This window comes from Bradyrhizobium hereditatis, assembly GCF_020329435.1.
Classification (GTDB): domain Bacteria; phylum Pseudomonadota; class Alphaproteobacteria; order Rhizobiales; family Xanthobacteraceae; genus Bradyrhizobium; species Bradyrhizobium hereditatis.
The window spans coordinates 172,501-229,909 of record NZ_JAGKJK010000010.1 but is presented as its reverse complement, the minus strand read 5'-3'; the positions used below and the strand labels follow the sequence as shown (position 1 = coordinate 229,909).

The window sequence follows — 57,409 nt, the reverse complement described above, 5'->3', positions numbered from 1 at the left end:
GTCTGACCAAGCTTGCCGAGAGCAGGATCGGCGCCTGGCTGCCGTTGCAGAAGCATCGACGCCCCGAGGCGATTGCCAGGATCGCCAAGCCCCCGGTATTTGGCCGGCAGCTTTATGACCTGATCGGTTCGGCGAAGATCGTGCTGAACGGCGCCATCGATATGGCCGGCACGGATCGGGGCAACATGCGCTGCTTCGAGGCGATGGGATGCGGCGCACTTCTGGTATCAGACGCCGGCACCTATCCGGACGGAATGCAGGCAGGTATTACCATGGAAACCTACGACTCGCCGGAAAAGGCCAGCGAAATGATCGCAAAATGCCTGCAAGACTGGCCGAAATCTGCCGCCGTAGCGGAGCGGGGAAGGGCTCGTGTTCGTGAGGTCTATGGCAAGGACTCACAGTGGGAACATTTCGTCGATCTCGTCGCCCGGATTTAGCCGTGCTAGAGGGTCGCGGGGCCGGATTGGGGCCGGATTGAGGACTTGATGGGCGGGCGTCGGTAATGCGTACGGATAATCTGGTTTATGGATTGAAGTGGTTGCTCGACGGTGCTGCCGTGCCTGTCTTCAAGATGCGGCCGCGGCCTTTCGGACCCGGCTACCAGACCGTGAAGCGCGCCATCATTGCTTCCGCCCTTGACAGCGGCCTGCTTCGCGACGGCAAGGAGTTGCCCCGCGGCTACGGCGTCGCCATGGACGAAAGGGTGGTGGAGTATGCCTGGGTATTCTCGTGCCTCGCCAATGTCGGCAAGATGCTGGATGCCGGCTCGACCTTCAATCACGATTTCCTCCTGCAGCGGCCGCCGCTTCGCGGCGCCGATCTCACCATCATGACGCTGGCGCCGGAAAAGCGCTGCTACTGGCATGAGGGCTATTCGTACGTGTTCGGCGATCTCAGAAACACGATGTTTGCCGATCACGTCTTCGACACGATTGCCAGCATTTCGACGATCGAGCACATCGGGCTGAACAACACAATGCTTTACACCGGCGATCCGAACGATGCGGAATCCGACGAGGACGGTTTCGTCCCCGCCGTGAAGGAATTCAAACGCATCCTCAAGCCTGGCGGCAATTGCTTCATCTCGGTGCCATTTGGTAAGCGGGACAATCTCGGGTGGTATCAGGTCTTCGACCTTCCGATGATTGAAAGGATCGTCGAGACGTTTGGCCCGACGTCGCACCAGATCGACTATTTCGGTTACTCGCGCGACGGCTGGTCCCGCCAGTCGGCCGCTGCGCTGGCGGATGCAACCGTGTACGACGTTCACACCGGCAAGGGATGGGGCGATGATCTGGCGGCTTCTTCGCGCGCCGTGGCGTGTCTCCAGTTGACGGCATGAACGTCGATTACCTGATCCAGCGACTTGTCGGACGGGCGACCTGCCGCTTGCAGCGGCATGCCGTGCTCGGCTCCGGCGCGCGGATCAGGAATATCAGAGGCGATGCAGACAAGATCGTTGTTGGGCAGCACAGCCGCATCCTTGGGGAGCTGCTGACGTTCGCTCACGGCGGAGACATCCAGATCGGGGAGTGGTGCTATGTTGGAGAGGGGACGCGGATCTGGTCGGCGGCGTCAATCGTCATCGGAGATCGTGTCCTGATTTCGCATTCAGCCAATATTTTCGATAACCTGACGCATCCGCTGCGGGCATCGGCGCGGCACGAGCAGATCCGACAGATCTTCACGCGCGGACACCCGCGCAACATCTCGCTTGACGAGCGCCCGGTGCGGATCGGCAACGATGCCTGGATCGGCGCCGGCGCCATGGTGTTGCGCGGGGTGACGGTGGGTGAGGGCAGTGTTGTGGCTGCCGGCGCTGTCGTTACCCGGGATGTCCCGGCTTTCTCCATCGTGGCAGGAAATCCGGCTGTGCTCATCAGGGAGATATCACCTGATGAAAGATGAGCAGGAACTAGCGACGTGGGAAGATGCCGTGATCTGGCTGCGCAATCAGCCGGACAAGCGCCAACTCGTGCTCGACGCGTTCTATGATGATCCTCTCGTCAAGGCCGCCGAACGCTACCTCGCCAGTGCCGAATGGCAGGCGGTTCTGAAGTTTCTGGAGCACCGGAGCGGCAGGGCGCTCGATGTCGGGGCGGGACGCGGAATCGCGAGCTATGCGCTGGCGCGAAGTGGATTTGCGGTTACCGCCCTTGAGCCCGATCCCAGTGCGGTGGTTGGTGCGGCGGCAATTCGGGGACTCGCGGCCGAGGCCCGCCTGCCGATCGAGGTGGTCGAAGAATTTTCCGAGCGCCTTCCGTTCGATGACGGTACGTTTGATGTCGTGTTCGCGCGGGCTGTCCTGCACCATATGCGCGATCTCGACGGCGCTTGCCGGGAAATGTTTCGCGTGCTTCGCCCCGGTGGCATGCTGATCGCCGCACGCGAGCATGTCCTCAGCAAGGAAGCCGACCTCGAGACATTTCTCGATCAACATCCCCTGCATCACCGCTATGGTGGTGAACACGCGTTTGTTCTTGATCGGTATGTCGGCGCCTTAAGGGGCGCGGGATTTACCGCGATCGAGGTCCTCGCCCCACTGAAAAGTCCGATCAATCTGTTTCCCTATACGATCGAAACGCTGCGGACGGCCATCGTTGAGAGATTATCGGCCAGAATTCCGGTCAAGCCGGTCTGGCGCGCGGTGTTCGCTTCCAACGGCGTTTTCAGACTGCTGCTTTCGTTGGCAGGTCGCTTTGACCACCGGCCCGGCCGGCTTTACTCATTCGTCTGTCACAAGGCACAAGCATGAACGCGTGGGTTACCGGCGCCAACGGCTTCATCGGTCGGCATCTCGTCAGGGTGCTGGCTGACCGAGGCTATCGCGTTCACGGCATCGGCCACGGAGCGATCAGCGATGCCGAAAGGCATCGCCTCGGCCTTGTGCATTGGCTGAACGGCGAGATTGATGCGGCCAATCTCAATGCGCTTGCGGCGCACTCCGGACTGCCATCGACGATTTTCCATCTGGCCGGTGGCTCGTCGGTTGGGCTGTCGATCGCACAGCCGTTCGAGGACTTTTCCCGTACTGTCGAGAGCACGGCGCGATTGCTGGAGTGGCTGCGCGGCACCGCCAGGGATTGTCGCGTTATCGCCGCGTCGAGCGCGGCAGTCTATGGCGCCGGCCATGAGGGAGCGATTGCAGTGGACGCCGTAACGCTTCCGATGTCGCCCTACGGCCAGCACAAGCTGATGATGGAGCAACTGTGCCGAAGCTACGCCGTCACCTTTGGCTTACGGAGCACTGTTGTACGGCTGTTCTCGGTCTATGGACAGAACTTGCGCAAGCAACTGCCATGGGACATCTGCTGCCGCCTGCAGGCGGGCGAAAGGAATCTGATGCTGGGGGGCACAGGCGCGGAGGTGCGGGACTGGACGGATGTTCGTGACGTAGCCCGGCTGTTGACCGCGATTGACGGAAAGCCGCAGTCGGAGGCCTTTCAGGTGATCAACGCCGGCTCCGGGCTCGGGACGACCGTGGCGCGGGTTGCCGCAAGAATTGCAGAATGCTGGGGCGGAACCGTCTCCGTGCAGTATTCAGGCGTCGTCCGTGCCGGCGACCCGACAAGTCTGCTTTCGGACGACGCGATGCGCCATACGCTGCCCTTCGACTGGAAGATCCCCGTCGAACAGGGCCTTGCCGATTATGTTTCCTGGTTCAAGGATCAGATCCGGTGAGTCCCGGTGCGCCACTACGTCTCGCCTTTACCCACATTCCGCGCCGGCTCTGGGCGGGTGGCTACAACTATCAAAGCAATCTGTTTGCGGCCCTGAACGAGTTTCGCCCAGGTGAGTTCGCTCCCGTCCTGTTTGCAGGTACAAGTGACGATGACGCCGATCTTGCGCCGCTTGCCGCAATTCCAGGCGTGGAGGTGGTGCAATCAGCGGCGTTCGCGGGCCGCGCCGGTTTGGTTGCTGCGCTAACGCTCGGCCTGGACAGGGGTGCGGCGGCAGAGTTCCGGTCGCATCGAATCGATGCCGTCTTCGAAGCTGCCCGCTTCTTCGGCTGGCGCTTGCCCTATCCAGCGGTGGCGTGGTTTCCTGACTTTCAGCATCGACGACTACCTCAGCTGTTCCCGGCAGCAGCGCGGTGGCGCCGCGAAGCCGGTTTCCGGATGCAGATCGCATCCGGGCGCACCGTCATGCTGAGCAGCGAGAGCTCGCATCGCGACTTCCGGAAGTTCTATCCCGGAGCGAAGAACGAGGTCTGCGTCGTTCGTTTTGCCACCGCGCCATCGCCGGCGTTCCTGACCGAGAATCCGGCGGAGATCGTTGCGCAGTACCAGTTGCCCGAAAGATACTTCTATCTGCCAAATCAGTTCTACACGCACAAGAATCACCAAGTGGTCGTGGATGCGCTGGCTATCCTCGCGCAGCGCGGGTTCGATGCCGTCGTGTGTGCCTCGGGCAGCACCGAAGATCGGCGGGAGCGAGGCCATTTCGAGCAAGTCATGGCGCGGGTCCGAAGCCTCGGGCTCGAAACTCGCTTCCGCCATCTTGGGATGATTCCGCTATCGCATGTTTATGCGTTGCTGAGGGCATGCACCGCGCTGATAAACCCGTCCCGATCGGAGGGATGGAGCACGACGGTCGAAGAAGCGAAATCGTTCGGCGTGCCGATGATACTGTCCGACCTGGACGTGCACCGCGAACAGACCGGCGGTACTGCGAGTTACTTTGGGACAGAGGATCCGGCAGCGCTGGCGGATCACCTTGTGCGGGTCTCAAATAATTCCGGAGTTTCGATCATCCGAAATCAGGTTCCGCAGCAAGACGATCGCGTGGCTGCCTTCGCGGCTGATTTTGCACGCACACTGCGAGTTGCAATGCTTCCTTCCGGAAGATAACGCGCCTTTCGCTGGCCCCCGGGGCGCCAAAGCTTCGCGCGATACTGCCGGACGGAGGTTGACAAAATTAGGTCTTCGGCTTGCTCACTGCCAAACCGAGTAGATCTCGTGGCGTGATGTACCAGAGAAGAAGAAGGACGGCGAAGCCATGGCTGAGCACCACTGTTGTCAAGGGCACGTTGAGTAGCGCCTGCACGATAACGGCGCTCGAGATCAGAATGAACGGAGGCTGCAAACCGGCAGAAAGTCGATTGGCGAGCGCCATCACGAGTCCCGCTACAAAGGCGGTAACCGGTGCGAAGAAGGATCCTACAGAGGCGATTCCCTCCGTGGCAAACAATGATGCATTGAATTGTCCGCCAATGCCAAAAGCATTGTAAATAACGTTTGCCAATTGCTCCTGATAAGGGCACGCGACAAGGGGCTTGAGTAAACGTATCTGGCAAAAGTACGTTAGTGGATGATTGGAAAAGAAATTGTTGTAATACTCCATAGCCAACGAGGGAATTGCGATCATCCTGAAATTCACCAGCCCAAAATAGGGGACGGTCACGCCATATGGCAGGATTTCCTTTTGAAACAGGATGATGAGCAGCAATCCGACAGATATTGGCACAAGCAGCGAAACGGTCACGGCAAACTTGAAGTCGAGATACCTTGACATCACGAACATCACCACCAGCCAAAACGGCGTAAAAAGGGCCAGCTTACTCAGGGTGATCGGATAGAACAGCAGAAGCAGAAACAGAACAGCGCCGGCACGCCAGATATCTCGACGCCCTGCGAAACAGGCGAATGCAAACGGCAGCAGCGCGTTGGATGCTACCCCGATAACGTAGTTTAAAGTTACCGGTAGTCCAAGCTCGGAGCGGTAATTGTAGATATCCGCAATACCGACGAATTTGAAAGTGTAGCTGGCACCGACGAGGACAGTCGCACAACCGACCAACAGTATGGCCGTAAGCAGGCGATCCAATGCCGACCGCGACAAGACGTAGATTTGGCGAACGGGTGACGAGATGAATAGTGCGGGCAGCAAGAACGCGATCGCCGAGGCCGCAGCGGAAAGTGCGGCCAGCCGATGATTGTAGACCAGCTCCGAAAAGTGATTGAGCCAGAGATACCCAGCGATCATCAGGTAAGAATAAAAGCCGACAATATAGCCGAAGCTATTGTCGGCGTAGGCAAAAAGCAGTGAAACGAGGGCAAACGTGGCCATCAGAACGATGGCGCCGGCCACGTTCGCACTACGAAAGTAGATGTGATAGTCCTGGTAATATTGGGAAACATATACAAGAGAGACACAGGATACCGCGATCAGTATCCAGTTCAGAAGTATCAAAGTCTGGCGCTCTCGAAAGAGGTTTAGTGTGGGCATTTGCCTTGCTCGGGTAAGCTTTCCAATCCTTGATAAGCGGCTGTTGCGTTCGCATATCCGGCAACCGCGTCTCTAGAGCCAAAGGTCGCAGGCGAACAGGTGGTGTTGCGCGGACGCCAATGTTTTCGGTTCCGGGTGATCGCCCATGACCTGACGTTTGTCAGCCCGCCCGACTCGCGCGACAACAATGGATGATCGCCGACCGCAAATCCAAGAAGGCGCAAACCCTTATCATATCTAGGTGGCCCATGGTAAGGTGCTGGGCCTTTCCACTTCGACTTAAGGTTGAATTCGTCTCACCCTAAGTGGGCTGTTGCCGAGATTCGTCGCTCGGAAGTTTTGGCCTATGGTGGGCAGTGTCCAGGTTCGGCACGTTAAGGTAGGCGAATTGACTGGATTTCGCAGTCAATGAGGCATTATTGAACCGGAGCCGGCTAAATCGTATCAGTCGCCCAGAGTCCACGGGAAGAGACTAGTGACCTAAATCGCGGGCTGTCCAGAATTGCGTATGTGGTATTAGCTCTCCATTGGATCCAGCTGTCGGTACAGGGACGCATGATGATCAGATTTGGCTTGCTCGGATGTGGGCGCATTGCAAAGCGCCACTCAGACCTGCTGGGCGGCCGTCATATCGAAGGAGCTGCGCTGGCGGCGGTCTGCGACCCGGTTCGCGCGCGCGCCGACGCCATCGCAACGAAGTTCGGGGTTCCCGCCTGCTATGACATCGAGGACCTTCTTGCCCGCAAGGACATCGACGTAGTGGCGGTGTTGACGCCGAGCGGGATGCATCCTGCCCATGTCATTGCCTGCGCGAAGGCCGGAAAGCATGTCGTCGTCGAGAAGCCGATGGCGCTGCGGCTGCAGGATGCCGACGACATGGTCCGGGCCTGCGACGAGGCCGGCGTTAAGCTGTTCGTCGTCAAGCAGAACCGCTTCAATGTTCCCGTCGTAAAGGCGCGCGAGGCCTTGGAGACCGGCCGCTTCGGTCGCCTGATTCTCGGCACGGTTCGCGTCCGCTGGTGCCGCGATCAGGCCTATTACGATCAGGATGCCTGGCGCGGCACCTGGGCCTATGACGGCGGCGTGCTCTCGAATCAGGCCAGCCATCACATCGATATGTTGGAATGGTTCTTCGGCGACGTCGTCAGCGCTCATGCCCGCGCCGTGACGGCACTGGCGAAAATCGAGGCCGAAGACACGGCAATAGCCACGTTGAAGTTCCGCAGCGGTGCGCTCGGCATCATCGAGGCGACGACGGCTGTGCGGCCGACCGATCTCGAAGGCTCGCTTTCGATTCTCGGTGAGAAGGGAACGGTCGAAATTGCGGGCTTTGCCGTCAACCAGATCCGGCACTGGCGCTTTGTCGAGGAGCTTCCGTCCGATAAGGACGTGATCGAAAAGTTTTCCGTCAATCCGCCGAACGTCTACGGCTTTGGCCATCAGGCCTATTACCAGCATGTGGTCGACTGCCTGGTGAATCAGCGCTCGGCGCTCGTCGATGGCCTCGAAGGCCGCAAGAGCCTGGAGCTGATTTCGGCGCTCTACGAATCGATCGAGACAGGCGCCGAAGTGCCGCTTCGCTTCACTCCGCGTCTGGGCCGGCTTGGTGTCGTCTCGTGAACCGGCCGGACATCCATCAGGCCGGCGTGCGCGACGTCGAATTCGGCGCGCGCGTCAAGATCGTCGAGCCGTGCAACCTCTACGGTTGCAAGATCGGTGACGACTGCTTTGTCGGGCCGTTCACTGAAATACAGAAGGGTGTCGTGATCGGTGCCCGCACGCGCGTGCAGTCCCATTCCTTCGTTTGCGAGCTGGTGACGATCGGGGAAGACTGCTTTGTCGGTCATGGCGTGATGTTCGTGAACGACACGTTTTCGACCGGCGGGCCGGCCCGCGGCAACAGGGAACTATGGCGCGAGACCTTGATCGGTAACCGCGTCTCGATCGGTTCCAACGCCACGATCATGCCAGTCAGGATCATCGATGACGTCGTCATCGGGGCTGGTTCTGTCGTGACCAAGGATATCACGACGCCAGGAACATATGCCGGCAATCCAGCGCGGCGGCTGCTGACGGACAAGTAGGAAGACGATCGATGCCGGTACCCTTTGCGGATCTGCAACTGCAATATCAGAACATCAAGAGCGAGATCGACGGCGCGATTGCCTCTGTCATCCGTGACAACGCTTTTATTCGCGGATCGTATGTAGACGTATTCGAACGCGAGTTCGCCGCGGCCGTAGACGTCAGGCATTGTGTTTCCTGCGCCAACGGCACCGACGCGCTGTATCTCGCGATGACCGCGCTGAAGGTGAAGCCGGGCGACGAGGTGATCACCACTGCGCATTCCTGGATCAGCACATCGGCGATGATCACGCATGCCGGCGCCACCGTGGTGTTTTGCGATACCGATGGCGTCACCTTCACGATTGATCCGGCGGCGATCGAGGCCGCGATTACGCCGCGCACAGTTGGCATCATTCCCGTTCACCTGTACGGACAGCCGGCGGACATGGATGCGATCATGGCGATCGCGCGCAAGCACAAGCTTTGGGTGATCGAGGATTGCGCGCAGGCCCATCTGGCTCGTTATAAAGGGCAGCAGGTTGGAACCTTCGGCGCGGCCGCAACCTATTCGTTCTATCCCGGCAAAAATCTCGGCGCGATGGGCGACGCCGGCGCGGTCGTCACCAACGACGATGCGTTGGCCGAACGCATGACCATGCTGGCGCGGCACGGCGGCCTGGTAAAGCATCAGCATCAAATCGAGGGCATCAACAGCCGGCTCGACGGCATGCAGGCGGCGATTCTCTCAGCGAAACTACCGCATCTCGCAGAGTGGACCAAGGCGCGTCAGGATGCGGCGAAAGTCTATGACGCCGGCCTCAACCAGATCGAGGATGTGGCGGTGCCGGAGGTCGCCTCTGACCGCAGCCATGTCTATCATCTCTATACTATCAGGCATCCGCGCCGTGACGCGCTGGCGGCACACCTGAAGGCCAACGGCGTGCAAACTGCGATCAATTATCCGACGGCACTGCCTTTCCTTGCCGCCTATGCTCGATTCGAGCATCGCCCCGAGCAGTTTCCGAACGCGTTTGCCGATCAGGGGCGCATTCTGTCGCTGCCGATGTTTGCGGAAATCACCAGTGAACAACTGCAAACTGTAGTCCATCTGGTCCGCACGTTCCGCTAAACTGGCGCGGGGTGGTATCATGGTATTGCCAGATTCGAGCGGCAATTCCGGTAATTAGTACCGGATCAATGTGTTACGGGGAGGGCGCGCATATTTCTGTGCGTTCCGGCTGGTCTCTCGCAGAAGGACTGTTTAGAAGCGGCCATACCGGATCGGTTACCTCGCATTGCAGGGTAACCTGGCTTGGCGAAGGGAACCGGAAAGTTGCGGAAAATTTTGCTGACTGGCGCAGGCGGTTTTATCGGGTCCCACCTCGCGGAGGAACTGGTCCGACGGAATTTCACGGTTCGCGCGTTTGTACACTATAACAGCATGGGCTCGCACGGCTGGCTTGACTCCTCGCCGCCGGAGATCCGCAATGAACTCGATATTTTCGCCGGTAGCGTGTGCGACCCAAATGGCGTGCGCACCGCGATGAAGGGATGCGACGCCATCCTGCATCTCGCGGCCCTGATTGCGATTCCCTATTCCTATCATTCACCGGACACCTACGTCGAAACCAACATACGTGGCACGCTCAACGTCTTGCAGGCGGCGCGCGACCTCGGCGTGGAGCGTCTGGTGCATACCTCAACAAGCGAGGTCTATGGCACCGCCCAATTTGTTCCAATCACCGAGGACCACCCACTACAGGGGCAGTCGCCCTATTCCGCTACCAAGATCGGCGCGGATCAGCTTGCTTTGTCCTTCGAGCGTTCGTTTGGCACGCCGGTGACCGTGGTGCGTCCCTTTAATACCTATGGTCCGCGGCAATCGGCGCGCGCAGTGATCCCGACCATTATTACCCAGATCGCGTCGGGCGCACGCAAGATCAAGCTCGGCAGCATCCATCCCACGCGCGATTTCAACTATGTCGCCGATACCGTCGGCGGCTTCCTGGCGGCGCTCGAGAGCAGGGCGGGCATCGGCGAGGTCATCAATATCGGCAACGCCTTCGAGATATCGATCGGCGATACCGCGCGGCTGATCGCCGAATTGATGAACGCCACGATCGAGATCGAGCAGGACGACGTCCGGGTCCGGCCGGAACGCAGCGAAGTGGATCGCCTGTGGGCCAGCAACGCCAAGGCGCAGAAGCTGCTCGGCTGGTCGCCTCGGTTCGGTGGCGTCGACGGCCTGCGTAAGGGCCTCGAACAGACCATCGCGTGGTTCACCGAACAGGAGAACCTCTCTCGTTATCGCGCCAATGCATACACGCTGTGAACAAGATGGTCAGTTCAACCGCCCAGGCGAACCGCAAGTATCCCGACATGCTTGACCTCAAGCCCGTGCTCGGCGCGATCGACGCCGTGCTCGGCTCCGCCGCGCGCCCGGTCGAGTTGCACGAGCCTCGCTTTGGGCAGCGCGAGCGCGAACTGGTGCTCGATTGCATCGATAGCAACTGGGTGTCGTCGGCGGGCAAATATGTCACCCGCTTCGAAGAGATGGTCGCGGCCGCGACCGGGGCGCGCCATGCGGTGGCGATCGTCAACGGTACCGCCGCGCTTCACGCCGCGCTGGTGCTCGAAGGTGTCGAGCAGGGCGACGAGGTGTTGCTACCCGCAATCACCTTCGTGGCTACCGCCAACGCAGTGAGTCACGCCGGTGCCATCCCGCACTTCGTCGATTCGACCTGGGATACGCTGGGACTTGATCCGCAGGCGCTCGAGGCGCATCTCGACGCCGTCGCCGAGCGGCGGAACGGCGCATGGGTGAATAAGCAGACCGGCCGTCGGCTGCGCGCCGTGGTTCCGGTGCACATTTTCGGACATCCGGTGGACATGGCCGCGCTCGGCGCAGTGGCCGCCAAATACGAGCTCGTGATCGTGGAGGATGCGACCGAATCGCTCGGCTCGACCCTGGGCGGGAAGGGTTGTGGGACATTTGGCCATTCCGCCGTGCTCAGTTTCAATGGTAACAAGATCGTCACCACAGGCGGCGGCGGTATGATCGTGACCGACGACGAGGCACATGCCCGTCACGCGCGGCACTTCACCTCAACGGCAAAGCGGGCGCATGCCTGGGCCTTCGACCATGACGAGGTCGCATACAACTACCGGCTGCCGAACATCAATGCGGCGCTTGGCTGCGGGCAGATGGAACGGCTGCCGGCGATGGTCGATGCCAAGCGTCGACTCGCGGAGCGCTATCTTCTTGCTTTCAGCGATTTCCCTTGGGCGCGCATCTATCGCGAGCCGGAAGGCTCGCAGAGCAATTACTGGCTAAATACGCTCGTGCTCGAGCGCGAATACGCCGCTGAGCGCGACCGCCTGCTGGCGGCGTTGCACGGCCATGGCATCCGCGCAAGGCCGCTATGGACGCCAATGCACCTCCTGCCGATGTACCGCGACTGCCCGCGTTCGCAGCTTCCGGTCGCCGAGGATATGCATACGCGCTGTATCAACCTGCCGAGTAGCCCCTTCTTGGCAGAAAGCGCAAATAAGGTCTGATGCCCCGCATCGTCTTCTTCACCATTCACAGCACGACGCCGTGGTGGAAATACCTGGCATCGCGGATGGAGTTTGCCGACGTGGTCGTGCTGAGTGATCTGCGGGACGACGGTGACTATTCGCTGGTCGACGATTTCTACCGTTTTATCGACAAGGGGGATGCGGCGGCCGTCGCGATTGCGCGGTTTGGCGAGGAGGGATGCGCGGACATCATCCTGCGCTGCCGCGTGCTTCGCAGCATCGACCGCAGTCTCGCGCTCAAGATGATCGGCGGCATGACGCAGGCGATCGAGCAGGCCTTCGATAGGCTCGATCCCCATCTCGTCATGACGTTCACTATCGATCGCTATGTCATGGACGTGATGGAGCGGACGGCGCGCCGCCGCGGCATCGATTTTCTCGAAATGACGACGTCAATCATTCCCGATCAGGTGATGCTGATGCGCCGCGGCCGTCCGGCCAGGTTGCGCGAGCCTTCGGCCGAGAACATCGATGCCGCGATAGGTGAGCTCTGCACTGAAGATTTCGCGCCGGCTTATGTGCGCGATGCCAAGCGCTTCTCGCAGGCCAGGTTCTGGCGCATATTCGGCTACTACGCCGTGCGTGGTGCCTTCTTCAATGTCTGGCGTTTCGTGAAACGCGACCGCTACAATTGCCATTATCTGGATGCACTGAAGCGGCTGAAGCACAAGGTGCGCGTCAGCGACGTGGCAGCACTCAAGCTGCTCGATCACGACTGGGACAAGCAGCTTGCCGGCCTGCCGCGCGAGCGGCGCGTGTTCCTCGGGCTGCAGCTCTTTCCCGAAGCTTCGATGGATTATTGGCTGAAGTCCCGGGATATGCTCGCGCATGACGATGTTCTGGTGCGTTATTGCGAGGTGCTTGGCCGCGCGGGCTACCATATCTTCGTCAAGGATCATCCGCTGCAGTTTGGCTTCCGTCAGCGCGAACTGTTCGAGCGGCTTTCAAAGCTGTCTTTCGTGACGCTGGTGCCCTACGACGTGCCGGCTAACCTGCTGATCGGCAAATGCGGAGTTTCGGTGACGTTTACGGGGACGATCGGGCTTCAGGCGGCACTGGCGGGGCTTTGTTCGATCGCGACCGAACCCTATTATGCGACCGAGCAGCACTTCATGAATGTCAAGGATGTCGACGAAGTCGATGCGCTTGCGGAACGGCTTGCGCAGTGGCGCCTGCCTGATGACCTCGCTGTGATACGGCGCGAGATTGTGCGCCATCTCGCATCCATCAGCGTCGAGGGCGACTATTTCGGCTGGCGCAATTTCGATGCTGGGGACGCCGCGGCGCGGGCATCGGTCGAGCCGTTGGTGCGTTCGTTGAATGCGCATTTGCCGCGCTTTCTCAAGTCTTGCAGGACTGCCGCCTGACGATCATGCAGGAGACACGCTGCAACCGATGCCGATAGCGGGTGGTGATGAACAGCGTGATGCGATCTCGTCTGCTTGATCTCGTCACCCGGCCGGCGATTGCGGGCACGGTGTCGGCGCTGATCCTACGCGCATTGACGCTGGCAAGCCGCTTTCTGTTGTCGCTGCTGCTGGCACGCATGCTGTCGCCGGCAGAGGTGGGGCTGTATGGTCTCCTGACGGCGACGCTTGCGTTCGCGCTGCTCGCGGTCGGACTTGAGTTCTATTCCTACACGTTGCGCGAATTGGTGCCGGCGACGCCGGAACGGCGGGCACGGATCATCGCTGATCAGATGGCGCTCGGCTCGGCGGCGTTGTTTGCGATCTGCGTTATAGTGTTTGGTGCGATCGCTATGGGTTTCTTCCCCGCTCGTCTTGCGCCATGGTTCGTCGTGATACTGATCACCGAGCACGTCTCGCTGGAGGCGACGCGGATCCTAATCATCACCTGGCGGCCGGTCCGCGCGTATATCGGCGTTTTCTTACGCGGCGGCATCTGGGTGTACGCCGTGGCCGTTCTGATGTTTGCGGCGCCCTCGACGCGGACGCTCGAGACCGTGCTGGTTCTGTGGGCGATCGGCGGCGTGCTGTCGATTGCTTTTTCCGCTTTCTCGCTCTCCGAGCTTCCCTGGCGCGAGTTGAGGGGATACCGGCCCGACCGGTCGGCAATCGGGGAGGGCCTACGGACGGCGCGTCCCTTCATGCTTACCGCAGCCGGTGCGCTGGTCATCTCCTATGTCGATCGCTTCGTCATCGATGTGTTCGTGGGGCGCGATGCACTCGGCGTCTACACATTCTATTCGACGATCCTGATCGGCCTACTGTCGCTGGGGGGATCGGTATCGCACCAGTTCCTGCCGAAGGTAATCGCGGGATATTCGGCGGGGGTCGATGCCTACCGCACGGCACTCCGCTCCTTCCTATGGTCGATGCTGGCGCTGGCGTTGGGAACCGTGATCATCTGTGGCTTTGCCATGGCACCGATGTTGTCGCTGCTCGGGCTATCCACCTACGCCTCGGGCGTCGGAGTATTTTATGCCATGCTGCCGGGAATCTTCCTGCGCATGCTGGCCGATGTTCCCTCCTACGCGCTCTATGCTGCGAGATCGGACAATGATCTCCTGATTTGCAATCTCGGTTCGGCTGCAATGTCGGCGCTGTTGAACGTTCTCCTGGTTCCAGTCTATGGCATCTATGGTGCGGCAGTAGCCGGTGGCATCGCCAGCGCCGCATTGCTGCTGTCGCTGGCGGCACTGGCTATTCGCAGGATACGCCAGACTAGTAAGGAACCCGCCGAACCGGATAGTGTCGGCCTTCCGACAGATCCCGATATGCTCTATCCGTGAACAGGTGGTAACGTCATTGCGATGTCAAGGTGACCCTGCTACACAACTCTAGGGTCTGGGCGCGTTTCTGACGGCAAAATGCAGCGGCTTATCCACTTGGCGGGCAGTCTCTCGTCGCCCGCAATCCTCATTGTGCTGGTCTGGTGCGCAATGCTTTTGAGCGTTGCCGTCGGACCAATAGATTATCCAGGTCAGCCGTCGCTGGTTGTGCTTACTGTTGTCAGCACGGGCATCACAATCTTTCTGCTTGGCTATCACAGCGGCAAGCTCGTTTTCACCCGCTACTTCTTGCGCCAAGGCCAGATGCCTCCACTCACCAGACAGATGCTGAATCGTGTCGTCACCGCGGCCTCACTTCTCGGCATTGTCGGAATTGCACTGGTCGCGTTCGACCGCACGCTGATGAGCGGGGTGAGCAACAGCGCCTACTCGGAGCTGCTGCGCTGTGCGCCGGAGCTGGTTGACGCCGTATCGATCCAGCGGACACCGCTGCTCTACGGCGGCTATGCCATGTTTTCCTTCGGTTTCGTCTCCGTAGTGCTGTTCCTCCTCAGAGGAGAGGAAATCACGGGAAGCGGGGCCGCGCTTGCGCAATTGTCGATCGTTTCTCCTGTCGGATATGCAGTGCTGTATTCGGGGCGAATGCCGATCCTGTTCGTTCTCGTTCTGGTTGTCATGGCGATCCTGGTTCGTCTCGCGCAGGGGCGGCCGCCATTGCCGCGCGGCCACTATCTCGTCATCAAGACGGTTGCAGCAGTGGCGCTATTTGCGATCTACTCCAGCGCCATCTGGAGCACCCGGCAGAATTTCTGCATCCAGATGTCGCCGCTGATTACCGAGCTGCAGCATGAGAAGGCGCGGCGCGAGGCGCCTCCAGCCACTGCCGGTCAGCCGTCGCAGAACCGGGCCGACGAAGCCAGCCGGCAGAAGGCCGGCGAAATAATTACGGCAACGGATCTCAACAAGCGGTTTGCAGAGGCACGTGCGGCTCCGCCGCCACCGCAGAAGCCAAGCTCCGCCGATGCGGTCCTAGCGATAATGCTGGAAGCCTGGAATGTGAAGCCGCGGGGCTATGTCACGTCCGCGATTGAATCTAGCCGGCTGTCTGCGCGCGGCGCGATGATCGGCCTGAGCACCTATTTCTATCTTACCCACGGGGTACGTACGATCGATATCACGTGGCGTGCGCGCGACAAATTTACCCCGAAATGGGGCGTCTACGAGATCGGCGTGCTGTCGCCGATCCTGCGGGTCTTCTTTCATAATAGCCAGCAGGTCGAGGCTATGGAGGCCGAGCAGAGAGCAGCCTCGATCTATGGCTTCTTCCCGACTGTGTGGGGCGCCGCCTTCCTTGATTTCGGCCTCGTTGGTGCAGTCATTTACATCCTGCTCTGGGGTGTCATTGCCGGCTGGAGCGCGGCGGGAACCAGGCATTCAGATCTGGTGACACCGTCGCTGCTTCTGGTCTTTGTTCTCGCCAGCATCGTACTCAGCGTGGTGCAGGGGCCGCTCGGCATGGCCAATTCGGCGCTGGTACTCGTGTCGATGGCGTTGATCGGCTTCATGCTCGATTTCACCAGACTGCGGTCGGGATCGCCGCAGGATGCCGGGGAGCTTCAGCTGAATGGCTCGGCTACTTGACGCGGGTTACCGCGCCGGGATCTCACGCAGCCACGCAACCGTCGCTGCGACACCTTGCTCCATGTCGAACGGCAGATCGCCGCAGACCGAGGCCGTGGGCTTGAGGTCGAATTGATATTGCGTGAGCACGTTGTTAAGGCGGAAGGAATTGAACGGAAACTTCTTAATCCCAACCGCGTTCACCGCGTCGCCGCAAAGAGCCAACGTGCGCGCAACGGCCACAGGCAAGTGCGGAACGCGGCGGGAACGGAATGCGCGCTGAAAGGCGTCGCACCAGGCGATGAGATCGATCGGCGCATAGTCGGCTAGGTAGAATGTCCGGCGCTGGATCTGTTCGGCAGGGACCGCGAGCAGGCGCCAGTACTGGAATGCAATGTTGTCGATATAGCTATAGGACTTCCAGAGCGGGCCATACCCGACGTGGAAATAGTGTCCGCGTTCGATCATGCGGAGAAAGCGCTGATAGTGTGCGCTCATGCCGGGGCCCCAGACGGTGGTGGGGCGCACCAGGCACCACTCGCGGTCTGCGCCGTCCGCGCTGCGAACGATTTGTTCGGTGCGGACCTTGCTCTTTCCATACAACGTGTCCGCCGTGTAGTCGGTGTCGCTCTTCGGCACATAACCGACGCGGCAGACGAGCTGCGATGAGGTCCATATCCCGCGCCGGATCGACGGCGTCAACCGCACCGCCTCGATCAGGTTCTCGACGCCCTCGATGTTGGCGGCATAGCCCGCAAGGTTGGTTCTTTCGTCGAGATCGATTCGCGCCGCGAGGTGGACCAGTGCGTCCGGTGCTGCACGCTGCACAGCTTGTTTGAGGCGATCGGCTTCCAGGAGATCGCATACAATGTCGTTTGCGGCAGCCGGAACTTTGTCCAGTCCCACAACCTCGCACCCCTCGGTGCGCAGCCGCCGCACCACCGCTTGGCCGATGAAGCCGGAGCTTCCGGTCACGAGAACTTTCATGCTGATGTCGCTGCCGCTGCAGAAGGGGCGGTCGCTTGACCGGCTTGCCCGGCTGATCTACCAAATCGACCTGTCGATTGCAAATTCCACTGAATCCATTGACGGACAGGGCATTATGCGCTCGATCAGTGACATCACCTCGGCTCTTGCCCAACAGGCGCACGCTTCATGAAGGCATTCGTCTCAGCCGCGTTCCAGGCCATCAATCGCGTCCTGGAGCCGATCGGCCTGCGCCTGATGCGCACTAATGCGCCGGTCCGCAACTTCGCGCTGTTCTTCAAGCACCTGAAGTCGCTTGGCTTCGAGGTCAAAACGGTGATCGACGTCGGCATTGCTTTCGGCACCTCGCCGATCTACGACGCATTTCCGCGCGCAAAGTACTTTCTGGTCGAGCCGGTCGCGGAATGTCGTCCCATCCTCGAGCAGCTCAAGCAGCGGCTCGACGCCGAATATTTCCTGGTCGCCGCCGGTGCCGAGAACGGTGAGATCACCTTCAACGTGCATGACGACATCTCGGGTTCGAGCATTTTCGCCCAGGTCGAAGGCAAGGCGCTCGACGGCGAAGCGCGCAAGACACCGATGCGTCGGCTGGACTCATTGCTGCCGGAGAAGCTCGAGCATCCCGTATTCATCAAGGTCGACACCCAGGGCGCCGAGATCGAGGTGCTGAGGGGGCTTGGTACGCGCATCAACGAGATCGACCTCATGATCCTCGAGACCACGATGATGCCGATGCGCCATGGCATTCCGCAATTCGCCGACATCGTGCGCTTCTGCGACGAGACAGGGTTCGCCGTCTATGACGTGCTCGAGGGGCATATGCGCTCGCTGGATGGCGCGCTCGCCCAGATCGATCTCGCCTTTGTCCGCAAGGACAGCCCACTGCGCAGCCAGTCGGCCTATTTCAGCCCCGAACAGCTCGCCGAGTATCTCACGCGGCCGAGCAAGCTAAACCGCCCGAAGAGCTGATCGCTTGTCACGGCGTTAGAACGCAAGGCCTCAGATTTCGGCGAGCAGAATGAACAGGCAGCGGCGTTCGCCCTTATTCACCATGCCGCCGCGATGCATGCCGTTGCCATCGAACAGCACGCAGTTGCCGTAATTCGAGGTCGCAGCGAAATGTCCCTCACGCAGCCGCGCCACGTCGGGGGAGTTGTCCTGCAAGTCGCCGCCAAAATCCGCCTTTTTGCGCAGGAATGCCGGCAGTGCCATGAACTTCTTGCGCGCCTCGGGCCGGCGGCCCGAGAAGCCGCTAAAGTCGTTGGTTCGGCGCACCATACCTTCGAACCAGCCGATCTTCGCATTGTGGCTGCCGCGGATGTAACAGAACGGTCCGCCGTCCGGGCCGATGTCGTGGACGTAAATCGCGCATTTCAGCATGCCGTAGGTGGCATCGATATGCAGATAGCTGCCCCAGGGGTCCGGAAGCTGGGTGTCAGGAAATACTCGTTTCCAAAACGCGAGATCCTGGTCGTTGATCTGGGCATTGACGTGCTTCACGCCGGCCGGGCGGCCGAGATAAGCGCTCGCAGCCTCCATGATGCCGTAGCGCTTGAAGATCTTCTCCACGGTCGCGAAGGCCTCCGGATCGGCGGAGCGCGTGCACCAATAGACGTTGTCGTCGAACTTGCGTTTCTCCGGCGGAATGTTGGCTCGGCGCTCGTCCAGCTTGGCAAAGCCGGGATTGGTGACGCTTCGAATCTCGTCGATTTCATCCGGCGCAAGCGTCAGGCAGACGATGCCATCGGACTTGATCTTGTTGAGCAGCGCCGGGTTTGCCGGCACCGCAGGACGCCGCGCACCGGTCAACGTGCCGATTGCGCGGCTGGCGCGGATGCGTGCATACATCGATATGTAGCGCAGGGCCGTCCGCGCGTTGAGGCCGCTAAAGCCGGCTTCCTTGGTCAATAGCGGCATGTTGTCATAATCGACAATGCGGCGAATGGTGACGAAGGCAAACGTCCGCAGGAACACGTTCAGCGCGTAAAGGCGTTCGCGGAAAGTCGGTCGCGCGAACATGCCGCCGTAGGCCGGATGCGCGTCATAGTCGATCGAGGGCAGGGTGTTGCCGCGATAGGGCGGGATTGGCAACTCGCCGACATTGACCTTGCGTGCGGCGGGCGTCGCATCCGTCAGGGAGTCGATTGTCGTCATGTCGCGTTTCTCCGGGCCTGGCGCGGATCCTCTAATTCGCCCGATCTATACAACCTGGCGCATTGCACAGGCAACAATGGCCGGCGGGTTATCCGCCCATCTTGAAGTGTTCGGGCGCAACAGCTAAATCATGGAAATGCTTCGGGAAAGCGGCACCCAGGTCAATCTTTCGAAGGGTTCCAGCGATCCTCTCCGATGCACCTCCGCTGCCATAGGGCGGCGCAGTAGTCGGATCAGGCCGGAATCGGCCTTCGAAGATGCATTTCAGACTTGCGAGAATGGCGGCCGAATCGGCGGGACAATCGATCACCGAGGCGGCGCGCAGCCGGCCCTGCTGGCGCTCGCCGATATTGATCGAGGGAACGCCGACGGCCGGAGCCTCCAGAATGCCGCTGGAGGAGTTGCCGACCACGGCATCGGCCAGTCGCAGCGCGGCCCAGTAACGCTCGCTGCCGAGGGAGGCGAAGTGAAAAGCGTGGTCCGTCCGCGTCCCGACGAAAGCCTTGATAGCGTCGTCGATCGCACGATAGCCGGGATCGGCGTTAACTCCGGTGAAGATGATGCTGCGGTCCTTGACCTCCGCGAGCGCGCCGAGCAGCGCGGCGACATTAGCGGCGTCCGCATCGGGCTGCGCTGTGGTCGGATGCAGCGTGACCAGCAGGAAGCGTTCCGGACCGCTGATGCCAAGGCTTGTGAACAGCTCGGTCCGGCTGAGCGCAGGTGCCGTGTCGGCGAGATCAAGGCCCGGTGCGCCAACATTGAAGACGAAGTCGGGATGTTCGCCCATCTGGATCACGCGCTGCCGGTAGGGCTCGGCCGCAACGAAATGCAGGCAGGCCATCTTCGTAATGGCGTGGCGGATCGCATCGTCGAAGGCGCCGGCCGTGATCTCGCCGCCATGGATATGCGCGATCGGAATATTCAACAGCGTCGCCGCAACCGCGGCTGCCAGCACTTCGTAGCGGTCGCCGAGCACGACCAGCACATCTGGCGCAAGGCCGGGAAGTACATCGGCAAATCCGGACACACCGACCCCGGTACCGCGCGCCACCGTCTCGGCACGATCGTCGTTCAACTGGAGATCGACCCTCGCCGCGATCGAAAAGCCGTCAGCCTCGATGGCTCGCCAGGTCTCGCCGAAACGCGGTACCAGATGCATGCCGCAGGCGATGATGCTGAGATCGACGTCATCCATCGCCTTAAGCCGGGTCAGGATTCCCCGCAGCAACCCGTAGTCGGCCCGCGAGCCGGTGACGACGGCGATCCGGCGGCTTGCGGTCATGCCGATTTCCGCCATGGTGACGCGTCAAGCATGCCGTGCTCGATGACGTAGGATGCATAGGCGAGATCGGCGGCACTCTCGATTTCGATCGAATGCAGGCGGTCCATCATGATGCCGTAGCTTGCGGAAGGATCAGCATAGATCTTTCGGTGCTTGCGCATCGCCTGCCAGCCGACGAGGTAGAGCGCTCCGTTCATGGTGACTTCGGGCGCTTGGTCCTGCCGACGCTGCGCCGTTGTCTTCAACATCTTCTCGACAATGCCGCCGATCGAGCCGTCCGCGCCCAGCGTTCCGACGAAGATCGAGGCCACTTCGGTCTCGCGCATGCCGACCACCAGGCTCGCGTTGCGCCTTGCCAACAGTTCGACCGCCTCGTCGAAATGCTCCGGCCGGGCGAAGGGCGAGGAAGGTTCCAAGAGCATGATAGCGTCGTAGCGCCGTCCTTCATGCGCCTCGATCCAGTCCATGGCGTGAAGCACGACGTCGTCGGAGGAAGCGGTATCAGTCGCAAGCTCGGCCGGGCGTTCGAACAGCACCTCGGCGCCATGGCGCTTTGCCTCGGTCCGAATCTCCGCGCTGTCGCTCGAAACGATCAGGCGCGAGCAGTAACGCGATTGCCGGGCCGCCTTTGCCTTGTAGCCGATCAGGCTGAGACCTCCGACTTCACGGAGGTTCTTGCCGGGCAATCCCTTGGATCCACCGCGACCCACCAGCAGGAACAATATCTCCGGCGAATTGATCATTTTGCTCTCGACAATCCCGCTGTCAGTATCGAACAAGAACCGGCGCGCGATTCGTTCGCCGGCCCCGGGGGGGCCTGGAGGGAACGCCGCAGGCCGCCCGCTTGCGTTGCTTTTACCAGTGTACTCGACTAAGACAACCGCTTGATTGGCGAGCGATTTCCGATCGCCGCCGCCCCCAGCGACGAAACCTATGCATCGCCGAACCCTGATCATTGCTGAGGCCGGTGTTAACCACAACGGCGATCGCACGCGCGCGCTCGATCTGGTGGAGGCCGCGGCGCGGGCAGGCGCCGACGTCATCAAGTTTCAGTCGTTTCGTGCCGACAAGCTTGCGACCGCAGAGGCTGCTAAAGCCGCCTATCAGCAGGTCAATACCGGTAACGCGCAATCGCAGCTTGAAATGCTGCGCGCGCTCGAGCTCAGCGAAGACGACGAAGAGCGCATTGCCACAGCCTGCGTGGCCGCCGGTATCACCTATATGTCCACGCCATTTGATGCCGAGAGCGCCACGCATCTGGTCCGCCGGATCGGCGTCTCGACGCTGAAGGTCGGGTCGGGCGATCTCACCAATGCGCCGCTGCTGTTGCATCTGGCGCGCTTTCGACTGCCGATTATCCTGTCAACCGGCATGGCGACGCTGGCGGAAGTAGAGCAGGCCCTCGGTATCATCGCTTTCGGCTATCTCCGCGACGCGCATGCGCGGCCCTCGACGGCCGATATCGCAAGCCTGCTGCTCGATCGCGAGGCATGGACCGAGCTATGCACCAAGGTCACGCTGCTGCATTGCACGACTGAGTATCCGGCCGATCCGCAGACGATCAATCTGCGCGCGATGGCAACGCTGCACCGTGCGTTTGGGCTCCCGGTCGGCTTTTCTGATCACAGCCGCGGCATTCATCTTGCTGTAGCTGCGGTCGCGCTCGGCGCGACCGTGATCGAAAAACACCTGACGCTGGATCGCAATCTGCCGGGACCTGACCACCGTGCCTCGATCGAACCCGGCGAAATGGCTGCGATGGTGGCTTCGATCCGCGACGTCGAAGCCGCGCTCGGGGATGGCCGGAAGGTGCCTGCGCGAGAAGAGATTCCCAATCGCGCTGTGGCAAGACGCAGCCTTGTCGCGATCCGCTCCATCCGTGCCGGCGAGCGTTTCACGGAGGATAATCTCGGCGTCAAGCGCCCCGGCGGCGGCATTCCGCCGATCGAATATTGGAACTATCTCGGCAAGGCAGCGCAGCGCGACTATGCGGCCAATGAGGCGCTGGAGCCATGAGTCTGATCGTGCTCTGCGCTGGTGGTCATGCCCGCGTTGTCATCGAAGCATTGCGAAGCCGCGGCATACGTCCAGCCGCAGTAATGGATCGCGACACCGCGCTCCTGGGTAAGCTGGTTGGCGGTGTTCCGATCACGGGATCCGACGAAGACGCCTTGAAGATGGGTGTAGATACGGTCGAACTGGTGAACGGGCTGGGCAATCGTGCCTCACGCAACGATTCGGGCTTGTCCGAGCGTCGTGCGCTTTTTGGCCGCTTTGCCGATCTGGGTTACAGCTTTCCGGTCGTATCGCATGTCTCCGCGGTGATTGCCTCCGATGCGACGCTCGGCGATGGCGCCCAGGTGATGGCGGGTGCCGTCATCCAACCGGCAGCGCGGATCGGACGAAATGTTCTAGTGAATACGCGCGCGGTGGTGGAGCACGACTGCATTGTGGGCGACCACGCGCACATTGCCCCGGGGGCGGTTCTCTGTGGCGGCGTGTCGATTGGCGACTGCGCCCATGTCGGCGCGGGCGCCGTGGTTCTGGTGGGCGTCAGCGTGGGAGCGGGAGCTGTCGTTGCCGCGGGCGCGGTGGTCGCAAAGAGCGTCGCGCCCGGCGCCTTCGCCGGCGGCGACCGGATTGGTGCGTGATGAAAGAAGTATTCGTTGTCAATGAAGATACGCCCCTGATCGAGACGCTGCGGCGGATCGATCAGGGACATTTGCAGCTGGCGGTGGTCGAACGCGATGGCAAGATCATCGGTACCGTCACCGACGGCGACGTGCGGCGCGCGCTGCTTGGCGGCATCGGCTTAGATGCCTCCGTCGACCTCGTGATGAACCGCACACCGATCACGGCGCCGGTCGGCATTTCCAACCCCGCCGCGCTCAGCCTGATGCGCAAGCATTCGATCCACCAGCTTCCGATCGTTGATGCGGAAGGAAGAGTGGTCGAGGTCAAGCTCATCGATGATCTCGCGCTCGCCCAGCAACCCGATCATTGGGTGGTCCTGATGGCGGGCGGCCTGGGCTCGCGCCTGAAGCCGATCACCGACGACGTCCCGAAGCCGCTGATCCGCGTCGGCGACAAGCCGATCCTGGAAACCGTCCTTGCCGGCTTCGTCAAGGCGGGGTTCGGCAAGTTCTTCATTTCGGTCAACTACAAGGCGGAGATGATTCAGGAATATTTTGGCGACGGTTCGAACTGGGGCGTCGAGATCAGCTATCTCCATGAGAATGCGCGCCTCGGCACTGCGGGCGCATTGTCGCTGTTGCCTGAGCGCCCGACAGAGCCTTTCTTCGTCATGAACGGCGATCTGCTCACCACGGTCAATTTCGAGCAGATGCTGAAATATCACCGCGAGCATCAAGCGCACTCCACCGTCTGCGTGCGTGAGCATTCGGTGACTGTGCCATTTGGCGTGATCGATTTTAACGATCACCGTCTGATCGGTATCCGCGAAAAGCCGACGCAGAAGTTCTTCGTCAATGCCGGCGTCTATCTGCTCGATCCGGACGTGCTCGATCATCTCGATGGTAACGAGGCTGTGGACATGCCGACGCTGATCGAGCGGACAATCGCCGCCGGCAAACCCTCCGTGGTGTTCCCGCTGCGGGAATACTGGATCGACGTCGGGCGGCTCGACGACCTGCAGCGCGCCTCCGACGAATTTCAGAGGATCTTTGGATGAGCACCGAACGTTCGCTCCGCGAGATGATGTCACTCGACGGGCGCGTTGCTGTCATCACGGGGGGCGCCGGTCATATCGGCCGTGCGATTGCCGCTGGCCTCGCCGAGCTCGGCGCAACGATCGCATTGGTCGACATTGCGGCATCTGCCGGCAAAGAGGCTGCGGCGGAACTCGCGAAGAACTGGCCGGTCAAGGCTGAAATGTTCGATTGCGATTTCGAGCAGGGAGAGGCGGTGAAGGATTTACCGCGACGTATACGCGAGGCATTCGGCGGCATCGACATCATGGTCAATTGCGCAGCCTTCGTCGGCACCAGCGGGCTTGAGGGCTGGGCCGTGCCGTTCGAACGGCAATCGGATGCGACTTGGCGGCGGGCGCTTGAGGTCAACCTGACCGCGCCGTTCGTCCTTATCCAGGCGGCAGCCGAGGATTTGGCCCGATCCGGCCACGGCAGCGTGATCAACATTTCCTCGATCTACGGGCTCGCCGGGCCGGACTGGCGGCTCTACGAGGGAACTGCGCTGGGGAACCCCGCCGCCTACGCTGCGAGCAAAGGCGGCCTGATCCAGATGACGCGCTGGCTCGCCACCACCCTGGCTCCCAAGGTCCGGGTCAATGCGGTGGCGCCCGGAGGCGTCTTCAGGGCCACACCGGAGCCGTTTTTCAGCCGCTACGTGGCCCGCACGCCGCTTGCGCGCATGGCACGGGAGGACGATATGAAGGGCGCTGTGGCCTATCTGGCGAGCGACCTGTCGGCCTATGTGACAGGCCAGTGCATTGCTGTCGACGGGGGCTGGACGGCGTGGTAAGCCGGCCGCAGATCATGCAATTGCGAGAATCTTCGAAATGTTGAGCTGTAGCAAATGCTTGTTGCCGGAAACGGCGGAGGCGACATCGTTCGACGAATCCGGCTCCTGCAGCGTTTGCCGTCAAATCGAGGTCCGCGACACCCAGATCGATTGGGACGACCGTTACAAGCAACTCCAGGAGTTGGTCGGCCAATATCGTGACAAGGGCCTTTACGACTGCATCGTTCCCTATTCGGGCGGCAAGGACAGCGTGTTCCAGCTTTGGTACGTGGTTCGCAAGCTCGGCCTGAAACCCCTGGTAGTGCGCTTCGACCACTGGTTCTACCGGCCGCTGGTCGAAGAGAACAACACCAGCGTCTTCAAGCAGCTCGGCGTGGACGTCCTGAACTTTACGCCGAACTGGCACGTAGTCCGCGAATTGATGCTGGAATCGTTGAAGCGCCGCGGCGACTTCTGCTGGCACTGCCACACCGGCATCTATGCCCATACCATGCAGATCGCGATTCGCTACGAGACCCCGCTTCTGATCTGGGGCGAGAGTCTGGCTGAATATCAGTCGTTCTATTCCTACGACGAGATGGAAGAGGTCGATGAGAAGCGCTTCAACCGTGCCATGAACCTCGGCATCACCGCCGATGACATGTACGAGTTCTTGGGCGGCCGCGTCGCCAAGCGCGACCTCTATCCGTTCGTTTATCCGCCGCGCAAGGAACTGATGCGGATCAAGTGCCGCTCGGTCTGCCTCGGCAGCTATATCAAATGGGACACCAAGAAGCACGTCGACATCATCAAGAGCGAGCTCGGCTGGAAGGGCCAGGAAGTCGAGGGCATTCCGCCGGAATACGACTACGAGAAGATCGAGTGCTTCTTCCAGGGCGTGCGCGACTACCTGAAATATATCAAGCGCGGAATGGGGCGGACGAACCACCTTGCCAATATCGATATCCGCAACAAGCGCTTGACCCGCGAGCAGGGCGAGGCCTTGGTGCGCGAATATGACGGCAAGCGGCCGCCGAGCCTCGATCTATTCCTGGATTATCTGCAACTATCCGAGGAGCAGTTCCTGGGCATTGCGATCAAGCATGAAGTCAGTCCGTGGCAATTCTCGCCGAATCAGGTCGAGCCCGGCCGTCGGATGCCGGATATGGACAAGTGGGACCGCACGCAGGTGCCGTGGCCGAACCATCCGGGCGTCGAGATCGGTGGTGGTAAGGGTTAGTCGAGGAGCTGAATGGCAGGCGCTGCCCGGGCGCCTGAGGGGAGCGGGGCGATGTCAGACGTAGCAATCGTCGATTACGGCATCAACAATGTTCGGTCGGTGCGCAACGCCGTCGAATATTGCGGCTTCAACCCGATCGTGACCCATGAGGCGGATGCGATTGCGGACGCTTCCCATGTCATCCTTCCGGGCGTTGGCGCATTCGGCGATGCCATGCTCAATATCCGCGCTCGCGGCATCGACGAACTTCTGGAGCGCCATGTGCGCGAGAAGGGAAAGCCGTTCCTTGCGGTGTGCCTCGGGATGCAACTCCTCGCCAATACTTCGGAGGAACATGCCGATGACGGCGTGCGGCATCGCGGGCTCGGCTGGTTCGACGCCGACGTCGTGCGATTGATGCCGAACGATCCCGCGCTCAAGATCCCGCACATGGGCTGGAACATGGTTGCGAAAGAACGCGATCATCCGATCCTCGCCAACATCCGCGAGGGCAATCTGGCGTTCTATTTCGTGCACAGCTTCGCCATGCGTTGCGACAAGCCGAGTGATGTGGTCGGCTACGCCCAATACGGCCAGCGGGTGACCGCGATCATCGCCAAGGACAATATTGCCGCCACCCAGTTCCATCCCGAGAAGAGTCAGGACAGCGGAATTGAGCTGATGAGCAATTTCCTGCGCTGGAAGCCTTGAGCGCTGCCCGCCGATGTTGAAGAAGCGCCTGATCCCAAAATTCCTGCTGCGTGACGGCAGGCTCGTCAAATATACCCGCTTCTTCGACAACGAGCGCGCCGCCGGCAATCCGGTGACGACGGCAAAGGTCTACAACGACTACGGTGTCGACGAACTGATCGTGCTCGACATCGTGCCGAGCGCGGCCTCGCGCAGCCGCGTCGTCGAGATCATCGAACGAATGTCGGAAGAGATCTTCATGCCGTTTACGGTCGGCGGCGGGGTCAAGACGCTCGACGATGTCAACATGCTGCTGCGCGCCGGCGCCGACAAGGTCTCGGTGAACTCAGAAGCGGTGCGCCGCCCGGAATTCCTGCGCGAGGCAGCGCGCACTTTCGGCGACCAGTGCATGACGGTGTCGATCGACTACAAGAGGATCAGCCCAAGTCACGCCACCGTGTTCATCGACGGCGGCCGCGAGCATGTCGCGCTCGATCCGATCGAGTGGGCGAGGCGGTGCGAGGATATGCATTGTGGAGAAGTGCTGCTCGGCTCCATCGACCGTGACGGCACCATGAGCGGTTACGATCTCGACATGATTCACAAGGCCGCCAATATCCTGAGCGTGCCCTTGATCGTCTCCGGGGGCTGCGGTTCGCTCCAGCATGCGATCGATGCGCTGGAAGCCGGCGCGTCGGCCGTGGCGATCTCCTCGATGTTCCTGTTCACCGATCACAGCCCGATCAAGCTGCGCAGCCATCTCTTCTCGCGCGGCCTCGAGGTGCGGGCGAGCTTCTCCAGCAGGAACTAGCACCGTGCAGCTCTCGCTTGCTAGCCGCGATCTCGCCCGCTATGTGCAAAAGCAGTTCGAAAACCTGTTTCCGGATGGTTCCGATCTCAGCGACCTGCCGAAGTTCGTCGATATCGCGCTTGGCCGGATCGAGCATTGCTTCTCGCGCGTCCGGCTGAAAGGCTTCTTCGCCAATGGCGAGGCGCGGTTTTCGCACTGGCACTCCGACCAATACGCGATCTTTCTCTACTACCTCGCGAACAGTGCGTTCCGCGAGCGGCCGGGCCATCCCGTCGCCGACAAGGCCTATGCGCTCAACAAGGCGCTGCATGCGCTGGATGCGTTCTATGAGGTCGAACTGCCCGACGTGTTCGCGGTCCAGCATCCGGTCGGCACCGTGCTTGGCCGCGCACGATATTCAGACTATTTCATCTGCTATCACAACTGCACGGTCGGCGCGAACCTCGAGAACGACTATCCCTCGTTCGGCCGCGGCATCGTGATGTATGGCGGCAGCCGCGTGATCGGAAAGACCGTCGTCGGCGGCAATACCTTCGTATCGACAGGGGCGATCATCATCGATGGCGGGACGCTTGCGGATGACAGCGTGTTGCACGGCATCTATCCGAAGGCCGCGCGCTCGCCGACGTCGCGCAACGTGAGACGCGATATTTTCGGCGTGGACCCCTGATCAGGTCAGTCGTTTGAATCCGGAATGGGCCACCGGGCCGCGCAACAATTGCCTGACGGCCTTCTGGTCGATCGCGGTCCGCAACGCGCGGAACACCTCGGTCACGGCTTCCAGGTAGCGGTCGACATGGGCGTCGGTATGCGTCCACATCGCATAGAACGAGCCGGTGGCGAGAATGCCACGGTCGAGCATCATCTGCGTGAACAGCGTGCGCACCTCCTGCGCATCGGGCAGATCGAAGGCGAAATGCCCGAGCGGGGCGATGCCGGAGACGTGCAGCGGCATGCCGGTCGCCTGTGACGCCTCGGTCCAGCCGTTCTGGATGCGGGTGCCGATCCGCATCAAATGTCTGGCGACGTTCTGCTCGCGATGCTTGCGCAACGTCGCAAGGGCAGCGACCGGACCGACGCGTTCGGTCCACGCGGTCGAACTGACGAAGGTTTCCTGCGCGGCATCCATCACCGACGCGCGACCGACAATCGCCGCCATCGGAAAGCCGTTGGCGATTGCCTTCGCGAACACCGCAATGTCAGGGTCGACGCCATAGGCGAGATGCGCCCCGCCGGAATTGATGCGCAATCCCGAAGTCACCTCGTCAAAAATCAGCGCAGCGCCGCAACGGTCGGCGAGTGCGCGGACGCCCTTGATGAAGGCGGGCTCAGGCTCGCTGGAGCGTACCGGCTCCATCACGATCGCGGCGAGCCGCTCGCCATTCGCGGCAACGATCGCCTCGATCTCGTCGAGCCTGTTGAAGTGGAAGGGATGCATCAGGCCGGCGAGGCCGCGCGGCACACCCTTGGTGTCGAGGCCCGGAAGCAGGTGGCCGTCGAGGGTGGTGGTCTCGCCGAGATTCGCGCTGAGATACCAGTCGTGCCAGCCATGATAGCCGCAAAATGCCACCATGTCGCGACCGGTCGCCGCGCGCGCGATGCGAATCGCGATCGCCATTGCTTCGCCACCGGCACGGCCGAAACGGACCATGTCCGCCCAGGGATGCAACTCAATCAGAAGCTCCGCGAGTTCAATATCCTCGGCGCAGTTCAGTGTAGACATCGAGCCCGCTTCAACGGCGGTCTTGACCGCGGCGTTCACATCGGGATCGGCGAAGCCCAGGATGGTGGCGCCGATGCCGCAATAGCTCATGTCGAGATAAGTCTTGCCTTCGAGGTCGACGACCTCGGCGCCCTTGGCCGATTTGTAGTAGGTCGGCCACTGCTCGGGCAGGAACATTTCCGGACGCTTTGACAGCAGCTGCGTGCCGCCGGGCATAACCGCGCGCGCGCGCCGATAAAGTTGCTGACTTGTTCCTGACATTCAAATCTCCCGCCCAGCTGTCTGGGGATACCTTATAGCCCTCCGCCCGACAAGGTGTCAGGGTTCTGGGCAGGGCGCCGTCAGATGGATTTAGGAGTGCACGCCGCCTCGCTCCTTCAAGGCGTTAACGAGAGCGCGGTAACGCATAAGCGCGGCTTCCTCACCGTATTTTTCAGCCACGACAGCTGCACGACGTCCTTTCTGTTCTGTCGCTGAACGATCTCTCGCTGCTTCTCTGATGGTATGCGCAAGTTGCGGCGGCTCCTCTGGCGGTACCACCCAGCCTATCGCTTCCTCGCTAAGTTCGATCGCCGCCTCCGAATGCGCTTCGGCGGCAACGATGACCGGCCGACCGACCGCAAGCAGATTATAAAGGCGGCTCGGGATTGATACGCCAGCGATGTTCCGCCGATAGGGGATCACCCATACATCTGCGGCAGACAAGAACTCGACAAGCTCCTCCTGCGGCACAGGGGGAAGTATGGTGACGTTGTCGAGCATTTCGCGGGTTGCCAGATCGTTCAGCTCTTTCCAGCCCACGCCCCATCCGGAAAGGAGGAAGTGAATGTCCCTTTCCAACTTCAGCAGTTTGGCGGCCTCGAAAACCGTCGCTGGCGCGTGAGTGAAACCGAGATTGCCGGACAGCCCGACGACGAACTTTGAATTCAGCTGCGCACGGAATCTGTTCCGAGGGTCGATCTGCCGGTAACCGATAGGGAGCAGAACCCAATTGGGAATGAGCTGGATCTTGTCCGGCGCTACCCCCTTGTAGCGCGCGAGCAGGGGAGGCACGTCCCGGCCGATCACGACGATGCTATCCAGGCACCGAAACAGGAGTCCGTTCGCGAAGCGCAACAGGCGCGCCGCGATGGAAGCGGGCTTGACAAAACCCGCCGCTTCAAGTGCCTCGGGATACAGGTCGTAAATGAGCAACAGCGTTCTGGCACGTCGCAGTTTCGCCGCTAGCACCACGCCGTAGGGGAGAGTGAACGGAGTTGTAACGCAGAAGACGACATCTTTTGATCTGGCTCGCCTCAGTACTGAAAAGAACATGCGAACCGCGAGCGCGCAAACAGCGATGCTTCGCTGGATCAAGGCAGTTTTTTTTGGATTCCAGTTGCCTATTTCGATTACAGTTGGATTACTTGCAGCGCCCGCGCGGCGTGATGCTGAATTGGGCGTGGCGGCAAGTACGGTTACGTTGGTTTCCGCGGCGAGACCTTCTGCGATCTTGCCAAGATAGACGGCCGTTGTGCTCTTATCAGGCGGGTAAAACTGGGTCGCTATGACCAGCTTTGACGAAGTTTCCATAGTGTCAGGAGCTACTTGTTCGAAATGAATGCCTGCTGCGCGCCGTCATCGAGAGCCCCTTGCATCGAATGGCCGTTTTCCTCAAGACAGGTTCGGTACGCGACCTTGAGGCTCTCGTCCAGCGGAGTTCTCCGCTGCAAGCCGAGCCGGTGCGGAGCCCATCAGGTGCCGAACGGCTTTTGCCGGCACAAACCTGGTGCTATAGATGCCGTTCCGTTGCCACTGTTCCTATGATCATCCGATACAAGGTAAGAAAGCTCGCCTGCGCCATCGCTGCATTTGGCTTCTATTTTGCTGCGGCACATTGGCTGCAGGCAACCTACACGCCAAATCCATACTTCGCGTTTGGTCCCGACGTACCGGGTGAGAAGATCCGGCTCGTGCCGCCTTTTGCGCAGTTCGAAGGCTCAAAATTCGCGGTAGCGAAAGAAAGGTACAACTTGTTCGACGAGTTAGCCGATTCCGAGGACAACAATACGCAATCCACTATCGAACTTTATGAGAATAACACACGTCTCGGACCGGCACACAGCAATCATCCTGATATCGCCCATCTGGGCGGCGGCCGATTTTCTCATTGGAGAAAGAACGGCACAACGGTGTACTGGTCTTCAAGCGACAATACCAACCCGATGACCAATGGCAGAGCTTATTGGGTGGTTAGACCTCCTCAATCTGGAAAACATTAGGGGATGCGCCACGTGCGGGTCATGCCATTTATTGACCAGTCCTGACGGCGTCCTCGAAGCTCATCGTTCGTCTGCAAGCGCCAGAAGAATTGACGATTTGGCGCCGCATCCATTTTTAGATCTTGCAACACATGTCAGGACTCATTCCAGGATCGAGCTCACGAACCGCTCGAGGTTTTCGCCCGCAAACAGATATCCCTTTATTCCGGCCGCCTGTGCTGCTTCCAGATCGGTAGGCTTGTCGCCGATGAGAATGCTACGGCCGACATCCACCGGAAAGCGCTCCAACAGATCGATTATCATGCCGGGAGCGGGCTTGCGTCGCGCGCTCATCTGGCGATATCGCGCTATCGACGCCTCGGGATGATAAGGACAATATTCGAACGCATCAATGTGGGCTCCAATTTTGGCCAGGTCGTCGATCATCGCCTGATGAAATGCTTCGACGTGGGTTTCCTCAAAGAGCCCCCTGGCGATGCCCGATTGGTTTGTGACGACGAATACAAAGTAACCAGCATCATTGGCAGCTTTTATTGCCTGGCGTGCGCCATCAATCCATTTCAGCTTGCTGATCTCGAATACGTAACCACTGTCCTCGTTCAGTACTCCATCCCGGTCGAAGAATATTGCTGGTCTCTTCATTTCGTTGCCTTGGAGGCGCGGATTGCTCGCCGGGACTGTCTTGACTCAATTTCCGTATTTGAGCGCTGCGGGCGGGTCTTGCTGCGGGGCAGTGTGACACCATGCTGCCGCCGTGAGCGCAATTCGCTCAAGATGGCTCCCAGCCGATTGCCAGCAGCTTGGTTGGAGGAGCGACCAGAGGTCGCCCGATCCGTTCCCATATTCCGGTCTGGCCCGTTACCTTGAGCGCCGCCCTGATGCAGTTTTCGGGCACCCGGATCAGCCCGGGTGATCTGCCCACGCGAGTGCGGTCCCGCGCGATGAGATCTGCGACCGTTACCGGCTTCGGATCCGATACGATGAAGGTTTCCCGCTTCGCGAGGGGGCTCTTGAGCGCTATCTCGATCGCGGAGTTGAAGTTCTGGATTGAGAGGACGGATCTCTGCGCGCTCAGTGCCCCGAACGGCAGCGGGATAGGAAGGCGCGAAAGCCGGTGAATGATTGCGAAGTTTCCTTTTTCGCCCTCACCATAAATCACGACCGGCCGCAAGATCGTGAATGAAATGCCCGACGCGCGAATCGCCTGTTCGGCTGCGAACTTGGAACGTCCATACGCATTATGAGGCGTTGGAAAGTCTTCTTCGGTCAGCTCGTGGTCCGCATGAGCGCCGGACTGAGCGGCGATCGAAGAAACGAATACCAGATGCTTGTCACCGGTGCGGGAGATCGCTCGCGCGAGGACCGAGGTCGCGCGATGATTGATGCGATCGTAGAGGCTGTCATCGGCATATTTGTGCGCGATACCGGCCAGATGCACCACGGCGTCGCATTGCGAAAGAAGCGGTTGCCAGTCGAACGATCCCGAGAGATCCGGAAGCGACACAGGCGTGATGTTCGGACCATCGAAAGCGAAGGCTGCCCGTGATGCCGCAATCACCTTGTATCCCTGCAGGCCGAGGTGACGAACGAGATGGCGTCCGACGAACCCATCGGCGCCGGTCACCAGCACTCTTGCTTTGGCTGCGTTGAGGCTATCGCGCGCCATCGCGCTCTCCTGTGGTCCGGCCGGACCGACAGCACGCGTCGCTTGTGAAATCGACAGCCCGGCGACAGGCTCTGGCAAAATTTTCTGCTGCATGAAATCCGCAATATTGAGCGCTGGGCTGGAGCCCCGCGAGGGCCAATATAGCCGCCCGAATCGCGTCTGGCCAACCACGGGTTTAGCAAGGGAACTCCTCGAGCCAAGGCAAGCTTGTTCCCTGAGGATAGTGACGTCGTCGCATGCCGCTGCGGTGGACAAGCTGGAATCTAGGTAGTCTAAGAGCGTGTCACGATTCTGTAGAAAAGCTGAATATGAGAAAGCGGGTTCCCTCTGACAGGCGCCGGCCCGACGCGGCCGCCGCGTCTGGCCTCGCGGTCTCGGCATGGCCGCTTCGTTAGCTCGAGATCGCATGTGCTCTTCAACTTTGTTCTTGCGATCGTCCTCCCGCCATCGTCGGGTGTCAGTCTCGTCCCGATCCGGTGACACCTGTGTCTACAGTGCCGAATTAAGCGAACGACACACGATGTCCTTAACCAGTTTTCGTCCTATCAGAACCTCGACATGAAAATCCTGACCGGCTACGACAGGTTCACGATTTAGCGCGCTGAGTGAACTACCGCTCGTCCGCGATCACCTTGCCGTCATTTGGCAGAGACCCGACGCTGACGAGCTCGACATTGCCGCCGAGCTTGGTCACCGCACGCAATGTTGCGGTGAGTTCGTCGCGCAGATTTGCAGCAGCCGATGCCGTCTCCGCCTTCAGCGTCATCACGTCGCTCTCGCCGGATCGCGTGACGACGAGACGCAGCCGTCCGAGTTCGGAGTGGCGCTTGCCGATCTCGGCGATCTGTTCGGGGCGCACGAACATGCCCTTGACCTTGGTGGTCTGGTCGGCCCGGCCCATCCAGCCCTTGATGCGCAGGTTGGTGCGTCCACAGGGGCTCGTCCCGGGTAGCGTTGCGGTGAGATCGCCGAGCGCGAGCCTGATCCAGGGATGGTGGGGGTCGAGCGAGGTGACGACGATCTCGCCGACCTCGCCAGGCGCCACCGGATCGCCGGTGCCGGGGCGGACGATCTCCAGGATCAGGTCCTCGTTGACCACCATCCCCTCACGGGCCGGCGTCTCGAAGGCCACCATTCCGAGGTCGGCGGTGCCGAACGCCTGATAGGCATCGATGCCGCGTGACTTCATTTCATCCTGCAACGATTTCGGGAAGGCCGCGCCTGATACCAGCGCGCGCTTGATCGAGGAAACGTCGCGGCCTGCGCTTGCCGCGGCGTCGAGCAGGATCTTCAGGAAATCCGGTGTGCCGCTATAGCCGATCGGCCGGTAGGCCTCGATCAGTTCGAACTGCTGCTCGGTATTGCCGGGCCCGGCCGGGATCACCGCGCAGCCCAGCGCCCGCGCCGAGGCGTCGAAGATGAAGCCGCCGGGCGTCAGATGATAGCTGAACGTGTTCAGCACGACGTCGCCGGGACGAAAGCCCGCCGCGAACAGCGCCCGCGCGCCGCGCCAGGGGTCGGCATGAACAGGCTCGGGCTCGAAGATCGGTCCGGGCGAGGTGAACAACCGCCCGAACGACCCAATTGGCGCGGCCACGAAGCCGCCGAAGGGGGGCGCTGCCTTGTGAAGGGCAGGGAGCTCCGACTTGCGCAGCACCGGCAGGCGCGCCAGCGCGGCTCGGCTGGTCACGGAAGCGGGATCGACGCCCTTCAGGCGCTCGGCATAGGCCGGCGCGGCCATCGCCTGGCGCAGGGCCTCCGGTAGCCGTGAGAAAAGCTCAGCATCGCGTTTCGCCGGCTCTCGCGTTTCAAGGGCGTCATAATAATCGGTCATGGCTGATGATCCCGCAAGAAGGGGCCGATTGCGTGCCGCCGCTGACGTGCTATCAGACGGCCTCTAACGGTGTTGCTCGTGTTCCAGGGAACGCAATGGCTGAAAGACAAACCGCTGCGGCAAAAGATGCTTCGGCCGATATCGTCGCGAGGCTGAAGCTTCGCATGATCGACCACTGCCTGCCGCTGTGGTCCACCGTAGGCTGGGACGACAAGGCAGGCGGCTTCATTGACAGGCTCAGTCCGGATGGCCGTGCAGATAGCCTGGCGCCGCGCCGGGTTTTTGTGCAGGCGCGCCAGATCTATTGCTACGCCAAGGCCGCGCAGCTGGGCTGGTATCCCGAGGGCCGCGCGATCGCGCTGAAGGGGCTGGAGCATCTGCTGGCCAAAGCAAAAGCTCCCGACGGCAAACCGGGCTTCGTCCATACGTTGGCGCCGGATGGGTCCGTGCTGGATCCGCTGCGCGACTCCTATGATCACGCCTTTATCCTGCTCGCACTCGCCACCACCTACGGTCTCGATCGCGATGCGCAGGTCCGCACCGAGATCGACGCGCTGTGTCACTTCATCGAGACGGAGCTGCGCTCGCCGCATGGCGGTGTTCACGAAGGATTGCCGCCTTCGATGCCGCGACGGCAGAATCCGCACATGCATCTGTTCGAAGCGATGATTGCCGCCTTCGACGCGACGCATGACCTTGTGTTCCAGAACCGGGCCGGCAACTTCTTTAGCCTCTTTCTGGCCAACCTCTACGATAAGCAGCGGCAGGTGCTGGGCGAGTATTTTGAAGAAGACTTGTCGAAGATCGAGCCCGTCAGTGTCGAGCCGGGCCATCAGGCGGAGTGGGCGTGGCTGCTCAAAGGCTTTGAACGCATCACCGGCTGCCCGACCGGACGCTACCGCGGTGAATTGCTGGCCTCGGCGCTGCGCTATCGCGACGAAGCGACCGGCTGCCTGATCGACGAGGGCGATGCCAGCGGCAACATCAGGCGGCATACGCGGCGGCTGTGGCCGCAAACCGAGATTGCCAAGGCGTGGATCGCGCAGGCCAAGTCGGGCGAGGCGGGGGCCGCGGCTGAAGCGCGCGCGGCGTTGGCGCGGCTCGAAAGGCATTACCTCAGCCACCCCGTTGCGGGCGGCTGGTACGACCAGTTCGACAGCGACGGCAACTCGCTGGTCGCCACCATTCCTGCGTCTTCGTTCTATCATGTTCTTTGCGCGGTCACCGAAGCGGAGCAGGTGCTCGGATGAGCATCTGAATTTGCTTACAGCCACCGCTTTCGTCGCTTGAAGCTTTTCAGGTTCTTGAAACTCTTGCGCTGGTCGCCGGCGCCGCCGAGATAGAATTCCTTGACGTCCTCGTTGTCGCGCAATTCACCGGCCGTGCCGTCGAGCACCACCTTGCCCTGTTCCATGATGTAGCCGTGGCTCGCGACCGATAGCGCGGCGCGCGCATTCTGCTCGACCAGGAGAATAGTGACGCCGAGGTCGCGGTTAATCTCCTTGATGATGGAGAACACTTCCTTCACCAGCAGCGGCGACAGGCCCATCGAGGGTTCGTCCATCAGGATCACCTTCGGGCGCGCCATCAGCGCGCGGCCGATCGCCAGCATCTGCTGTTCGCCGCCGGAGAGATAGCCGGCCAGCCCGGTGCGCTCCTTGAGCCGCGGGAAATATCTGAACACCATGTCGATGTCGTCGGCGATCTCCTTGTCGGTGCGGGTAAACGCGCCGAGCTTCAAGTTTTCAATCGACGTCATGTCGGCGATGATGCGGCGTCCCTCCATCACCTGGAAGATGCCGCGGCGGACGATCTTGTCGGGATCGATGCCGTTGATGCGCTCGCCGTCGAACAAGATCTCGCCGCGGATAACCTCACCGTCCTCGGTCTTGAGCAGGCCCGAGATCGCCTTCAGCGTTGTCGACTTGCCGGCACCGTTGGCGCCGAGCAGCGCCACGATCGCGCCTTTCGGCACCTCAAGGCTGAGGCCGCGCAACACCAGGATGACTTTGTCGTAGACCACCTCGATGTTGCGGACGTTGAGCAGTGGGGCGGTTTGTGCTGCTGCCGCAGGACGATTGATCGTGGTTGCTTCAGTCATGTTCTTGATCCCAGCGCTAATGGTGGAGTGCGCTTCCACTTCACCCATGGCTGTCATCACCCGCGAAAGCGGGTGATCCAGTATTCCAGAGAGGCCTGCGATCGCTCGAGAAGCCGCGGCGTACTGAATCCCCCGCTTTCGCGGGGGATGACAGTTGAGCGAGGAGCGCCCGCGGAGGCGTTTCCCGACCTCACCAACCCAGCCACTCGGGCTTGCGCGGCAGGTCGATCGTCTTCACCTTCTCCAGCTTGATGCCGCCGTTCTTGACGAGATCGCTGAGCGGAGCATCGGTCGCGCCGGCAACCTTCATGCGATAAAGATCAACCTTGAGCGTGCCGCGGTGATCCGTCTCGGTGAAGGTCGAGGGGTTGCAGATGCCTTCGCCGCCGGCGGGCACCCAATCCTTCTTCTGGTAGAAGCCCTTCTTGACGTTCTCGCCGGTGGCGCCGCCGTTCTTGGCAGCCCATTCGACGGCTTCCTTCATGTAGAGCGCGGTGCAGACGCCGGCGAGGTAATGCACGGGACGGTAGGCGGTACCGGCCGCGTCCGACATCTTGGAGATTTCCATGAACGTCTTCATGCCAGGCGCGTTGCCGCCCCAGGCGATCGCGGTGCGCAGCGGAAACACCACGCCGTCGGCGGCAGCACCGGCAGCCTTGGCGGCGTTCTCATCCATGCCCCAGACGTTGCCGAGGAACTGCACGTCGACGCCGGCCGCCTTGCAGGCGTTGAGCACGGAGATGTTGGAGCCCGCAGTATTGCCGAGATAGGCGTAGTTGGCGCCCGAACTCTTCAGCGTCAGGCACTGCGCGCTGTAGTCGCCGGGCGTCAATGCGAACACGATCGGCGGCAGCACTTCGAACCCGAGGTCGGTGGCAATGGCTTCACCGGCCGCCTTCGGCGCGTTCGGGTAGGGATGGTTGGCGCCCATATGAACGTATTTCGGTTTGCCGGGCTTGCCCTTGGCTTTCCAGTCCTCGGCGGCCCATGTCAGCATGCCGCGAAGTGCGTCCGAATAGCTCGGGCCATAGAAGAAGTTGTAGGGTGCCGGCTTGGCCTTTCCGCCGGCGCCGGTCGGATCGGAGAGCGCTGCGGCATAGGATGCCGAGATATCCGGGATCTTGTCCTGCGCCAGGAAACCCGTCAGCGCTTCGGTGTCAGCGGTTCCCCAGCCGAGAATGGCGGCGACCTTGTCGGCGCCCGACCATTTCTTGTATTGGGCGATCGCGCGCGGCACCTGATAGCCGTAATCGACGGTATCGAGGTTGACCTTGGCGCCGTTGATGCCGCCGCTCTTGTTGATCCATGCATAGGTGTCGGCGACACCCTGTCCGAACGGCGTTCCGACGTCCGAAGTTGGTCCTGAATAGTCGGTGAGATGCCCCAGCGCGATCGGCGCCTGGGCCGATACCGCGGTGCTACTCATCAGCAAAGCGAGCGAGGCTGTGCTCAACAGAGTCTTCATCGTCATGGACATAGTCCTCCCGGTTACTTCTCGAGGTCTTCTCGTTGTCCGCCCCCGTTCCGACCTCAATGCGAGAACGGGTAGAGTTTCCAGTATGCCTTGATCTGCCGCCAGCGATGCGCAAGTCCATCCGGCTCGAACACCAGAAAGACGATGATGATCACGCCGATGGCCATCTCGCGCAAGAAAGCGATGTTGTTCTTTAGTCCCAGAAATTGGTCGATCGGGCTGCCGCGCAGCGCGACGCTGAGCCATTCCATCGATTCCGGCAGCAGCACCATAAACGCCGTGCCCATCAGCGTGCCCATGATCGAGCCAAGCCCGCCGATGATGATCATCGCCAGGAAGATGATCGAGCGATCGATGCCGAAGCCTTCGTTGGAGACCACTAGATTGTAATGCGCATAGAGTCCGCCGCCAACGCCGGCAAAGAACGCGGCGAGGCCGAACGACAGCGTCCGGTACTTGGTCAGGTTGATGCCCATGATCTCGGCGGACAGGTAGTGGTCGCGCACTGCGACAAGCGCGCGGCCGTCGCGCGTACGGATCAGGTTGGTGACCAGGAGGTAGCAGACGATGACGTAGGCCAGCACGACGTAGAAATATTGCTTATCGCCGCGCAGCGTATAGCCGAAGATCGAGAACGGCTCGGCGCTGGCCGGAACGCTGCCGCCGGTGAACCATTCGGCGCGCGCGAAGAAGTCGAGCAGGATGTACTGTGCGGCGAGCGTCGCGATCGCGAGATAGAGCCCCTTCAGCCGCGCGGCGGGCAGGCCGAAGATCAGGCCGACCGCAGCAGTCACGACGCCCGCGAGCGGAATGCAGAAGAAGACCGGGATGCCGAACCGGTTCGAGAGATAGGCCGAGGTGAAGGCGCCAAAGCCGAAGAAGGCAGCATGGCCGATCGAGATCTGGCCGGTGAAGCCGACGACGATGTTGAGGCCGAGCGCCGCGATCCCGAAGATTCCGATCTGGATCAAGAGGCTGAGGATGTATGCGTTGACGACGTAAGGCGCAAAGCAGATCAGCACGATGCCTGCGATCATCGCGTTGCGGCTGTTCGTGGTCGGAAATACGGTGGTATCCGCCGCATAGGAGGTGCGGAAGTCGCCGGCGGGAATGAGGGTCTGTCCTGCCATGGGCTCTACCGTCCGTACCGGTTGAAATGCTTCACTGGCCCGCCTCTTGTTTGGGCATGATCGTTACCGAAAACCGGTTTCCACTTTTCGGCGATCATGCCTACACCCGCTCGATGTCCTTGGTGCCGAACAGGCCGTACGGCTTGATCATGAGGATGATGATCAGCGCATAGAACGGCGCGATCTCATAAAGATTGCCCCAGTGCAGATATTCGCTGTCGAGAAAATGCGCGATGTTTTCCAACAGTCCGATGATGATGCCGCCCAGCACCGCGCCTGCGACACTGTCGAGGCCGCCGAGGATCGCCGCTGGAAAAACTTTGACGCCATAGGCGGAGAGGCCGGCCGAAACGCCGTTGACGACGGCCACCACCACGCCCGCGACGGCGGAGACGGTCGCCGAGATCGCCCATGCCATCGCAAACACGCTTTTCACTGATATGCCGAGCGATTGTGCCACTTGCTGGTTGAACGCGGTGGCGCGCATCGCAAGACCGTATTTGGACAAGCGGAAGAACCACGCCATGCCGATCATCATCGCTACCGACACCGCAAGGCTCATCAGATAGACGGTCTGCACCTGCAGGCCGAGAATATTGACATTCTGGGTCTGGAAAATGCGCGGGAACGGCTGCAGGTTGACGCCGAACATCCACTTCATCAGCGCCGAAAACACCGTCGACAGTGCGATCGTCACCATGATCACGGAAATGATCGGCTCCCCGATCATCGGGCGCAAGATGACGATCTGGATGGCGATGCCGAACAGGAACATGAAGACCAGCGTGATCGGCATGCCCAGATAGAACGGCACCTGATATTTGGTGAGCAGCCACCAGCACACCCAGGCGCCGATCAGCAATAGTTCGCCCTGAGCGAAGTTCACCACCTGCGTGGCCTTGTAGATCAGCACGAACGACATCGCGACCACGCCGTAGAGCGTGCCGACCACAAGGCCGTTGACGAGGAGCTGGATCAGAAGCTGGGTGTTCATGCTGGTGTACCGAACTTGCAACTCGTCATCGCGGGGCTTGACCAGGCGATCCGTCGCCTAAAGCGGCGCTTTTTCGAAAGAGGATGGATGCACGGGTCAAGCCCGCGCATGACAACCGGACTTGCGGCGCCAGTGTTTGGCAACATCTTCATTCCGCGGCCTCCGCCAGCGGCGCGGGGGCGCCGAGATCGACGACCCGCAGCGTGGTGCGGATGCGCTGGGTGGTGCCGTCCTGGAAACGGATCACGGTGTCGACCGGAATGTCGCTCTTGCCGGCATAGATGGCGTCGATGATGTCGGCATATTTCTCGTTGATGACGCTGCGGCGGACTTTTCGGGTGCGCGTCAGCTCGCCGTCATCGGCGTCGAGCTCCTTGTAGAGCAGCAGGAAGCGGGAGATGCGCTGCGCCGGCGGCAGGTTGGCGTTGACGCCCTCGACCTCCTTGCGCAGCAGTGCGTAGACTTCGGGGCGCGAGGAGAGATCGGTATAGGTGGTGAACGAGATGCGGTTCTTCTCCGCCCATTTCGAAATGATCGAGTAGCGAATGCAGATCATCGCCGCCAGCGTATCGCGGCCGGCGCCGAGCACGACGGCTTCGGCGACATAGGGCGAGAACTTCAGCTTGTTTTCCAGATATTGCGGCGAGAAGCGCTCGCCGCGCGAGGTCTCGGCGAGATCCTTGATGCGGTCGATGACGACGAGCTGGCCGTGATCGTTGAAATAGCCGGCGTCGCCGGAATGCATCCAGCCGTCCTTCATGTCGGCGGCCGAGGCTTCCGGGTTCTTGTAGTAGCCGAGGAACATGTTGGGGTGGCGAACGACGATCTCGCCGACGCCGTTGACATCAGGATTGTCGACGCGGATTTCGATGTCGTCGGCCATTGGCACGCCGGTCGTATCTGGATCGACCTTGCCTGACGGATGCAGCGTGTAGGCGCCGAGCAGTTCGGTCTGGCCATAGAGCGTGCGCAGTGGCACGCCCATCGCCTGGAAGAACTTGAAGGTATCGGGACCGAGCGCGGCGCCGCCGGTCGCGGCCGAGCGCAGCCGTGTGAAGCCGAGGCGGTCGCGCAGCGCGCGGAACAGGAGCTGATCGGCAAACAGCGAACGCTTGCCCTGCGCCAGCGCTGACAGTCCCGTCTTCATGCCGATGTCAAAGAGTTTCTGCTTCAGCGGGGAGGCGTCCATCACCCCGGCGCGCACGTCGGCGGCGATCGATTCCCACAGCCGCGGCGCGAACAGCACAAAGGTCGGCGCGATCTCGCGGAAATCGTGCATCATGGTCTCGGGCTCTTCGACGAAGTTGACCTTCATCCGGCACAGCAGCCCTTTGCCGAGCGCGTAGACCTGTTCCATGATCCAGGGCAGCGGCAGCACCGAGACATATTCGTCGTTCGGTCCCTTCGGATCGAAGGCCAGATAGGTCGCGCAATGCTTCAGGACGCGCCCGGCCGCCAGCATCGCCAGCTTGGGATTTGCCGTGGTGCCCGAAGTGGTGCAGAGGATTGCGACGTCCTCGCCGCCTGTTGCGTCGACCAGGCGATCGTAGAGGCCCGGCTCGCGCGCGGCGCGATCGCGTCCCATCGCGGCCAGCTTTTCCGCCTCCATCAGGCGCGGGTCATCGTATTTCCGCATGCCGCGCGGATCGGAATAGATGATGTGCTTGAGGTTGGGCGCGCGGTCGGCCAGCGTCAGCAGCTTGTCGACCTGCTCCTCGTCCTCGGCGAACGCCAGCTTGGCCTCGCCGTAGCTCAAAAGATAGGCCGCTTCCTCGTCCAGCACGTCGCGATAGAGGCCGAGGCTCATGGCGCCGATGGCGTGGGTTGCGATTTCCGCCGCCACCCAATCGGGGCGGTTGTCGCCGATGATGCCGATGACGTCGCCGCGCCCAAGGCCGAGCTCGATCAGGCCGAGCGCGAAATCGTGCACGCGCTTCTGGTAGTCATTCCAGGTGAAGACGCGCCACAGCCCGAGATCCTTTTCGCGCAGGGCGATCTCGCCGCCATGCTCCTTCGCGTTCAGGCGCAACAGCTTCGGAAACGTATCTGCCTGGGCAACGCGTCCGGCGTAATCCATCATGCCGCGCTCTCCGCGTGCGCCGGCTTATCGTCCGGATCGACCAGAAGCTCGTCCTCTTCGCCGAGATAGGCGCGTTTGACATGGGGATCGACGAGCACGGAAGCCGGATCGCCTTCGGCGATCTTGCGGCCGAAATCCAGCACCATGACGCGATGAGAAATGTCCATCACCACGCCCATGTCGTGCTCGATCATCATCACGGTCATGCCGAACTCTTCGTTGAGATCGACGATGTAGCGCGCCATGTCCTCCTTTTCCTCGAAGTTCATGCCGGCCATCGGCTCGTCGAGCAGGATGAGCTGCGGCTCCAGCGCCATGGCGCGGGCGAGCTCGACGCGCTTGCGCAGGCCGTAGGGCAGGGTGCCTGCGGTGGCCTTGCGCACCGACTGCAGGTCGAGGAAGTCGATGATCTCCTCGACCTTGTGGCGGTGATCGAGTTCCTCGCGCCGCGCGCCGGTCAGCCAGTACAGCGATCCCGTAATGAAGTTGTTCTTCAGCAGGTGGTGCCGCCCGACCATGATGTTGTCGAGCACGCTCATATGGTGGAACAGAGCCAGATTCTGAAAGGTGCGGCCGATGCCGAGCGATGGCCGGGCGTTCGGATTAAGCCCTGTGATATCCTTGCCGCGGTAGAACAGCTTACCTTCGGTCGGTTTGTAGCGGCCCGAAATGCAATTGACGATCGAGGTCTTGCCGGCGCCGTTCGGGCCGATGATCGAGAACAGTTCGCCCTCGTTCACGCCGAATGAGACTTCGGTCAGCGCCCGGACGCCGCCGAAGCGCAGCGACACGCCGCGCACTTCCAACGTATGAGCCACTCATTCCCTCCAGATATGGCGCTTGAGCAGCGCTCTTTATCTTTTTGCAATGCGATCCTACATCGGCAGTGACGGGCAGGCCATCCGACTATCGGTAGTGGCCGATGGCTCGTCACGCCTGGCAGCGTCGCAACCCCGCCACAGCGCCATGGCTTGCGCGCACCGAGGTGGCTCTCCTTACGGCAATGCGATAGTTTGAAATGTCTTTTCCCTGACAATCTGTCGGGAAATTTTATCTGACGGCATTCCTGCTGCAGTGCAGCACGAGGTCGATGGAGACGCGACGGTCTATGCGATCATGATTGCTGCCGATTACCTCAAGCGTATCGCGGCCTGGTCGCGCGAACTGAACGAACGGGAGATCGAGGTCGCCCGGGCCGGCATTGTGGAGAAATCCTATCGCGCCAATGAGTTCATTTTCATGCGCGGCGATGCCTTCGACTACTGGACCGGCATCGTGACCGGCCTGGCCCGGATGGGCACCGTATCGAGCGGCGGCAAGGCGGCAACATTCGCGGGCCTCACAGCCGGAGCCTGGTTCGGCGAAGGGTCGGTGTTGAAGAGCGAACCGCGCCGCTACGACATGGTGGCGCTTCGGGACACCAGGCTTGCGCTGATGGATCGGGCCACCTTCTTCTGGCTGTTCGAGAACAGCGTTGCGTTCAACCGCTTTCTGGTCCGCCAGCTCAACGAGCGGCTCGGCCAGTTCATCGGCGCGGTGGAACATGGCCGCACACTCGACGCGACCAGCCGCGTCGCGCGTTCCATTGCCTCGCTGTTCAACCCGATTCTCTACCCCGACATGACGCGCCATCTCGAGATCACCCAGGAGGAAATCGGAGCGCTGTCCGGCATTTCGCGGCAAAACGCCAACCAATGCCTGAAGCGACTGGAGAAAGAGGGGCTGCTGCGGCTCGAATATGGCGGCGTTACCATCATCGAACTCGAACGGCTGCGTAACCATGGCGATTAGATTCGCCTAAGAGCCTGATTTCAAACGGCTTTGCCGATGGACTTGGCGCTGCCGAAATGTTATGGGCTGCGCGATATTTGTTGGGGTGTTTGGTTTCGTATTGGGGTATTTGGAGAAGACATGGCGGCTCAGGATTCAAAACGGCGCGTGGCGCTGATCACCGGCGTCACCGGCCAGGACGGCGCGTATCTTGCCGAATATCTGCTCGGGCTCGGCTATACCGTCCACGGCGTCAAGCGGCGGTCGTCCTCGTTCAACACCGCGCGGATCGATCACCTCTACCAGGACCCGCATTCCAACAACGTGCCGTTCCTGCTGCACTACGGCGACATGACCGACTCGACCAACCTGATCCGGTTGATGCAGCAGATCAGGCCGACTGAAATCTATAACCTCGCTGCCCAGAGCCATGTCGGCGTCAGCTTTGAAACCCCGGAATATACCGCCAACGCTGACGCCATCGGCGTGCTCCGGCTTTTGGAGGCGATCCGCATCCTCGGCATGGAGAAGGAGACGCGGTTCTATCAGGCTTCGACTTCGGAACTCTATGGCCTGGTGCAGGAGGTGCCGCAAAAGGAGACCACGCCGTTCTACCCGCGCTCGCCCTACGGCGTCGCCAAGCTCTACGGCTACTGGATCACGGTGAACTACCGCGAGGCCTATGGCATGTTTGCCTCGAACGGCATCCTGTTCAACCATGAGAGCCCGATCCGCGGCGAGACGTTTGTCACCCGCAAGATCACCCGCGGCGTCGCCCGCATCGAGGTCGGCCTCGACGAGGCGCTCTATCTCGGCAATCTCGAAGCCAAGCGCGACTGGGGCCATGCGCGGGATTATGTTGAGGGCATGCACATGATCCTGCAGGCCGACAAGCCCGACGATTTCGTGCTCGCCACCGGCGAGACGCGCTCGGTGCGCGAACTGATCGAAGTCGCCTTTGCCGAAGTCGGCCGCAGCATCGAATGGCGCGGCAAGGGCGTCGAGGAGACCGGCGTCGACAAGAAGTCCGGCAAGACCGTGGTCAGGATCGATCCGGAGTATTTCCGGCCCACGGAGGTCGACCTTCTGATCGGCGACGCCAGCAAGGCCCGGGAGAAGCTCGGCTGGAAGCCGAAGACCTCCTTTGCCCAGTTGGTCAAGGAGATGGTTGCAGGCGATCTCGAAGACGCACGGCGGGAGGCGGCGCGTGGCAAGCATTCCGTTTGAGTTGAAGGGCAAGACCGTCTACGTCGCCGGCCATCGCGGCATGGTCGGTTCCGCGCTGGTGCGCCGGCTGGGGCGTGAAGACGTCGAAGTGTTGACGACTGCCCGCAACGAGGTCGATCTGCGGGATCAGGCGGCGGTCAACAAATGGTTCGCCGCCAGGCGTCCGCAGGTGGTGTTTCTCGCCGCCGCCAAAGTCGGCGGCATCGTCGCCAACAACACGCTGCGCGCCGAATTCCTTTACGACAATCTGGCAATCGCGACGAACGTGATCCACGCGGCGCATGTCCATGGCGCCGAGAAGCTGATGTTCCTTGGGTCGTCCTGCATCTATCCCAAGCTGGCGCCGCAGCCACTGCGCGAGGATTCCATGCTGACCGGCCCGCTGGAGCCGACCAACGAACCCTATGCGATTGCAAAGATCGCCGGCATCAAGATGGTGGAGGCCTATCGCAACCAGTATGGCGCCGACTTCATCAATGTCATGCCGACCAATCTCTACGGCCGCGGCGACAATTATCATCCCGAATACAGCCATGTCGTCGCGGCGCTGATCCGCCGCTTCCATGAGGCGAAGCAATCCGGCGCCGGCGAGGTCGCGGTGTGGGGCACCGGCACGCCGCGGCGCGAATTCCTCTATGTCGACGACCTCGCGGATGCCTGCGTCCATTTGATGAAGACCTATTCGGATGGCGAACTGGTCAATATCGGCACCGGCGAGGACATCACGATCGCCGAATTCGCCCGCGTCGTGGCGGCAACCGTCGGCTACACCGGCGAGATCAGTTTTGACATCTCGCGCCCGGACGGCACGCCGCGCAAGCTGCTCGACGTCAGCCGGCTGGCCAAGCTTGGCTGGCGGGCCAGCACCAAGCTCGAAGATGGCATCAAGCTCGCCTATCAGGCCTTCCTGAGCGAGCACGCGGTGAACGCCTAGATCGCCGAGAGGCTTGTTGGGCCGTGTTGCCGCGCCAAGGTTTCACTCCTTTCGGCGAAAACCGGTATCCATTTTTCCCGATCATGCTCTAGGATATCCGACGCCGAGCGGTCGCAAGAGCCACCGGCGCAGTGGAGGAAGCATGATGAAATTTCAGCGTCGCCAGTTTTTGCGGCTCGTCGCGGGTGCGGCTGCACTTCCAGCCGCGTCAAGCATCGCCAGCGCGCAGGCCTACCCGTCGCGTCCCGTTCGTCTCGTGATCGGCTATACGCCCGGCGGCTCGGCGGACCTCACCGCGCGCCTGATGGGCCAGTGGCTGTCGGAAAAGCTCGGGCAGTCCTTCGTCATCGAGAACCGGCCGGGCGGTGGCACCAATATCGCGACCGAGCAGGTGCTGCGTGCTGCGCCCGACGGCTACACGCTGCTGCTCGTCGCGCCGGCTAATGCCATCAACGCCACGCTCTATGACAAGCTGCCGTTCGATTTCATGCGTGAGATGGAGCCGATCGCCGGCATCATTCGCTTTCCCAATGTCGTCGTGGTGCACCCGTCGCTGCCGATCAAGTCGATTCCCGAACTGATCGCCTATGCCAAGGCCAATCCGGGCAAGCTCAACATGGCCTCTTCAGGCAATGGATCGACGATCCACATGTCAGGCGAGCTGTTCAAAATGCTGACCGGGATCAACATGCAGCATGTGCCATACCGCGGCGGTGCGCCCGCGCTCACCGACATGCTGTCCGGCCAAATGCATGTGATGTTCGACAACCTGCCGACCTGCGCCGAGCACGTCAAATCCGGCAAACTGCGCGGGCTCGCGGTCACCAGCACGACCCGTTCGGACGTGTTGCCCGATCTGCCGCTGGTCGCCGACTACTTGCCAGGCTACGAGGCCAGCGCGTGGTATGGCCTCGCCGCACCAAAGGGCACGCCGGCGGAAATCGTCAACACGCTCAACAAGGCGGTGAACGAAATTCTCGCCGATCCCAAGGCAAAGGCGCGCTTTGCCGAAATCGGCGCCATTTTGCTGCCGGGCTCGCCCGCCGATTTCGGCAAGCTGGTAGCTGATGAAACCGAGAAGTGGGGCAAGGTGGTCAAGTTCGCCGGCGCGAAGGTGGATTAGGACGGGTGCTCATCAAAGTTGCGGCGAGGCAACACCGTGGCCGCGATAGGCAATGTCTGCTTTCGGCGGTAGAGCAGTCGCGGAGCATCCACATCATGATGTCCGCAAGTGACCCCAAAGGGCACGTTGGTGGCCGCAGTCTCAGAAGTTCGAATTTGACCCAACTCGGACATGAGCATTGGCCGGACATCGGCTTCCAAATGTGCTAATGGAACATCCAGTTTCCCGGGCCTTGGGGTGCCCCTTGAACAACCAGCACGTGGAGCGGCGACTGGCGGCAATTCTGGCGGCGGATGTCGCGGGCTCTTGCCGCTTGATAGGGATCGACGAAGAAGGGACGCTGGAGCAACTGAAAGCTCTCAGAAAGAACCTCTTTGATCCCAAAGTCACTGATAATCGCGGACGCATTGTCAAGAATACCGGTGACGGCGCTCTCGTTGAGTTCGCCAGCGTGGTCGACGCCGTGCGATGTGCCGACGAAATCCAACGCGGCATGGCCGAACGAAATATCACTGTGCCGCAGAACGAGCGGATTGAATTTCGTATCGGCATTCACGTCGGTGATATTATTGTAGAAGAGAATGATATCTTTGGTGACGCGGTCAATATTGCGGTGCGTCTCGAAGGGATCGCAGAACCGGGTGGCATCTACATTTCCGACGATGCTCGCCGCCAGATTCGGGCCAAGATCGGTCTCGATTACGACGATTTGGGTTCTCGGCTGCTGAGGAATATCAGCGAGCCGATACACGTTTGGCGCATTCGCGCAAACGGTCTCACCACTGCACGTGACACTCGGCTGGCTTCCCGCGACCCACTCGCGGCGGGACCAGCTGCTGGCATGGCGAAACCAGACAGGCCCGAATTGATAAGCGGCGAGCAAAACGCGACGGCTCCAACCGTATTGACCGATCCAAGATCACACCAGATGGTCGGGCGCGACGCCTCATTCCAGTTGCTGGACCGAATAACGCAGCGCATGCTGACCGGGCAGCGACAAATCGCTCTTGTCACAGGAGAGGCCGGAATCGGCAAGACGGCTTTCATCGAAATGGCTGTGGACCGGTTGACGCAGCGCGGCGTCGATTTCTTGTGCGGGCGCTGCACCGAGAGGTTTGGAACCGATGAAGTCTTCTTGCCACTGATCGACGCTCTGGTAACCCGCTGTCGCACCACAGGTGGTGGAGAACTACTGACGGCAATTCGTACCCATGCGCCAACTTGGCTGCTGCACATACCGGGCTCCATCGATGCGGCCGAGCGTGCTGCGCTCCAAAACGAAGTGTTTGGCGCTACCCGTGAGCGCATGCTCCGCGAATTTTGCGATCTTTTGGAGGCGCTGAGTACGACACGTCCGTGGGTTCTTGTTCTTGAGGATCTGCATTGGAGCGACTTCGCAACGCTGGACGTGCTATCCCGCTTCGCGCGAGGCCGTCACAAGATTTCGGCGCTGGTGCTCGTTTCTTATCGGCCCGCCGATAGCGCCATTGGCGGTCATCCAATTCGGCGGCTGCATCAGGATCTGGAGATCCATGGCTGCTGCACCGAGTTGCGACTCGATCGATTGTCCCGCGCGGAAGTTGAGCAATATGTTACGCTGAGGTTCGGCGACAATGCGTTCGCTTCAACCATAGCCGGGGCCGTGTTCGAGCGAACCCAAGGCCAGCCCCTGTTCATCGCATCGCTGCTCAAGCATTTCATCGATCAGCGAGCGGTCGTCGAAATTGACGGCGCTTGGTGTCTGTCAGCAGAGACCGCGATTTCTCAAGATGACGTACCGAACGACTTGCTGAACATGATCAGCTATCAGGTAGGCCGCCTCACGGAAGATGAACGGCGCCTGCTCGACGTCGCCAGCGTGGCAGGTGTGGAATTCTCTGCCGCGCTGGTTGCAGCCAGCTTGTCACGCGACGCCGTCGAGATCGAACGTGATCTAGATGCGTTGGCCCGCAAGGATCACATGCTGGTCCCGATCGGTGCAACCGAATGGCCGGATGGCACGTATTCGGGATCATATGCCTTCCGTCATATTCTCTATCAAAATGTCATTTATCAGCACCTTGCGCCGGGACAGCGCGTCCAAACGCACAGGCGTTTGGGCAATCGGCTGGAGAAGGCGTATCATGACCGCACCTCGGAAATCGCATCGGTGCTCGCGCTTCATTTTGAGCAGGGCCGCGATTTTGAGAGCGCCTTGCGCTATCTCGTACAAGCGGCAGAGAGTTCTGCCAAGCGCCTTGGCCACGCGGAAGCGGCCAGTTATCTGACGCGTGGCCTTGGTATTCTCGATCGCTTTGATGCGGCGGACCGATTCAGGGCGCGTATCGCTGTATTGCGACAGCGCAGTCTGGCGCTTCGCTCATGTGGCGATCTCGCCGGCTCCGTAAGTGATCTCAACGAAATGATTGCCTGCGCACGACAAGCCGGCGAGCTTCGGCAGGAGGTCGCCGGGCTTCTCGCGCTTAGCCGGTACTGCTTGCATGCCGATCGGAGAGTCTGCCTTCAAGCGACTGAAGATGTGCTGGTTAGAAGCCAAGGCCTCGAGGACGACGCCTTCAAGGCCATGGTGCAAGGCAGCAGCGCCAGTATCAACTTGTATCTCAAGGGATGGCAGGAACAGGATGCCGCTCTTTGCATGCGGGCGATGGAGTTAAGCGCCGGAGCACAAGACCACGGCACGCTGCTCCGGCGTTACGGAATCCAGGGCATTCTTGACTGCTGGAGGTCACGGTATCAGGAGTGTCGCCACTCCGCGGCGCATGGCAAACGCTTGGCAAGCGAGGCCGGAGATGTGTACGTCTTCGTCATTTTCAACGTCCTGGATTCGACCGCGCTCATTCATCTGGGTGAGTGGCGGGAACTGCAGCTCGTAACCACGGCGGCCATGGAGTTAGCGAAAAAGAACGCAAACGAACCGGCTAGTGCGTTGTGCCGTTTGACACTGGCATGGATGCACGTAGAAGCGATGGATTTTGGTGGAGCCCGTGCGCTCTGCGAAGGCGTCGACGATAGGATCCTTAACGAAAATCAATTTGCTTATTTCATTCATCGAGCGGTCTTGGCCAAGGCCTTCGTGGGACTAGGCGACCTGCAACGAGCAAGCAAACAATTCGACGATGTCCAGCGCCGCCTCGACGAGGATGGTGTCCCACTAGACTTTACAATATTCACCCAGCTTTATCATTGCCTGGGTGAATATTGTCTGCAGATTGCCGAGTTCGATCGGGCGCGAAGATGGGCCATCCAGCTTCGCGATTACGCCGCACCGGCACCCGATCGCAATCATTTGTCGCTCGCTCATGGTCTGCTGGCACGGATTGCATTCGCCGCAGGCGATCGGGAGGAGGCTCGGGATCACTTGTCCCGCGCCTTGCCGATTGTCAACAACGCCGATTTTCCTCTCGCCGCCTGGAGAGTTTATAGCGCCGCTACCGAGATATTCATGAATATCGGGGAAACCGGCGAGGCGATCAAATACCAGAATCGCTTTGCGACGGTTCTACGAACGCTCGCGCAAAATTTTGACGCCAACGATTACTTGCACAACTGCTTATTGACTGCTCTGGCGACGAAGACGACTCGATGGGGTCTCACGGTCTAACGCTTGCTGGTCGATGCCTTTTCTGGCAGGTCGCAGTCTCCTCGGGAAACCTGCCGCCGGCAACAGCGCAAGATTAGTTCGCGGACATGCGGAAATCGGCGCGTAATTCCAGCTTTCAACGGCTAAGCGGACATTTGGCCGGGTCGCATGTACTGGGTCTATTTCTGAACCGTCAGCTTCTTGCCGCCGCGCGCGGTGGCTTCTTGCCGAGCGCCGCCGCCATCGCCGAAATCAGCGGTCGCATGAAGAAGGCGTCCTCGGCTGGATAGATGTCGGTGCGCAGGCCGTGCGACTTCAGTTCGTCCGACACCGCCGGTCCGACTGACGCGATCGGGGTATGGTCAAGCCCCTGCCGCAAGCGGTCTTCGCAGCCGCGCGCGCGGGCGACCTCGATCAGGCGGCGGATCTGGCCGAGATTGGTTAGTGCGATCGCATCGACGCGGCCTTCCGCCATTTCGTCGATTGCACTGATGATGTTGGCGTCCGCGGCCTGCGCGTCATAGGCGTATGGCAGCACGGTATCGACCTCGGCGCCTTGCGCCTTGATCGCGCCGATCAGGACGCTGTGATCCTTGTCGGGGTAAAGCTGCAGACCGAGCCGATGGCCATTGAGATCGAGGCGGGAGAGCATCTCGGCGACGCCTTCGGAGGTCGGCTTCTCCGTCGTCATCTGCGGCTCGAGCCCGATTTCGCGCAAAGCGCGTCCGGGCTTGGGCCCGCGGGCGAATTTGCGCGCCTTGTCGAGGGCGGCAACGAATTCCTGCTCGACGCCGATGCGCCGCACGACCTTCATCAGCCGGCGCAGGCCTTCGCCGGTCATCAGCACCAAGTCGTCGAGGGGTTTTTCAATGGACCGCCTGATCCACGCCTCGACCGGCGCCGGGTCCGGTGCATCGTGGATGGTGAACATCGGACATTGCAGCACGTCGGCGCCCTGCTCGGTGAGCAGGCGTGAAAACTGCGCTTCCTCGCGCGTTTCCAGGATCAGGATGCGGTAACCGTTCAGTCTGTCAGCCATGGTGTCGCTCCAACGCAAATGCTGCGTGCTTTGTTCATCCTTCCTCCGGTTTCGGGATTGGCGCAAGCGCGGCTGCGGTGATAGAGCAGGGCCGCAAACCCTGAGGTTTCACCCTTCTGCCTGAATTGTAGCCAAATCCTGCGACCAAGCCCGCGTCATGCCCGATCATCAATTTGTCCTGACCCTGTCCTGCCCGGATCGCCCCGGAATCGTTTCCGCGGTGTCGACCTTCCTGGCCCACAACGGACAGAACATTCTGGACGCCCAACAGTTCGACGACGTCGAAACCAAGAACTTCTTCATGCGGGTGGTGTTCACCGCCGCCGATCTTGCCGTCGAACTGCAGGCGCTGCAGACCGGCTTCACCGCAATCGCCGATCGCTTCGGTATGGAATGGCAGATGCGCGACCGCGCCAGCCGCCGCCGGGTGATGCTGCTGGTCTCCAAATCGGATCACTGTCTCGTCGACATCCTCTACCGCTGGCGCACCGGCGAACTCGAGATGATCCCGACCGCCATCGTCTCCAACCATCCGCCCGAGACCTATGGCTCGCTCGATTTCGGCGAGATTCCGTTTCACTATCTGCCGGTCACGAAGGAAACCAAGCGCGAACAGGAAGAGGCGGTCTGGAAGCTGGTGCAGGACACCAAGACCGATCTCGTGGTGCTGGCGCGCTACATGCAGATTCTGTCCGACGAGATGTCGGCGAAACTGTCGGGGCGCTGCATCAACATCCACCATTCGTTCCTGCCGGGCTTCAAGGGCGCGCGGCCCTATCACCAGGCCCATGAGCGCGGCGTCAAGCTGATCGGTGCCACTGCGCATTACGTCACCCGCGACCTCGACGAAGGCCCGATCATCGACCAGGACGTCGAGCGCATCAGCCATCGTGATACGCCGGAAGATCTTTCGAGGAAGGGCCGCGACATCGAACGCCGCGTGCTGGCGCGCGCCGTGCGCCATCACCTCGAGGATCGCGTGATCCTCAACGGCCGCAAGACCGTGGTGTTCATGGATTAAGGAGGGCGTCAGCGGGGCTGCGACGAAGGCGCGGGCTTTGTATCCTCGCCGCGTTCGGAAGCCGGCAACAGCCGCTTCCGCTCGCGCTCCCTCATGAACTCGTCATACTGCACGGTTCCGGGACGCGGCGGAGCATCCGCCGGCAGGCCGCCGGCCCAGGCCGGAATGGCGTCGCTCACTCCCGCCGAGATCTTCTCATTGACGGTTCCACAACCGGTCAAGCCGGCGCCCGCGAGGGCAACGGTGAGGATCGTGGCTATGTGGCGCGCGCTGGTCGTCATCGGCAGTAGATTACAACTGTATCCTTTCAGGATGATGGATTTAGGGCACCGCTCTTGCGGGGCCAGTGCAGGCGCGTCTTGTTGACAGGACCATTTTATTTGTACAATCGTACAAATAGGGCGGACCGGGAGCGTTGGGCAGGCCAAGGATCATACTATAGTACCGCGTCGCATTTGCGCGTCAGTTGCAGCAGCGCTGGCTTCCTCATTGCGACACGCCAATGGTCCGATTGACAACAGGGCGGCCAAGGACGCCATGTTGCCGCGCTACCCGGCCGAAAAACTGGGTTATGGTGAGATATCAAGGGCCGGGGACTCGGTGCGAGACACAAGGCCGATAGGGGGAGAGATGCTCATGTCTATTCGCAATCAATTGTTGCTGGCCGCAGGCTCGATCGCCGCGCTGCTGACGATCGCGCCGGCGCATGCCCAGGACACGGTCAAGATCGGTCTGATTGTGCCGATGACCGGCGGCCAGGCGTCGACCGGCAAGCAGATCGACAACGCGGTCAAGCTCTACATGCAGCAGAACGGCGACACCGTCGCCGGCAAGAAGATCGAGGTCATCCTTAAGGACGACGCGGCGGTTCCCGACAACACCAAGCGCCTCGCGCAGGAACTGATCGTCAACGACAAGGTCAATTTCATCGCCGGCTTCGGCGTGACGCCGGCGGCCCTTGCCGCCGCGCCGCTGGCGACGCAGGCCAAGATTCCGCAAATCGTGATGGCGGCGGGCACCTCGATCATCACCGAGCGTTCGCCCTACATCGTGCGCACCTCGTTCACGCTGGCGCAGTCCTCGACCATCATCGGCGACTGGGCCGCCAAGAACGGCATCAAGAAGGTCGCGACGCTGACCTCCGATTATGCGCCAGGTAACGACGCGCTGAACTTCTTCAAGCAGAACTTCACCGCCGGTGGCGGCGAGATCGTCGAAGAAGTGAAGGTGCCGCTGCAAAATCCTGATTTTGCTCCATTTCTGCAGCGCATGAAGGACTCCAAGCCCGACGCCGTGTTCGTGTTCGTGCCGGCCGGACAGGGCGGCAACTTCATGAAGCAGTATGCCGAACGCGGCCTCGACAAGGCCGGCATCAAGGTGATCGGCCCCGGCGACGTGATGGACGACGACCTGCTCAACGGCATGGGCGACGCCGCGCTCGGCACGGTAACGGCGCATCTCTATTCCGCCGCGCATCCCTCGGCGGCCAATAAGGAATTCGTCGCCGCCTACAAGAAAGCGTTCGGCCAGCGCCCGGGCTTCATGGCGGTCGGCGGCTATGACGGCATCCGCCTGATCTACGAGGCGCTGAAGAAGACCGGCGGCAAGACGGACGGCGATGCGCTGATCGCGGCTATGAAGGGCATGAAGTGGGAGAGCCCGCGCGGCCCGATCATGATCGACCCGGAGACCCGCGATATCGTCCAGAACATCTACATCCGCAAGGTCGAGAAAGTCGACGGCGAACTCTACAATGTCGAGTTCGCGACTTTCGAGGCAGTGAAGGACTCCGGCAAGACGAAGAAGTGACCGAAGGTCATCCCGGGGCGCGTGGAGCGCGAACTATGGTGCGCAATTTGCGCACCTGAGATCTCGAGGTTGTTGCAAGAGATTCCGGGTTCAGCGCTGGGGCGCTGCCCCGGAATGACGAGTCCTAAAGGTTCTTTTGCCCTTCCATGACCACTTTGTTCACCATCCTGTTCGACGGTGTCGCCTACGGCATGCTGCTCTTCGTGCTGGCCTGTGGGCTGGCGGTGACGCTCGGTCTGATGAATTTCGTCAATCTGGCCCATGGCGCCTTCGCCATGGCGGGGGGCTATATCTGCGCAGTACTGGTGAATAATTCCGGCTGGCCGTTCTTCGCGGCGCTTCCGCTCGCCTTTGTCACGGCCGCGGCGATCGGCGTGCTGCTGGAGCGGACGCTCTACCGCCATCTCTACACCCGCAGCCATCTCGACCAGGTGCTGTTCACGATCGGCCTGACCTTCATGTCGGTAGCCGCCGTGGACTACATCATGGGATCGTCGCGCATCTTCATCAAGCTGCCCGCGGCGCTCGAAGGCCAGTTCGACTTCTTCGGCGTCGGCATCGGCCGTTACCGATTGATGATCATCGTGATCTGCGGTCTGCTCACGGTCGCTCTGCAACTGATACTGTCGAAAACCCGGTTTGGCAGCCGCCTGCGTGCCGCGGTCGATGATCCCCGCGTCGCCAGCGGGCTTGGCATCAACGTGCCGCAGGTCTTCGCCTTCACGTTTGCGTTCGGCTGCGGGCTGGCGGGACTGGGCGGCGCTCTCAGCGCCGAGATACTCGGGCTCGATCCGTACTTTCCGCTGAAGTTCATGATCTACTTCCTGATCGTCGTCACCGTCGGCGGATCCTCCAGCATCACCGGGCCGTTCCTCGCTTCACTGCTGCTCGGCATCGGCGACGTTGCCGGCAAATATTACGTGCCGAAGATGGGACCATTCGTCATCTACACCATCATGATCGTGATCCTGATCTGGCGTCCGAACGGCCTGTTCGGCCGCGCCGCCGCGCGGTGAGCACGCTATGAACGCGGTCTCCGATGTTTCATCCCATGCGATCGCCCGCGCCCGCTGGCGCCCGGCCGAAATCGCGTTCTGGATGCTCGCGCTGTCCTGCGCGTTCCTGTTTCCGTCCCGCTACCTGATCATGACCGACATTCTGCGGCTGGCGTTGTTCACGCTGTCGCTCGATCTGATTCTTGGGTATGCGGGGATTGTTTCGCTCGGACACGCGGCGTTCTTCGGCGTCGGAGCCTATTCGGCGGGGCTGATGGCGCTGCACGGCATCATCAACGAGCCGGTGATCGCACTGGTCGTCGCCGGCCTCATCGCCATGGTGCTCGGCTTCCTCACGAGCTTTCTCGTCATCCGCGGCGTCGACCTGACGCGGCTGATGGTGACGCTCGGCATCGCGCTGCTGCTGGAGGCGCTGGCGGAGCGCTTCTCCAACATCACCGGCGGCACCGACGGGTTGCAAGGCATCGAGATGCAGCCAATTCTGGGCATGTTCGCATTCGACATGTTCGGCAAGACCGGCTTCTTCTATTCCCTGATCGTCCTGTTCCTGCTGTTTCTCCTGGCGCGACGCATCGTGAATTCGCCGTTCGGCCTGTCGCTGCGCGCCATCAAGAACAATCCGCTCAGGGCATCCGCGATCGGCGTGCCCGTCAACCGCCGTCTGATCGCGATCTATACGGTCGCGGCGTTCTATGCGGGCATCGCCGGCGCGCTGTTTACCCAGACCACGGCGCTGGCCTCGCTCGACGTATTCGC

The 57,409-nt window shown here is 61.1% G+C and carries 53 protein-coding genes (2 of these 53 running past the window's edge); 35 read left to right on the top strand and 18 right to left on the bottom strand.

Features of this window, described 5'->3' with window-relative positions:
• The 6 genes from J6524_RS23785 to J6524_RS37740 all read left to right on the top strand — a co-directional run.
• Positions 1-440 carry the 3' portion of a glycosyltransferase family protein gene (locus tag J6524_RS23785; RefSeq protein ID WP_225675022.1) on the top strand. It extends 427 nt beyond the left edge of the window, so 440 of the gene's 867 nt are visible here — the last part of the coding sequence; its start codon lies off the left edge, out of view; the stop codon is at positions 438-440.
• 65 nt (positions 441-505) lie between these two features.
• The gene (locus J6524_RS23780; RefSeq protein ID WP_225675020.1) at positions 506-1,345 is read left to right on the top strand and encodes a methyltransferase domain-containing protein; all 840 of its coding nucleotides are present in this window, start codon (positions 506-508) and stop codon (positions 1,343-1,345) included.
• Positions 1,324-1,911: an acyltransferase gene (locus J6524_RS37440; protein WP_312002458.1), complete on the top strand. Its 588-nt coding sequence runs from the start codon at positions 1,324-1,326 to the stop codon at positions 1,909-1,911. The genes J6524_RS23780 and J6524_RS37440 overlap by 22 nt, the downstream gene beginning before the upstream one ends.
• Positions 1,901-2,758, top strand: coding sequence for a class I SAM-dependent methyltransferase (locus J6524_RS23770; RefSeq protein ID WP_225675018.1), 858 nt, complete (start codon positions 1,901-1,903; stop codon positions 2,756-2,758). The genes J6524_RS37440 and J6524_RS23770 overlap by 11 nt, the downstream gene beginning before the upstream one ends.
• The gene (locus J6524_RS23765; RefSeq protein ID WP_225675015.1) at positions 2,755-3,684 is read left to right on the top strand and encodes an NAD-dependent epimerase/dehydratase family protein; all 930 of its coding nucleotides are present in this window, start codon (positions 2,755-2,757) and stop codon (positions 3,682-3,684) included. The genes J6524_RS23770 and J6524_RS23765 overlap by 4 nt, the downstream gene beginning before the upstream one ends.
• The gene (locus tag J6524_RS37740) at positions 3,681-4,853 is read left to right on the top strand and encodes a glycosyltransferase family 4 protein (RefSeq protein WP_225675014.1); all 1,173 of its coding nucleotides are present in this window, start codon (positions 3,681-3,683) and stop codon (positions 4,851-4,853) included. The genes J6524_RS23765 and J6524_RS37740 overlap by 4 nt, the downstream gene beginning before the upstream one ends.
• Before the next feature lie 67 nt (positions 4,854-4,920).
• On the opposite strand, the gene J6524_RS23755 is transcribed toward J6524_RS37740, so the two are convergent.
• Positions 4,921-6,231 carry a hypothetical protein gene (locus J6524_RS23755; RefSeq protein WP_225675012.1) on the bottom strand — a complete coding sequence of 437 codons (1,311 nt, stop codon included), beginning with the start codon at positions 6,229-6,231 and terminating at the stop codon, positions 4,921-4,923.
• 555 nt (positions 6,232-6,786) lie between these two features.
• On the opposite strand from J6524_RS23755, the gene J6524_RS23750 reads away from it, so the two are divergent.
• The 8 genes from J6524_RS23750 (at position 6,787) to J6524_RS23715 (ending at position 16,270) form a co-directional block, all read left to right on the top strand.
• On the top strand, positions 6,787-7,851 hold the full coding sequence (locus J6524_RS23750; RefSeq protein WP_225675010.1) for a Gfo/Idh/MocA family protein: 1,065 nt from the start codon (positions 6,787-6,789) through the stop codon (positions 7,849-7,851).
• Entirely contained in the window at positions 7,848-8,315 is a 468-nt protein-coding gene (locus tag J6524_RS23745) for an acyltransferase (protein WP_225675008.1), read from the top strand. The genes J6524_RS23750 and J6524_RS23745 overlap by 4 nt, the downstream gene beginning before the upstream one ends.
• An 11-nt stretch (positions 8,316-8,326) precedes the next feature.
• The gene (locus J6524_RS23740; protein WP_225675006.1) at positions 8,327-9,427 is read left to right on the top strand and encodes a DegT/DnrJ/EryC1/StrS family aminotransferase; all 1,101 of its coding nucleotides are present in this window, start codon (positions 8,327-8,329) and stop codon (positions 9,425-9,427) included.
• A 204-nt stretch (positions 9,428-9,631) separates the two neighbouring features.
• Positions 9,632-10,630, top strand: coding sequence for an NAD-dependent 4,6-dehydratase LegB (locus J6524_RS23735; protein WP_225675003.1), 999 nt, complete (start codon positions 9,632-9,634; stop codon positions 10,628-10,630).
• A gap of 86 nt (positions 10,631-10,716) precedes the next feature.
• Positions 10,717-11,856, top strand: a complete 1,140-nt coding sequence (locus J6524_RS23730) for a LegC family aminotransferase (RefSeq protein ID WP_225675001.1) — start codon at positions 10,717-10,719, stop codon at positions 11,854-11,856.
• Positions 11,856-13,244: a hypothetical protein gene (locus J6524_RS23725; RefSeq protein ID WP_225674999.1), complete on the top strand. Its 1,389-nt coding sequence runs from the start codon at positions 11,856-11,858 to the stop codon at positions 13,242-13,244. The genes J6524_RS23730 and J6524_RS23725 overlap by 1 nt, the downstream gene beginning before the upstream one ends.
• Positions 13,245-13,303: 59 nt before the next feature.
• Entirely contained in the window at positions 13,304-14,629 is a 1,326-nt protein-coding gene (locus J6524_RS23720) for a lipopolysaccharide biosynthesis protein (protein ID WP_225674997.1), read from the top strand.
• Positions 14,630-14,707: 78 nt separating this feature from the next.
• Complete coding sequence (locus J6524_RS23715) at positions 14,708-16,270, top strand: hypothetical protein (RefSeq protein ID WP_225674995.1); 1,563 nt, start codon at positions 14,708-14,710, stop codon at positions 16,268-16,270.
• Between the two features lie 6 nt (positions 16,271-16,276).
• Here J6524_RS23715 and J6524_RS23710 read toward each other — a convergent pair whose 3' ends face one another.
• Complete coding sequence (locus J6524_RS23710; RefSeq protein WP_225674993.1) at positions 16,277-17,236, bottom strand: NAD-dependent epimerase/dehydratase family protein; 960 nt, start codon at positions 17,234-17,236, stop codon at positions 16,277-16,279.
• Here J6524_RS23710 and J6524_RS23705 point away from each other — a divergent pair.
• Together J6524_RS23705 and J6524_RS23700 are read left to right on the top strand one after the other, a co-directional pair.
• A complete protein-coding gene (locus J6524_RS23705) occupies positions 17,235-17,408 on the top strand; it encodes a hypothetical protein (protein ID WP_225674991.1) in 174 nt (57 codons plus the stop codon). The genes J6524_RS23710 and J6524_RS23705 overlap by 2 nt on opposite strands.
• On the top strand, positions 17,405-18,205 hold the full coding sequence (locus J6524_RS23700; RefSeq protein ID WP_225674989.1) for an FkbM family methyltransferase: 801 nt from the start codon (positions 17,405-17,407) through the stop codon (positions 18,203-18,205). The genes J6524_RS23705 and J6524_RS23700 overlap by 4 nt, the downstream gene beginning before the upstream one ends.
• Before the next feature lie 30 nt (positions 18,206-18,235).
• Here the strand turns inward: J6524_RS23700 and J6524_RS23695 are convergent, their stop codons facing one another.
• The 3 genes from J6524_RS23695 to J6524_RS23685 form a co-directional block, all read right to left on the bottom strand.
• Positions 18,236-19,390: a phytanoyl-CoA dioxygenase family protein gene (locus J6524_RS23695; RefSeq protein WP_225674986.1), complete on the bottom strand. Its 1,155-nt coding sequence runs from the start codon at positions 19,388-19,390 to the stop codon at positions 18,236-18,238.
• Positions 19,391-19,478: 88 nt separating this feature from the next.
• A complete protein-coding gene (gene neuC, locus J6524_RS23690; RefSeq protein WP_225674985.1) occupies positions 19,479-20,672 on the bottom strand; it encodes a UDP-N-acetylglucosamine 2-epimerase in 1,194 nt (397 codons plus the stop codon).
• Entirely contained in the window at positions 20,669-21,415 is a 747-nt protein-coding gene (locus J6524_RS23685; protein ID WP_225674983.1) for an acylneuraminate cytidylyltransferase family protein, read from the bottom strand. Before J6524_RS23685 ends, neuC begins: the two co-directional genes overlap by 4 nt.
• Positions 21,416-21,605: 190 nt before the next feature.
• Between J6524_RS23685 and neuB the strand changes: the two genes are divergently transcribed.
• The 8 genes from neuB to J6524_RS23645 are packed head-to-tail and all read left to right on the top strand — an operon-like array spanning position 21,606 to position 28,541.
• On the top strand, positions 21,606-22,688 hold the full coding sequence (gene neuB / locus J6524_RS23680; RefSeq protein WP_225674981.1) for an N-acetylneuraminate synthase: 1,083 nt from the start codon (positions 21,606-21,608) through the stop codon (positions 22,686-22,688).
• Positions 22,685-23,323: an acetyltransferase gene (locus tag J6524_RS23675; protein ID WP_225674979.1), complete on the top strand. Its 639-nt coding sequence runs from the start codon at positions 22,685-22,687 to the stop codon at positions 23,321-23,323. Before neuB ends, J6524_RS23675 begins: the two co-directional genes overlap by 4 nt.
• The gene (locus J6524_RS23670) at positions 23,323-24,363 is read left to right on the top strand and encodes a nucleotidyltransferase family protein (protein ID WP_225674977.1); all 1,041 of its coding nucleotides are present in this window, start codon (positions 23,323-23,325) and stop codon (positions 24,361-24,363) included. Before J6524_RS23675 ends, J6524_RS23670 begins: the two co-directional genes overlap by 1 nt.
• Complete coding sequence (locus J6524_RS23665) at positions 24,360-25,172, top strand: SDR family oxidoreductase (protein WP_225674975.1); 813 nt, start codon at positions 24,360-24,362, stop codon at positions 25,170-25,172. The genes J6524_RS23670 and J6524_RS23665 overlap by 4 nt, the downstream gene beginning before the upstream one ends.
• Positions 25,173-25,209: 37 nt before the next feature.
• Positions 25,210-26,391, top strand: a complete 1,182-nt coding sequence (locus J6524_RS23660; RefSeq protein ID WP_225674973.1) for an N-acetyl sugar amidotransferase — start codon at positions 25,210-25,212, stop codon at positions 26,389-26,391.
• A gap of 51 nt (positions 26,392-26,442) precedes the next feature.
• A complete protein-coding gene (gene hisH / locus J6524_RS23655) occupies positions 26,443-27,081 on the top strand; it encodes an imidazole glycerol phosphate synthase subunit HisH (protein WP_225674971.1) in 639 nt (212 codons plus the stop codon).
• Positions 27,082-27,094: 13 nt separating this feature from the next.
• Positions 27,095-27,871 (top strand): imidazole glycerol phosphate synthase cyclase subunit, encoded by a 777-nt coding sequence (locus J6524_RS23650; RefSeq protein ID WP_225674969.1) that lies wholly within the window; start codon positions 27,095-27,097, stop codon positions 27,869-27,871.
• A 4-nt stretch (positions 27,872-27,875) separates the two neighbouring features.
• Positions 27,876-28,541, top strand: a complete 666-nt coding sequence (locus J6524_RS23645; protein WP_225674967.1) for an LbetaH domain-containing protein — start codon at positions 27,876-27,878, stop codon at positions 28,539-28,541.
• Here J6524_RS23645 and J6524_RS23640 read toward each other — a convergent pair whose 3' ends face one another.
• Both J6524_RS23640 and J6524_RS23635 read right to left on the bottom strand, forming a co-directional pair.
• A complete protein-coding gene (locus tag J6524_RS23640) occupies positions 28,542-29,855 on the bottom strand; it encodes an aminotransferase class III-fold pyridoxal phosphate-dependent enzyme (RefSeq protein ID WP_225674965.1) in 1,314 nt (437 codons plus the stop codon). It lies immediately after the preceding gene.
• Between the two features lie 90 nt (positions 29,856-29,945).
• Positions 29,946-31,166, bottom strand: coding sequence for a glycosyltransferase family 4 protein (locus J6524_RS23635; protein ID WP_225674963.1), 1,221 nt, complete (start codon positions 31,164-31,166; stop codon positions 29,946-29,948).
• A 68-nt stretch (positions 31,167-31,234) separates the two neighbouring features.
• On the opposite strand from J6524_RS23635, the gene J6524_RS23630 reads away from it, so the two are divergent.
• On the top strand, positions 31,235-31,855 hold the full coding sequence (locus tag J6524_RS23630) for a hypothetical protein (protein ID WP_225674961.1): 621 nt from the start codon (positions 31,235-31,237) through the stop codon (positions 31,853-31,855).
• Between the two features lie 141 nt (positions 31,856-31,996).
• On the opposite strand, the gene J6524_RS23625 is transcribed toward J6524_RS23630, so the two are convergent.
• The 3 genes from J6524_RS23625 to J6524_RS23615 form a co-directional block, all read right to left on the bottom strand.
• Entirely contained in the window at positions 31,997-32,497 is a 501-nt protein-coding gene (locus J6524_RS23625; RefSeq protein WP_225674959.1) for a D-glycero-alpha-D-manno-heptose-1,7-bisphosphate 7-phosphatase, read from the bottom strand.
• Between the two features lie 127 nt (positions 32,498-32,624).
• Positions 32,625-33,521 (bottom strand): NAD-dependent epimerase/dehydratase family protein, encoded by an 897-nt coding sequence (locus J6524_RS23620; protein WP_225674957.1) that lies wholly within the window; start codon positions 33,519-33,521, stop codon positions 32,625-32,627.
• Between the two features lie 610 nt (positions 33,522-34,131).
• Complete coding sequence (locus tag J6524_RS23615) at positions 34,132-35,355, bottom strand: phenylacetate--CoA ligase family protein (RefSeq protein ID WP_225674954.1); 1,224 nt, start codon at positions 35,353-35,355, stop codon at positions 34,132-34,134.
• Between the two features lie 95 nt (positions 35,356-35,450).
• Here J6524_RS23615 and J6524_RS23610 point away from each other — a divergent pair, with 95 nt between their 5' ends.
• Positions 35,451-36,605 carry an AGE family epimerase/isomerase gene (locus J6524_RS23610; protein ID WP_225674952.1) on the top strand — a complete coding sequence of 385 codons (1,155 nt, stop codon included), beginning with the start codon at positions 35,451-35,453 and terminating at the stop codon, positions 36,603-36,605.
• Positions 36,606-36,619: 14 nt separating this feature from the next.
• Here J6524_RS23610 and J6524_RS23605 read toward each other — a convergent pair whose 3' ends face one another.
• The 6 genes from J6524_RS23605 to J6524_RS23580 form a co-directional block, all read right to left on the bottom strand.
• Positions 36,620-37,456, bottom strand: coding sequence for an ABC transporter ATP-binding protein (locus J6524_RS23605; RefSeq protein WP_225674950.1), 837 nt, complete (start codon positions 37,454-37,456; stop codon positions 36,620-36,622).
• 190 nt (positions 37,457-37,646) lie between these two features.
• Positions 37,647-38,927: an ABC transporter substrate-binding protein gene (locus J6524_RS23600; protein WP_225674948.1), complete on the bottom strand. Its 1,281-nt coding sequence runs from the start codon at positions 38,925-38,927 to the stop codon at positions 37,647-37,649.
• A gap of 59 nt (positions 38,928-38,986) precedes the next feature.
• Positions 38,987-40,060, bottom strand: a complete 1,074-nt coding sequence (locus J6524_RS23595) for a branched-chain amino acid ABC transporter permease (protein WP_225674946.1) — start codon at positions 40,058-40,060, stop codon at positions 38,987-38,989.
• A gap of 100 nt (positions 40,061-40,160) precedes the next feature.
• Positions 40,161-41,054 (bottom strand): branched-chain amino acid ABC transporter permease, encoded by an 894-nt coding sequence (locus J6524_RS23590; protein ID WP_225674944.1) that lies wholly within the window; start codon positions 41,052-41,054, stop codon positions 40,161-40,163.
• Between the two features lie 148 nt (positions 41,055-41,202).
• Complete coding sequence (locus tag J6524_RS23585) at positions 41,203-43,134, bottom strand: long-chain fatty acid--CoA ligase (protein ID WP_225674942.1); 1,932 nt, start codon at positions 43,132-43,134, stop codon at positions 41,203-41,205.
• Entirely contained in the window at positions 43,131-43,952 is an 822-nt protein-coding gene (locus J6524_RS23580) for an ABC transporter ATP-binding protein (RefSeq protein WP_225674940.1), read from the bottom strand. Before J6524_RS23580 ends, J6524_RS23585 begins: the two co-directional genes overlap by 4 nt.
• A gap of 298 nt (positions 43,953-44,250) precedes the next feature.
• Between J6524_RS23580 and J6524_RS23575 the strand changes: the two genes are divergently transcribed.
• From J6524_RS23575 to J6524_RS23555, 5 genes are all read left to right on the top strand, one after another.
• Positions 44,251-44,925, top strand: a complete 675-nt coding sequence (locus J6524_RS23575; protein ID WP_225675245.1) for a Crp/Fnr family transcriptional regulator — start codon at positions 44,251-44,253, stop codon at positions 44,923-44,925.
• Positions 44,926-45,045: 120 nt separating this feature from the next.
• Positions 45,046-46,131, top strand: a complete 1,086-nt coding sequence (gmd, locus tag J6524_RS23570) for a GDP-mannose 4,6-dehydratase (RefSeq protein ID WP_225674938.1) — start codon at positions 45,046-45,048, stop codon at positions 46,129-46,131.
• The gene (fcl, locus tag J6524_RS23565) at positions 46,112-47,065 is read left to right on the top strand and encodes a GDP-L-fucose synthase (RefSeq protein WP_225674936.1); all 954 of its coding nucleotides are present in this window, start codon (positions 46,112-46,114) and stop codon (positions 47,063-47,065) included. The genes gmd and fcl overlap by 20 nt, the downstream gene beginning before the upstream one ends.
• Positions 47,066-47,207: 142 nt before the next feature.
• Positions 47,208-48,188: a tripartite tricarboxylate transporter substrate binding protein gene (locus J6524_RS23560; RefSeq protein ID WP_376712066.1), complete on the top strand. Its 981-nt coding sequence runs from the start codon at positions 47,208-47,210 to the stop codon at positions 48,186-48,188.
• 244 nt (positions 48,189-48,432) lie between these two features.
• Positions 48,433-51,789 carry an AAA family ATPase gene (locus J6524_RS23555; RefSeq protein ID WP_225674932.1) on the top strand — a complete coding sequence of 1,119 codons (3,357 nt, stop codon included), beginning with the start codon at positions 48,433-48,435 and terminating at the stop codon, positions 51,787-51,789.
• A gap of 172 nt (positions 51,790-51,961) precedes the next feature.
• On the opposite strand, the gene J6524_RS23550 is transcribed toward J6524_RS23555, so the two are convergent.
• Complete coding sequence (locus tag J6524_RS23550; protein ID WP_225674930.1) at positions 51,962-52,807, bottom strand: uroporphyrinogen-III synthase; 846 nt, start codon at positions 52,805-52,807, stop codon at positions 51,962-51,964.
• A 157-nt stretch (positions 52,808-52,964) separates the two neighbouring features.
• Here J6524_RS23550 and purU point away from each other — a divergent pair, with 157 nt between their 5' ends.
• A complete protein-coding gene (gene purU / locus J6524_RS23545) occupies positions 52,965-53,828 on the top strand; it encodes a formyltetrahydrofolate deformylase (protein WP_225674928.1) in 864 nt (287 codons plus the stop codon).
• An 8-nt stretch (positions 53,829-53,836) separates the two neighbouring features.
• Here purU and J6524_RS23540 read toward each other — a convergent pair whose 3' ends face one another.
• Entirely contained in the window at positions 53,837-54,109 is a 273-nt protein-coding gene (locus J6524_RS23540) for a hypothetical protein (RefSeq protein WP_225674926.1), read from the bottom strand.
• 355 nt (positions 54,110-54,464) lie between these two features.
• Here J6524_RS23540 and J6524_RS23535 point away from each other — a divergent pair, with 355 nt between their 5' ends.
• From J6524_RS23535 to J6524_RS23525, 3 genes are all read left to right on the top strand, one after another.
• Positions 54,465-55,637: an ABC transporter substrate-binding protein gene (locus J6524_RS23535; protein WP_225674924.1), complete on the top strand. Its 1,173-nt coding sequence runs from the start codon at positions 54,465-54,467 to the stop codon at positions 55,635-55,637.
• A gap of 146 nt (positions 55,638-55,783) precedes the next feature.
• A complete protein-coding gene (locus J6524_RS23530) occupies positions 55,784-56,653 on the top strand; it encodes a branched-chain amino acid ABC transporter permease (RefSeq protein ID WP_225674922.1) in 870 nt (289 codons plus the stop codon).
• 7 nt (positions 56,654-56,660) lie between these two features.
• Positions 56,661-57,409 carry the 5' portion of a branched-chain amino acid ABC transporter permease gene (locus J6524_RS23525; RefSeq protein WP_225674920.1) on the top strand. 283 nt of this gene lie beyond the right edge of the window, so the window shows 749 of its 1,032 coding nt (coding positions 1-749); its start codon is at positions 56,661-56,663; its stop codon lies off the right edge, out of view.

Excerpts from the sequence above, each read along its gene's own strand:
- J6524_RS23780 (WP_225675020.1), top strand. The coding sequence starts at position 506 with ATGCGTACGGATAATCTGGTTTATGGATTGAAGTGGTTGCTCGACGGT.
- J6524_RS23770 (WP_225675018.1), top strand. The coding sequence starts at position 1,901 with ATGAAAGATGAGCAGGAACTAGCGACGTGGGAAGATGCCGTGATCTGG.
- J6524_RS23765 (WP_225675015.1), top strand. The coding sequence starts at position 2,755 with ATGAACGCGTGGGTTACCGGCGCCAACGGCTTCATCGGTCGGCATCTC.
- J6524_RS23755 (WP_225675012.1), bottom strand. The coding sequence starts at position 6,231 with ATGCCCACACTAAACCTCTTTCGAGAGCGCCAGACTTTGATACTTCTG.
- J6524_RS23750 (WP_225675010.1), top strand. The coding sequence starts at position 6,787 with ATGATGATCAGATTTGGCTTGCTCGGATGTGGGCGCATTGCAAAGCGC.
- J6524_RS23740 (WP_225675006.1), top strand. The coding sequence starts at position 8,327 with ATGCCGGTACCCTTTGCGGATCTGCAACTGCAATATCAGAACATCAAG.
- J6524_RS23725 (WP_225674999.1), top strand. The coding sequence starts at position 11,856 with ATGCCCCGCATCGTCTTCTTCACCATTCACAGCACGACGCCGTGGTGG.
- J6524_RS23720 (WP_225674997.1), top strand. The coding sequence starts at position 13,304 with ATGCGATCTCGTCTGCTTGATCTCGTCACCCGGCCGGCGATTGCGGGC.
- J6524_RS23715 (WP_225674995.1), top strand. The coding sequence starts at position 14,708 with ATGCAGCGGCTTATCCACTTGGCGGGCAGTCTCTCGTCGCCCGCAATC.
- J6524_RS23705 (WP_225674991.1), top strand. The coding sequence starts at position 17,235 with ATGCTGATGTCGCTGCCGCTGCAGAAGGGGCGGTCGCTTGACCGGCTT.
- J6524_RS23710 (WP_225674993.1), bottom strand. The coding sequence starts at position 17,236 with ATGAAAGTTCTCGTGACCGGAAGCTCCGGCTTCATCGGCCAAGCGGTG.
- J6524_RS23700 (WP_225674989.1), top strand. The coding sequence starts at position 17,405 with ATGAAGGCATTCGTCTCAGCCGCGTTCCAGGCCATCAATCGCGTCCTG.
- J6524_RS23695 (WP_225674986.1), bottom strand. The coding sequence starts at position 19,390 with ATGACGACAATCGACTCCCTGACGGATGCGACGCCCGCCGCACGCAAG.
- neuC (WP_225674985.1), bottom strand. The coding sequence starts at position 20,672 with ATGACCGCAAGCCGCCGGATCGCCGTCGTCACCGGCTCGCGGGCCGAC.
- J6524_RS23685 (WP_225674983.1), bottom strand. The coding sequence starts at position 21,415 with ATGATCAATTCGCCGGAGATATTGTTCCTGCTGGTGGGTCGCGGTGGA.
- neuB (WP_225674981.1), top strand. The coding sequence starts at position 21,606 with ATGCATCGCCGAACCCTGATCATTGCTGAGGCCGGTGTTAACCACAAC.
- J6524_RS23675 (WP_225674979.1), top strand. The coding sequence starts at position 22,685 with ATGAGTCTGATCGTGCTCTGCGCTGGTGGTCATGCCCGCGTTGTCATC.
- J6524_RS23670 (WP_225674977.1), top strand. The coding sequence starts at position 23,323 with ATGAAAGAAGTATTCGTTGTCAATGAAGATACGCCCCTGATCGAGACG.
- J6524_RS23665 (WP_225674975.1), top strand. The coding sequence starts at position 24,360 with ATGAGCACCGAACGTTCGCTCCGCGAGATGATGTCACTCGACGGGCGC.
- J6524_RS23660 (WP_225674973.1), top strand. The coding sequence starts at position 25,210 with ATGTTGAGCTGTAGCAAATGCTTGTTGCCGGAAACGGCGGAGGCGACA.
- hisH (WP_225674971.1), top strand. The coding sequence starts at position 26,443 with ATGTCAGACGTAGCAATCGTCGATTACGGCATCAACAATGTTCGGTCG.
- J6524_RS23650 (WP_225674969.1), top strand. The coding sequence starts at position 27,095 with ATGTTGAAGAAGCGCCTGATCCCAAAATTCCTGCTGCGTGACGGCAGG.
- J6524_RS23640 (WP_225674965.1), bottom strand. The coding sequence starts at position 29,855 with ATGTCAGGAACAAGTCAGCAACTTTATCGGCGCGCGCGCGCGGTTATG.
- J6524_RS23635 (WP_225674963.1), bottom strand. The coding sequence starts at position 31,166 with ATGGAAACTTCGTCAAAGCTGGTCATAGCGACCCAGTTTTACCCGCCT.
- J6524_RS23630 (WP_225674961.1), top strand. The coding sequence starts at position 31,235 with ATGGCCGTTTTCCTCAAGACAGGTTCGGTACGCGACCTTGAGGCTCTC.
- J6524_RS23625 (WP_225674959.1), bottom strand. The coding sequence starts at position 32,497 with ATGAAGAGACCAGCAATATTCTTCGACCGGGATGGAGTACTGAACGAG.
- J6524_RS23620 (WP_225674957.1), bottom strand. The coding sequence starts at position 33,521 with ATGGCGCGCGATAGCCTCAACGCAGCCAAAGCAAGAGTGCTGGTGACC.
- J6524_RS23615 (WP_225674954.1), bottom strand. The coding sequence starts at position 35,355 with ATGACCGATTATTATGACGCCCTTGAAACGCGAGAGCCGGCGAAACGC.
- J6524_RS23610 (WP_225674952.1), top strand. The coding sequence starts at position 35,451 with ATGGCTGAAAGACAAACCGCTGCGGCAAAAGATGCTTCGGCCGATATC.
- J6524_RS23605 (WP_225674950.1), bottom strand. The coding sequence starts at position 37,456 with ATGACTGAAGCAACCACGATCAATCGTCCTGCGGCAGCAGCACAAACC.
- J6524_RS23600 (WP_225674948.1), bottom strand. The coding sequence starts at position 38,927 with ATGACGATGAAGACTCTGTTGAGCACAGCCTCGCTCGCTTTGCTGATG.
- J6524_RS23595 (WP_225674946.1), bottom strand. The coding sequence starts at position 40,060 with ATGGCAGGACAGACCCTCATTCCCGCCGGCGACTTCCGCACCTCCTAT.
- J6524_RS23590 (WP_225674944.1), bottom strand. The coding sequence starts at position 41,054 with ATGAACACCCAGCTTCTGATCCAGCTCCTCGTCAACGGCCTTGTGGTC.
- J6524_RS23585 (WP_225674942.1), bottom strand. The coding sequence starts at position 43,134 with ATGATGGATTACGCCGGACGCGTTGCCCAGGCAGATACGTTTCCGAAG.
- J6524_RS23575 (WP_225675245.1), top strand. The coding sequence starts at position 44,251 with ATGATTGCTGCCGATTACCTCAAGCGTATCGCGGCCTGGTCGCGCGAA.
- gmd (WP_225674938.1), top strand. The coding sequence starts at position 45,046 with ATGGCGGCTCAGGATTCAAAACGGCGCGTGGCGCTGATCACCGGCGTC.
- J6524_RS23560 (WP_376712066.1), top strand. The coding sequence starts at position 47,208 with ATGATGAAATTTCAGCGTCGCCAGTTTTTGCGGCTCGTCGCGGGTGCG.
- J6524_RS23550 (WP_225674930.1), bottom strand. The coding sequence starts at position 52,807 with ATGGCTGACAGACTGAACGGTTACCGCATCCTGATCCTGGAAACGCGC.
- purU (WP_225674928.1), top strand. The coding sequence starts at position 52,965 with ATGCCCGATCATCAATTTGTCCTGACCCTGTCCTGCCCGGATCGCCCC.
- J6524_RS23540 (WP_225674926.1), bottom strand. The coding sequence starts at position 54,109 with ATGACGACCAGCGCGCGCCACATAGCCACGATCCTCACCGTTGCCCTC.
- J6524_RS23535 (WP_225674924.1), top strand. The coding sequence starts at position 54,465 with ATGTCTATTCGCAATCAATTGTTGCTGGCCGCAGGCTCGATCGCCGCG.
- J6524_RS23530 (WP_225674922.1), top strand. The coding sequence starts at position 55,784 with ATGACCACTTTGTTCACCATCCTGTTCGACGGTGTCGCCTACGGCATG.